At 67.0% G+C, this 57,671-nt stretch carries 49 protein-coding genes and 1 tRNA gene (1 of these 50 only partly in view); 13 read left to right on the top strand and 37 right to left on the bottom strand.

The window, feature by feature from the left end:
* Positions 1 to 135: 135 nt before the first annotated feature.
* From serB to mfd, 3 genes are all read right to left on the bottom strand, one after another.
* Positions 136 to 990 (bottom strand): phosphoserine phosphatase SerB, encoded by an 855-nt coding sequence (gene serB, locus SB751_RS01290; protein WP_144195729.1) that lies wholly within the window; start codon positions 988 to 990, stop codon positions 136 to 138.
* A 90-nt stretch (positions 991 to 1,080) separates the two neighbouring features.
* A complete protein-coding gene (gene argE / locus SB751_RS01285) occupies positions 1,081 to 2,295 on the bottom strand; it encodes an acetylornithine deacetylase (protein WP_144195727.1) in 1,215 nt (404 codons plus the stop codon).
* Positions 2,296 to 2,340: 45 nt separating this feature from the next.
* Positions 2,341 to 5,790, bottom strand: a complete 3,450-nt coding sequence (mfd, locus tag SB751_RS01280) for a transcription-repair coupling factor (RefSeq protein WP_410747817.1) — start codon at positions 5,788 to 5,790, stop codon at positions 2,341 to 2,343.
* A gap of 171 nt (positions 5,791 to 5,961) precedes the next feature.
* Here mfd and ispD point away from each other — a divergent pair, with 171 nt between their 5' ends.
* Positions 5,962 to 6,714 (top strand): 2-C-methyl-D-erythritol 4-phosphate cytidylyltransferase, encoded by a 753-nt coding sequence (gene ispD / locus SB751_RS01275; RefSeq protein ID WP_186296743.1) that lies wholly within the window; start codon positions 5,962 to 5,964, stop codon positions 6,712 to 6,714.
* A gap of 21 nt (positions 6,715 to 6,735) precedes the next feature.
* Positions 6,736 to 7,242, top strand: coding sequence for a 2-C-methyl-D-erythritol 2,4-cyclodiphosphate synthase (ispF, locus tag SB751_RS01270; protein WP_144195723.1), 507 nt, complete (start codon positions 6,736 to 6,738; stop codon positions 7,240 to 7,242).
* Positions 7,243 to 7,255: 13 nt separating this feature from the next.
* Here the strand turns inward: ispF and SB751_RS01265 are convergent, their stop codons facing one another.
* The 6 genes from SB751_RS01265 to ompR all read right to left on the bottom strand — a co-directional run bounded on the left by SB751_RS01265 (position 7,256) and on the right by ompR (position 13,064).
* Positions 7,256 to 7,825, bottom strand: a complete 570-nt coding sequence (locus SB751_RS01265; RefSeq protein ID WP_144195721.1) for a GNAT family N-acetyltransferase — start codon at positions 7,823 to 7,825, stop codon at positions 7,256 to 7,258.
* Positions 7,826 to 8,014: 189 nt separating this feature from the next.
* Positions 8,015 to 8,536 carry a carboxymuconolactone decarboxylase family protein gene (locus SB751_RS01260; RefSeq protein ID WP_144195719.1) on the bottom strand — a complete coding sequence of 174 codons (522 nt, stop codon included), beginning with the start codon at positions 8,534 to 8,536 and terminating at the stop codon, positions 8,015 to 8,017.
* Positions 8,537 to 8,660: 124 nt separating this feature from the next.
* A complete protein-coding gene (locus SB751_RS01255) occupies positions 8,661 to 9,209 on the bottom strand; it encodes a peroxiredoxin (RefSeq protein WP_092292963.1) in 549 nt (182 codons plus the stop codon).
* A 300-nt stretch (positions 9,210 to 9,509) separates the two neighbouring features.
* Positions 9,510 to 10,808, bottom strand: coding sequence for an MFS transporter (locus SB751_RS01250; RefSeq protein WP_211943349.1), 1,299 nt, complete (start codon positions 10,806 to 10,808; stop codon positions 9,510 to 9,512).
* Between the two features lie 158 nt (positions 10,809 to 10,966).
* On the bottom strand, positions 10,967 to 12,316 hold the full coding sequence (locus SB751_RS01245; RefSeq protein WP_149136161.1) for an ATP-binding protein: 1,350 nt from the start codon (positions 12,314 to 12,316) through the stop codon (positions 10,967 to 10,969).
* 25 nt (positions 12,317 to 12,341) lie between these two features.
* Entirely contained in the window at positions 12,342 to 13,064 is a 723-nt protein-coding gene (gene ompR / locus SB751_RS01240) for a two-component system response regulator OmpR (protein ID WP_006576352.1), read from the bottom strand.
* A gap of 331 nt (positions 13,065 to 13,395) precedes the next feature.
* Between ompR and SB751_RS01235 the strand changes: the two genes are divergently transcribed.
* Positions 13,396 to 13,713: a hypothetical protein gene (locus SB751_RS01235; protein WP_244844778.1), complete on the top strand. Its 318-nt coding sequence runs from the start codon at positions 13,396 to 13,398 to the stop codon at positions 13,711 to 13,713.
* A gap of 22 nt (positions 13,714 to 13,735) precedes the next feature.
* Here the strand turns inward: SB751_RS01235 and SB751_RS01230 are convergent, their stop codons facing one another.
* Positions 13,736 to 14,998: a Zn-dependent hydrolase gene (locus tag SB751_RS01230; protein WP_211943350.1), complete on the bottom strand. Its 1,263-nt coding sequence runs from the start codon at positions 14,996 to 14,998 to the stop codon at positions 13,736 to 13,738.
* 46 nt (positions 14,999 to 15,044) lie between these two features.
* Positions 15,045 to 15,881, bottom strand: a complete 837-nt coding sequence (gene hpnD, locus SB751_RS01225; protein ID WP_250025197.1) for a presqualene diphosphate synthase HpnD — start codon at positions 15,879 to 15,881, stop codon at positions 15,045 to 15,047.
* Between the two features lie 361 nt (positions 15,882 to 16,242).
* Here hpnD and SB751_RS01220 point away from each other — a divergent pair, with 361 nt between their 5' ends.
* Both SB751_RS01220 and SB751_RS01215 read left to right on the top strand, forming a co-directional pair.
* Positions 16,243 to 17,445 carry an efflux RND transporter periplasmic adaptor subunit gene (locus SB751_RS01220; RefSeq protein WP_410747734.1) on the top strand — a complete coding sequence of 401 codons (1,203 nt, stop codon included), beginning with the start codon at positions 16,243 to 16,245 and terminating at the stop codon, positions 17,443 to 17,445.
* A 3-nt stretch (positions 17,446 to 17,448) separates the two neighbouring features.
* Entirely contained in the window at positions 17,449 to 20,559 is a 3,111-nt protein-coding gene (locus SB751_RS01215) for an efflux RND transporter permease subunit (RefSeq protein WP_410747733.1), read from the top strand.
* Positions 20,560 to 20,617: 58 nt separating this feature from the next.
* On the opposite strand, the gene SB751_RS01210 is transcribed toward SB751_RS01215, so the two are convergent.
* The 8 genes from SB751_RS01210 to SB751_RS01175 all read right to left on the bottom strand — a co-directional run bounded on the left by SB751_RS01210 (position 20,618) and on the right by SB751_RS01175 (position 29,699).
* Positions 20,618 to 22,261 carry a rhomboid family intramembrane serine protease gene (locus tag SB751_RS01210; protein ID WP_410747732.1) on the bottom strand — a complete coding sequence of 548 codons (1,644 nt, stop codon included), beginning with the start codon at positions 22,259 to 22,261 and terminating at the stop codon, positions 20,618 to 20,620.
* 131 nt (positions 22,262 to 22,392) lie between these two features.
* Positions 22,393 to 22,806: a DUF3830 family protein gene (locus tag SB751_RS01205; RefSeq protein WP_092292980.1), complete on the bottom strand. Its 414-nt coding sequence runs from the start codon at positions 22,804 to 22,806 to the stop codon at positions 22,393 to 22,395.
* A 46-nt stretch (positions 22,807 to 22,852) separates the two neighbouring features.
* Positions 22,853 to 24,043, bottom strand: a complete 1,191-nt coding sequence (locus tag SB751_RS01200) for an amidase (RefSeq protein WP_144195702.1) — start codon at positions 24,041 to 24,043, stop codon at positions 22,853 to 22,855.
* A 39-nt stretch (positions 24,044 to 24,082) separates the two neighbouring features.
* A complete protein-coding gene (locus tag SB751_RS01195; protein WP_144195700.1) occupies positions 24,083 to 25,105 on the bottom strand; it encodes an ABC transporter ATP-binding protein in 1,023 nt (340 codons plus the stop codon).
* A gap of 17 nt (positions 25,106 to 25,122) precedes the next feature.
* Positions 25,123 to 26,199, bottom strand: coding sequence for an ABC transporter ATP-binding protein (locus SB751_RS01190; RefSeq protein ID WP_410747731.1), 1,077 nt, complete (start codon positions 26,197 to 26,199; stop codon positions 25,123 to 25,125).
* Between the two features lie 2 nt (positions 26,200 to 26,201).
* The gene (locus SB751_RS01185) at positions 26,202 to 27,089 is read right to left on the bottom strand and encodes an ABC transporter permease (RefSeq protein ID WP_144195696.1); all 888 of its coding nucleotides are present in this window, start codon (positions 27,087 to 27,089) and stop codon (positions 26,202 to 26,204) included.
* Between the two features lie 10 nt (positions 27,090 to 27,099).
* Positions 27,100 to 28,050, bottom strand: a complete 951-nt coding sequence (locus tag SB751_RS01180; RefSeq protein ID WP_144195694.1) for an ABC transporter permease — start codon at positions 28,048 to 28,050, stop codon at positions 27,100 to 27,102.
* Between the two features lie 71 nt (positions 28,051 to 28,121).
* A complete protein-coding gene (locus SB751_RS01175; protein ID WP_244844784.1) occupies positions 28,122 to 29,699 on the bottom strand; it encodes an ABC transporter substrate-binding protein in 1,578 nt (525 codons plus the stop codon).
* Between the two features lie 223 nt (positions 29,700 to 29,922).
* On the opposite strand from SB751_RS01175, the gene SB751_RS01170 reads away from it, so the two are divergent.
* Positions 29,923 to 31,170, top strand: a complete 1,248-nt coding sequence (locus SB751_RS01170) for a Zn-dependent hydrolase (RefSeq protein WP_144195690.1) — start codon at positions 29,923 to 29,925, stop codon at positions 31,168 to 31,170.
* 15 nt (positions 31,171 to 31,185) lie between these two features.
* On the opposite strand, the gene SB751_RS01165 is transcribed toward SB751_RS01170, so the two are convergent.
* Complete coding sequence (locus SB751_RS01165) at positions 31,186 to 31,953, bottom strand: IclR family transcriptional regulator (RefSeq protein WP_144195688.1); 768 nt, start codon at positions 31,951 to 31,953, stop codon at positions 31,186 to 31,188.
* Between the two features lie 255 nt (positions 31,954 to 32,208).
* Between SB751_RS01165 and SB751_RS01160 the strand changes: the two genes are divergently transcribed.
* The 5 genes from SB751_RS01160 (at position 32,209) to SB751_RS01140 (ending at position 36,745) form a co-directional block, all read left to right on the top strand.
* Positions 32,209 to 32,931 carry a GntR family transcriptional regulator gene (locus SB751_RS01160; protein ID WP_144195686.1) on the top strand — a complete coding sequence of 241 codons (723 nt, stop codon included), beginning with the start codon at positions 32,209 to 32,211 and terminating at the stop codon, positions 32,929 to 32,931.
* A 34-nt stretch (positions 32,932 to 32,965) separates the two neighbouring features.
* On the top strand, positions 32,966 to 33,643 hold the full coding sequence (locus SB751_RS01155) for a DUF2848 domain-containing protein (RefSeq protein ID WP_410747730.1): 678 nt from the start codon (positions 32,966 to 32,968) through the stop codon (positions 33,641 to 33,643).
* Positions 33,640 to 34,965 carry an amidase gene (locus SB751_RS01150; protein ID WP_410747729.1) on the top strand — a complete coding sequence of 442 codons (1,326 nt, stop codon included), beginning with the start codon at positions 33,640 to 33,642 and terminating at the stop codon, positions 34,963 to 34,965. Before SB751_RS01155 ends, SB751_RS01150 begins: the two co-directional genes overlap by 4 nt.
* A gap of 128 nt (positions 34,966 to 35,093) precedes the next feature.
* Entirely contained in the window at positions 35,094 to 36,419 is a 1,326-nt protein-coding gene (locus tag SB751_RS01145) for an MFS transporter (RefSeq protein ID WP_144195680.1), read from the top strand.
* Positions 36,420 to 36,658: 239 nt separating this feature from the next.
* Positions 36,659 to 36,745: transfer RNA gene (locus tag SB751_RS01140), tRNA-Leu, on the top strand.
* Positions 36,746 to 37,360: 615 nt separating this feature from the next.
* Here the strand turns inward: SB751_RS01140 and SB751_RS01135 are convergent.
* From SB751_RS01135 to hisD, 12 genes are all read right to left on the bottom strand, one after another.
* Entirely contained in the window at positions 37,361 to 37,597 is a 237-nt protein-coding gene (locus SB751_RS01135) for a hypothetical protein (protein WP_144195678.1), read from the bottom strand.
* 23 nt (positions 37,598 to 37,620) lie between these two features.
* Complete coding sequence (locus SB751_RS01130; protein ID WP_144195676.1) at positions 37,621 to 37,854, bottom strand: hypothetical protein; 234 nt, start codon at positions 37,852 to 37,854, stop codon at positions 37,621 to 37,623.
* 67 nt (positions 37,855 to 37,921) lie between these two features.
* Positions 37,922 to 38,341 (bottom strand): DUF6869 domain-containing protein, encoded by a 420-nt coding sequence (locus SB751_RS01125; RefSeq protein WP_144195674.1) that lies wholly within the window; start codon positions 38,339 to 38,341, stop codon positions 37,922 to 37,924.
* Positions 38,342 to 39,352: 1,011 nt separating this feature from the next.
* Complete coding sequence (locus SB751_RS01120; protein WP_410747728.1) at positions 39,353 to 40,354, bottom strand: Bug family tripartite tricarboxylate transporter substrate binding protein; 1,002 nt, start codon at positions 40,352 to 40,354, stop codon at positions 39,353 to 39,355.
* A 41-nt stretch (positions 40,355 to 40,395) separates the two neighbouring features.
* Positions 40,396 to 41,259, bottom strand: coding sequence for an oxaloacetate decarboxylase (locus SB751_RS01115; RefSeq protein WP_144195670.1), 864 nt, complete (start codon positions 41,257 to 41,259; stop codon positions 40,396 to 40,398).
* A 39-nt stretch (positions 41,260 to 41,298) separates the two neighbouring features.
* Positions 41,299 to 41,904 (bottom strand): 3-isopropylmalate dehydratase small subunit, encoded by a 606-nt coding sequence (gene leuD / locus SB751_RS01110; RefSeq protein WP_144195668.1) that lies wholly within the window; start codon positions 41,902 to 41,904, stop codon positions 41,299 to 41,301.
* A complete protein-coding gene (gene leuC, locus SB751_RS01105; RefSeq protein ID WP_144195666.1) occupies positions 41,901 to 43,304 on the bottom strand; it encodes a 3-isopropylmalate dehydratase large subunit in 1,404 nt (467 codons plus the stop codon). The genes leuD and leuC overlap by 4 nt, the downstream gene beginning before the upstream one ends.
* A 47-nt stretch (positions 43,305 to 43,351) precedes the next feature.
* Entirely contained in the window at positions 43,352 to 44,353 is a 1,002-nt protein-coding gene (locus SB751_RS01100; RefSeq protein ID WP_244845059.1) for a Bug family tripartite tricarboxylate transporter substrate binding protein, read from the bottom strand.
* Between the two features lie 87 nt (positions 44,354 to 44,440).
* Positions 44,441 to 45,415 (bottom strand): 3-hydroxyacyl-CoA dehydrogenase, encoded by a 975-nt coding sequence (locus SB751_RS01095; protein ID WP_410747727.1) that lies wholly within the window; start codon positions 45,413 to 45,415, stop codon positions 44,441 to 44,443.
* A gap of 18 nt (positions 45,416 to 45,433) precedes the next feature.
* Complete coding sequence (locus SB751_RS01090; protein ID WP_410747726.1) at positions 45,434 to 46,453, bottom strand: LacI family DNA-binding transcriptional regulator; 1,020 nt, start codon at positions 46,451 to 46,453, stop codon at positions 45,434 to 45,436.
* Positions 46,450 to 47,217: an SDR family NAD(P)-dependent oxidoreductase gene (locus SB751_RS01085; protein ID WP_244845061.1), complete on the bottom strand. Its 768-nt coding sequence runs from the start codon at positions 47,215 to 47,217 to the stop codon at positions 46,450 to 46,452. Before SB751_RS01085 ends, SB751_RS01090 begins: the two co-directional genes overlap by 4 nt.
* A gap of 5 nt (positions 47,218 to 47,222) precedes the next feature.
* Positions 47,223 to 48,545, bottom strand: a complete 1,323-nt coding sequence (gene hisD / locus SB751_RS01080) for a histidinol dehydrogenase (protein WP_144195657.1) — start codon at positions 48,543 to 48,545, stop codon at positions 47,223 to 47,225.
* A gap of 164 nt (positions 48,546 to 48,709) precedes the next feature.
* Here hisD and SB751_RS01075 point away from each other — a divergent pair, with 164 nt between their 5' ends.
* Entirely contained in the window at positions 48,710 to 49,387 is a 678-nt protein-coding gene (locus SB751_RS01075) for a DUF2968 domain-containing protein (protein ID WP_144195655.1), read from the top strand.
* Positions 49,388 to 49,493: 106 nt separating this feature from the next.
* Here the strand turns inward: SB751_RS01075 and SB751_RS01070 are convergent, their stop codons facing one another.
* From SB751_RS01070 to SB751_RS01055, 4 genes are all read right to left on the bottom strand, one after another.
* Positions 49,494 to 51,488, bottom strand: coding sequence for a gamma-glutamyltransferase family protein (locus tag SB751_RS01070; RefSeq protein ID WP_377731486.1), 1,995 nt, complete (start codon positions 51,486 to 51,488; stop codon positions 49,494 to 49,496).
* A gap of 346 nt (positions 51,489 to 51,834) precedes the next feature.
* The gene (locus tag SB751_RS01065; RefSeq protein ID WP_144195653.1) at positions 51,835 to 52,974 is read right to left on the bottom strand and encodes an acyl-CoA dehydrogenase family protein; all 1,140 of its coding nucleotides are present in this window, start codon (positions 52,972 to 52,974) and stop codon (positions 51,835 to 51,837) included.
* Between the two features lie 14 nt (positions 52,975 to 52,988).
* Complete coding sequence (locus SB751_RS01060; RefSeq protein WP_211944066.1) at positions 52,989 to 54,185, bottom strand: acyl-CoA dehydrogenase family protein; 1,197 nt, start codon at positions 54,183 to 54,185, stop codon at positions 52,989 to 52,991.
* A 162-nt stretch (positions 54,186 to 54,347) separates the two neighbouring features.
* Positions 54,348 to 55,073 carry a hypothetical protein gene (locus SB751_RS01055; protein ID WP_250025352.1) on the bottom strand — a complete coding sequence of 242 codons (726 nt, stop codon included), beginning with the start codon at positions 55,071 to 55,073 and terminating at the stop codon, positions 54,348 to 54,350.
* 138 nt (positions 55,074 to 55,211) lie between these two features.
* On the opposite strand from SB751_RS01055, the gene SB751_RS01050 reads away from it, so the two are divergent.
* On the top strand, positions 55,212 to 56,444 hold the full coding sequence (locus tag SB751_RS01050) for an MFS transporter (RefSeq protein WP_144195649.1): 1,233 nt from the start codon (positions 55,212 to 55,214) through the stop codon (positions 56,442 to 56,444).
* Positions 56,445 to 56,486: 42 nt separating this feature from the next.
* On the opposite strand, the gene SB751_RS01045 is transcribed toward SB751_RS01050, so the two are convergent.
* Positions 56,487 to 57,671, bottom strand: partial view of an MFS transporter gene (locus SB751_RS01045; RefSeq protein ID WP_144196260.1) — the 3' portion only. It continues 165 nt past the right edge of the window; the window shows 1,185 of its 1,350 coding nt (coding positions 166-1,350); its start codon lies off the right edge, out of view — the gene reads right to left on this strand; it ends in the stop codon at positions 56,487 to 56,489.

Genomic DNA, 57,671 nt, shown 5'->3' with positions numbered 1-57,671 from the left:
ATGATTCGCATTTGTTTTCACAAGGAAATCAATACGTTGCGTTACAGTTCGGCCGCCGAAAAGGGACGAAAAACCAGGGGAAATGCGATGCGGGCGCCGCCCGGAGCCAGATTCCGGGCGGGCAAGAGGAGGGATTTAGTGCGGGAAGAGGTTCAGCAGGCCGTCCAGGCCGACGTGGTTGAACGCGACGCTGGCCTGCGCGCGCACCACCGGTTTGGCGCGGAAGGCGACGGAGAGGCCGGCCACGGCCATCATCTTCAGGTCGTTCGAGCCGTCGCCCATGACGATGGCCTGCGACACATCGGCGCCGATCTGCTCGCAGACCCCACGCACCGTGCGTGCCTTGACGTCCGCATTGACGATTTCGCCGACCACCTGCCCGGTGAGCTTGCCGTCGACAATCTCCAGCGTGTTCGCGCGCGTGAAGTCCAGCTTCAGGCGCGGCTTGAGCTGGTCGGTGAAGTGGACAAAGCCGCCTGACACCAGCAGTGTGCGCATGCCAAGTGCCTGCACCGTCTGCAACATCCGCTCCGCACCCGGAGACAGGCGCAGGCGCTCCGCGTAGACGCGGTCCAGCACGCTCGCATCCAGCCCCTTGAGCAGGGCCACGCGGCGACGCAGGCTTTCGTTGAAATCGGTGATCTCGCCGCGCATGGCGGCTTCCGTGATGGCCGAAACCTCGGCCTTCAGTCCGCAAAAGTCGGCAATTTCGTCGATGCACTCGATCGTGATCAGCGTCGAGTCCATGTCCATGGCCACCAGCCGGAAGTCCGAGAGCTTGCGCCCGGCCGGCACCACAGCCCAGTCGATGCCGCGCGGGCCGCAGGCTTCGTCCAGCGCTTTATGCAACGCGGGCGTCAGCGGGGCGCAGTCGTCGGCGGCCGCGACGTTGGCCGCGCGCAGCGTGAAGGCGGAGGCGTCGGCGATGGGGCGGATGGCGTCGAGATCGGCGGGCGACAGCGGGGACAGGCTCTGGAGAATCAGGGGCATGACGGCAGGGGGGAAGTCGGGGCGGGGCGCGCAAAGCGAGGAAGGCGATATTGTAAGCGCACCGCCTTCCTGCTCAAACGCTCAAGCAGCTCAGGCGGCCACGCGCAGGCTGTCCACCACCTTGTGCAGGAAGGCCTCACACGCTTCCAGCTGGTCGAGCGCGACGAACTCGTCCGGCTTGTGGGCTTGCTGGATGTCGCCGGGGCCGCAGACCACGGCCGGGATGCCGGCGCGCTGGAACAGGCCGGCCTCGGTGCCATAGGCCACCTTGTTGGTGTCCCGGTCAGCGGTCAGCGCGCGGACCAGTTGCGTGATGGCGTCGGCCTCGGCGGCGTCGAGCGACGGCGCGGCGGCAATCTTCGCCAGCGTCAGCCCCGCGTCCGCATGCTCGGCGCGCATCTTCGGCAGCAGCACGCCATTCGCATATTCCTGAATCCGCGCGAAGATCGCCTCGGGATCGACGCCCGGCAGGTTGCGGAACTCGAACACGAACTCGCACAGCGCCGGGATGGTGTTCAGCGCGATGCCACCCTGGATCGTGCCGGTGGAGGCCGTCGTGAACGGCACGTCGAAGGCTTGGTCGTACGGGCCGTTGGCCTTGAATTCATCGGCGATGTCGCGGATGAAGCAGATCAGCCGCGCCGCGTATTCGATGGCGTTCACGCCCTTCGGCGTCAGCGACGAATGCGCGGCCTGGCCCTTCACGCAGCAGCGGTAGGCGTTGATGCCCTTGTGCGCCACGATCACGCGCATGCTGGTCGGCTCGCCGACGATGCAGCCGCCCGGCCGCACGCCACGGTCTCGCAATTCGGCCAGAAGATACGGCGCGCCCATGCAGCCGATCTCCTCGTCGAACGACAGCGCGTAGTGCACCGGCTCGCGCAGCCTGGCTTCCAGGATGGTTGGCAGCAGCGCCAGGCTGGTGCCGATGAAGCCTTTCATGTCGCAGGTGCCCCGCCCATAAAGCTTGCCGTCGCGGATCACGGGCTTGAACGGGTCGGTGGTCCAGTTCTGGCCGTCTACCGGCACCACGTCGGTGTGGCCGGACAGCACGATGCCGCCGTCGGTGGCGCCATTGGCCGCCGGCACGGTCACGAACAGGTTGGCCTTGTCGCCCTGCGGGTTGTAGCTCAGATGCGGCCGCAGCCCCTTGGCCAGGAAGTGGTCGCGCACGGCCTCGATCAGGCCGAGATTCGAATGGCGCGACGTGGTGTCGTAAGACACCAGCCGCTGGGTCCAGTCGAGCGCGCTGCCGCGCGGCTTGGCTGCGGTGGCGGAAGATTGGGCGTTGGCGTGGGCAGGCATGGGGCGGAAAGATGATTGATTCGTCAAGGAAGCGATGCTACACCGTCACGCCAGTTGGCGCAGCGTGTGCTTGATGGTCTGGGCGCGCACGGCCACATCGGGCATCTTGGCCTCGATGCGCAGTTTGTCCTGTCCGGCCAGCTTGATATGGCGGTTCTTCTGCACGAGGTCGATGATGCGGATGGCGTCGATCGGCGGGTTCGGCACGAACTGCATGCTGATGCTGGCCTCGCCCGCATCGATCTTGCGCACGCCCAGCGGCACGGCGGCGATGCGCAGCCGGTGCGTCTCCACCAGCGCCTGCGCCTGCGGGGGCAGGCGGCCGAAGCGGTCGATCAGCTCCTCCTGGATGTTGTCCACGCTCTCGGCCGTCTCGCAATTGGCCAGCCGCTTGTAGAGCGACAGGCGTTCGTGCACATCGGCGCAATAGTCGTTCGGCAGCAGCGCCGGCGTGCCGAGGTTGATCTCGGTGGTCACCTGCAGCGGGGCCATCAGGTCCGGCTCCTTGCCCGCCTTGAGTGCCTTCACGGCGGCGTTGAGCATGTCCGTGTACAGCTGGAAGCCGATTTCATGGATTTCGCCCGATTGCTTGTCGCCCAGCACCTCGCCCGCGCCGCGGATTTCCAGGTCGTGCATGGCGAGGTAGAAGCCGGAGCCGAGTTCCTCCATCTGCTGGATGGCCTCCAGCCGGCGCTGCGCCAGTTTGGTCAGGCCGTCCACGTCATGCACCAGCATGTAGGCATAGGCCTGATGGTGCGAGCGGCCCACGCGGCCCCGCAGCTGGTGCAGCTGGGCCAGGCCGAACTTGTCGGCGCGGTGGATCAGGATGGTGTTGGCGGTCGGCACGTCGATGCCGGTCTCGATGATCGTCGTGCAGAGCAGGATGTTGTCGCGCCGCGCCACGAAATCGCGCATCACGCGCTCCAGCTCGCGCTCGTGCATCTGGCCATGGGCCACGGCGATACGCGCCTCGGGCACCAGTTCCATCAGCCGGGCGCGCTTGTTCTCGATGGTCTCGACCTCGTTATGGAGGAAGTAGACCTGCCCGCCGCGCTTCAGCTCGCGCAGGATGGCCTCGCGGATCACGCCGTCTTCCTCGCGTCGCACGAAGGTCTTGATTGCCAGCCGCTTCTGCGGCGCCGTGGCGATGACCGAGAAGTCGCGCAGGCCCTCCAGCGCCATGCCCAGCGTGCGCGGGATGGGGGTAGCGGTGAGCGTCAGCACATCCACCTCGGCGCGAAGTGTCTTGAGCGCCTCTTTCTGGCGCACGCCGAAGCGGTGTTCCTCGTCGATGATGACCAGGCCCAGGCGCTGGAACTTCACGTCGTCGGAGAGCAGCTTGTGCGTGCCGATGACGATATCGACGGTGCCTTCGTTGATCTGCTTGATGGCCGCGTCGATCTCCTTCCTGGTCTTGAAGCGCGACAGCTCCACGATGCGCACCGGCCATTCGGCAAAGCGGTCGGACAGCGTCTGGAAGTGCTGCTCCGCCAGCAGCGTGGTCGGCGCGAGCATGGCCACCTGCTTGCCGCCGAGCACGGCCACGAAGGCGGCGCGCAGGGCCACTTCGGTCTTGCCGAAACCTACGTCGCCGCAGACCAGCCGGTCCATCGGCTTGCCCGAGGTCATGTCCGCGATCACGGCGGCGATGGCGGCGGCCTGATCCGGGGTCTCCTCGAAACCGAAGCTTTCGGCGAAGGTCTCGTAGTCCTTGGGCTGTAGCGGGAAGGCAAAGCCCTGGCGCAAGGCGCGCCGCGCGTACAGGTTCAGCAGCTCGGCGGCGGTGTCGCGGATCTGCTGCGCGGCGCGGCGCTTGGCCTTGTCCCACTGGCCCGAGCCCAGGTGGTGCAGCGGCGCGGATTCCGGATCGGCGCCCGAGTAGCGCGAGATCACATGCAACTGGTGCACCGGCACATACAGCTTGCTGCCCTTGTCGTAGTCCAGGTGCAGGAATTCCTCCTCGCCCTGGCCCAGGTCCATCGTCACCAGCCCCTGATAGCGGCCGATGCCGTGCTCGCTATGCACCACGGGGTCGCCGATCTTCAGTTCGGCGAGGTCGCGCACCATCGAATCGACGGCGCTGGCCTGCTCCTGCTTGCGGCGGCCCGTGCGGCGCGCGGTGCCGGCGTAGAGTTCGGCCTCGGTCACGAAGGCCAGTTGCGCCCGCGGCAGCGCAAAGCCGCTTTGCAACGGCGCCACGGCGATCGAGAAATGCGCGTCGCCGGCCAGATAGGCGGCGAAGTCATCCACGGGCTGCGGGCGCAGGCCGCTCTCGGCGAAGAGCTGCATCAGCGTCTCGCGCCGGCCGGCAGAGTCGGCGCACATCAGCACGCGCGTGGTCTTGTTCAGCAGCAGGGCTTCGAGGTTGACCAAGGGGTCTTCGGCGCGGCGGTTGACCGAGACATCGGGCAGGGCGGCCGAGAACGGACTCTGCTCGGCCGTGGCCTCGCGCTGCAGCACCACGCGCGCCAGCGGCTTGGCGGCCACGAAGAACTGCTCCTCGGACAGGAACAGGTCCGCCGGCGGCAGCAGCGGGCGTTCGCGGTCGTGCCGCATGAAGGTGTAGCGCTGGGTGGTATCGGCCCAGAAACGGCGGATCGCCTCGTCGATATTGCCCGCGAAGGCCAGCTGCGTGCCGGCGGGCAGGTAGTCGAACAGGGTGGCGCTCTCCTCGAAGAACAGCGGCAGGTAGTACTCGATACCGGCAGACGGCACGCCGTTGCCAATGTCCTTGTAGATCGGCGATTTGGTCGGATCTCCCTCGAACACCTCGCGCCAGCGGCCCCGGAATGCGGTGCGGGCGGCTTCGTCGAGCGGAAACTCGCGTCCCGGCAGCAGGCGCACTTCCTTCACCGGGTACAGGCTGCGCTGGGTGTCCGGGTCGAACGCGCGGATGGTCTCGATCTCGTCCCCGAACAGGTCGATCCGGTACGGCAGGGCCGAGCCCATCGGGAAGAGGTCGATCAGCCCGCCGCGCACGCTGTACTCGCCGGGGCGCATTACCGCGCTGACGTGCTCGTAGCCGGCCAGCGTGAACTGGGCCTTGAGCGCGCTTTCGTCGAGTTTCTCGCCCTGCTTGAAGAAGAAGGTGTACGCGGCCAGGAAGGCCGGCGGCGCCAGCCGGTAGAGCGCGGTGGAGGCGGGTACCAGCATCACGTCGCACTGGCCGGTCTGGATGTCGTGCAGCGTGGCCAGCCGCTCGGATACCAGGTCCTGGTGCGGCGAGAAGCTGTCGTAGGGCAGCGTTTCCCAGTCTGGCAGCAGCCGCACGCGCAATTCGGGCGCGAACCACGGGATTTCCTCGGCCAGGCGCTGGGCGTCGGTGGCGTTGGCGCACATCACCGCCAGCATCGGCAGCGCGCCCTGGTGTTGGCGCGCGTAGGCGGCCACCAGCAGGGCGTCGGCGGAGCCGGTCAGGCCGGCCACCGCGTGACGCATGCCGGGCTTGACCAGCGACAGGTTGGCGAAGGATGTGACAGCGTGGATGTCAGGCATTGGCAGCAAGGGCGATCGAAACGACGGCGCCCCGCCGGCAGCGCGGGCGGGGGTGCGTCATCATGGTCCGGCCCCGGAACGGATCTCCGTGGCGGTGGACAAGGGCCGTATTATAGAATGCGCACCGGCCGGTTCGCCGCCCGTCTTATTCTGACTTCGCCCCACGATCCTGTGTCTGCTCGCCGCTTCGCCCTCATTCCCTGTGCCGGTACCGGCAGCCGCGCCGGCGGCCACGTCGCCAAGCAATACCAGACCGTGGCCGGCCACCCGATGATCTGGCACGCGCTGGCCGCCTTTTCCGCCTGCGAGCGCATCAGCGCCACCGCGCTGGTGCTGGCGCCGGACGACATGCCGCTGGAATCCCGCTTCGGCGCGGAGGCGTTCGCGGGGCTGCGCTTCGATACCGCCTTCGTGGGCGGCGATACGCGCCACGCCTCGGTGCTGGCCGGCCTGCATCACCTGGCCCAGCTCGGCGCCACGGACAGCGACTGGGTGCTCGTGCACGACGCCGCCCGCCCGGGGCTGACCCCGGCCATGATCGACACGCTGATCCGCGCCGTGGAGGCCGACGACGAGGCCGATGCGGCCATCGGCGGCATTCTGGCGGTGCCGGTGCCCGATACGCTCAAGCGGGCGGACGCAGGCACCCAGGTTGGCGTGCGGATCGGCTCCACGGTGCCGCGCGAGGGCCTCTGGCAGGCCCAGACGCCGCAGATGTTCCGCGTGGGTGTACTGCGCCAGGCGCTGCAGGAGGCGCTGGCCGCCGGCGCCGTGGTGACCGACGAGGCCAGCGCGATCGAGCGCCTGGGCCTGCATCCGCGCCTGGTCAACGGCTCGCTGCGCAATTTCAAGGTCACCTACCCCGAGGATTTCGCGCTGGCGGACATCCTGCTCGCGCCGGCAGCCTCGCCGGCCGACCGTTAAGCATTTTTCAGAGGAGTCGCATTGAATCCGTTCGATATCCGCATTGGCCAGGGCTATGACGTACACGCCCTGGTGCCGGGCCGCAAGCTGATCCTGGGTGGCGTGGACATTCCGCATGACCGTGGCCTGCTCGGCCATTCCGATGCCGACGCGCTGCTGCACGCCGTGACCGACGCGCTGTTCGGTGCCGCCGCATTGGGTGACATCGGCCGGCATTTTCCCGATACGGACCCGAATTTCGCCGGTGCCGACAGCCGCGTGCTGTTGCGCGAGGCGGCCCGGCGGGTGCGAGAGGCCGGTTTCGAGATCGGCAACGTGGATGCCACGGTCATCGCACAAAAGCCAAAACTGGCGCCGCATATCGGCGGCATGGTGGCGAATCTCGCGGAAGACCTTGGCCTGCCCGTCACGCGCTGTAACGTGAAGGCGAAGACCAACGAGAAGCTGGGGTTCGAAGGCCGCGAAGAGGGCATCGTCGCGCAGGCCGCGGTGCTGATCTACCGCAAGACTGGCGACGCCCAGGATTGAAGAAACTGCGCGGTCAGACGGGGGGCGGTGCGTCCTCGGGCAGGATCGCGAAGGTGTAGTCGTTCAGGCGCGCCATGGCGCCGCTGCGAGCGCCGGCTTCGGTCCGCTTCTGGAAGCCCATCTGCTGGCACAGTTTGTTGGCGGAGGCCATCTCGGGCATGGTGCGCACCACCAGCGTACTGGCGCCGATATCCCGCGCCCGCTGGATGCAGATCTGCATCAGCCGATGTCCCAGCCCCTGGCCACGCGCCTGCGGGCTGACCGACAGCAGCCGTGCCTCGGGCTGCGTCAGCGTCACGGTGCTGTCGTCCAGCGCGGGCAGCGTGGCGCCCGGATGGCAGAACAGCACGGCGCCGCTGATGCCGTGGTCGCTCTCGGCGACCCACCATTCCATGTCGGGATTGTCCTTGGCGGCCAGCACGGACTGCATGCCGCGCTGGAACGAGGCGCGGCAATCTTCCATGATCGCAAGCTCGTATTGCCCATAGGCTTGCTGCGTGACCGCGGCGATGTCGCCCCAGTCGTACGCTGCCGCCAGGCGGAAGCGAAAACGGGGGGAGGTATGCGAAGGCAAGGTACTCATGGCCTCTGGTATCCGTGTCCTTGCGTGGATTGTAGGCCGGTCGAGGCACAAGTGCATGGTTCCCGATCGCCTGTTTGCGTGTCAGACAACATGCCGCCCAGCGTATTGACATCGAAGAAAAAAACCTGCCGCCCCTTGCGGTGGCGGCAGGTCTTCCCGGCCAGGCGGGCAATGCCTGCCCGGCAAGCCTTATTCGGCGGCGATCACGTTGGCGGCAGCCCCGATCACGGCGGCGATGCGGCCCACGTCGCGCAGCTGCTGCGCGCTCATGCCTTGCTCGGTCTTCAGCAACTGATAGTGCGACTTCACGCAGAAATGGCACTTGCCGATGATCGACGCGGCCAGTGCGTACATCTCGAAGCGGCGCTTGTCCACGCCACCATGGGTAGCGTAGGCGTTCATGCGCAGGCCGGCGGGCTGGCTCGACAGGTCCGGGTCCTCGGCCATCTCGATGTACGGATACCAGACATTGTTCATGCCCATCAGCGCCGCAGCCGTCTGGGCGGCGGTGACTTCCTCGGGCGACAGCACGTTCGCATTGCGGATGGCATCGACGATGATCTTGCTCTTGGCGGCGAAGGCGGCGGCGAGTGCCACGCCCACGGCGTCATTGCCTTCCAGCGACGAGCGCGCGATCGTGCCATCCACATTCAGGCGGATGTCCTTCGCGTAGTCGGGAATCAGGTTCTTAATCGTGCTGATGAATTCCATTTATTTCTCCTATCGTCCAGGGCTCAAAAAACCCGCATTTGCGGGCTTTGACGCGGAAGCGCCGTATCGGCCACTTCCGCGCGCGCCGGTCCGCCCGGGCAGGGCGGTTGGCAGGTCAAACAAATTACAGCGTGGCGCCGCCGACAGCGCGGTTGCACGGGCACAGCTCGTCCGTTTGCAGGCCGTCCAGAATACGCAGGACTTCGTCCGGGCTACGGCCGACGTTCAGGTTGTTCACCGACACGTGCTGGATCACGTTGTCCGGATCGACGATGAACGTGGCGCGCAGGGCCACGCCGGCAGCCTTGTCACGCACGCCAAGCTGGTCCACCAGCGAGCCGGTCACGTCGGCGAACTGCCACTGGTTCAGCTTGTTCAGGTCCTTGTGTTCACGGCGCCATGCCAGCTTCACGAATTCGTTGTCGGTCGAGCCGCCCAGCACGATCGCGTCGCGATCGGCGAAGTCGTCGTTCAGCTTGGCGAAGGCCACGATTTCGGTCGGGCAGACGAAGGTGAAGTCCTTCGGGTAGAAGTAGATGATCTTCCACTTGCCTTCGAACGACTTCTCGGTGATGTCTTCGAAAGCCGACTGGCCATTCTCTTCGTGGTTGTTGAAACCCGGCTTCACGCCAACGATTTGGAACGATTCGATCTTGTCACCAACGGTCTTCATCAACTTCTCCTGATACGGTTGAACAGAGTAACGCACGCGACACGCCGGGCGGGGTGGGGCAGCACGGGACTGCAGAACGCCACGATACGGCATCGCAACAAAGCCAGATTATGACCTGTCCGATACGCGCAGGGCCAATTGATTGTCTCAAAGAGACCGATAGGCATCGGCCTTTCCCTGCACAGCGCGCGCCAAAGACGAATGGCGAGCATGCCATGTGCGGACGCACATGACGAAAGCCGCCACAAAAGTTTCATCTTGTGGCGGCGATCGGGTCGGGGCCGTATCAGGCCGTACGTATCAGGCGGCGCGCAGGGCGCCCTGCAGGCGGCGCGTGCGGAAGATGACCAGCGTGGCCACCAGCCCGCAGGCGGCGGCGAACGTCAGCCACAGGCCCGGCGCGGCCTTGTTGCCGGTTTCGTGGATCAGGTAGGTGGAGATGGCCGGCGTGAAGCCGCCGAACAGCGCCGTGGCCAGGCTGTAGGCCAGCGAGAAGCCCGCCGTGCGCACCGCCGGCGGCATCACCTCGGCCAGCGTGACCACCATCGCCCCGTTGTAGCTGCCGTACAGGAACGAGAGCCACAGTTCCACCATCAGCAGGCGGCCGAAGGAGGGCTCGGCCACCAGCCAGGACACGGCCGGGTAGGCGGTGAGCAGGGTGGCGATGGTGAAGATCACCAGCAGCGGCTTGCGCCCCACGCGGTCGGAGACGGCGCCCATCAGCGGCAGCCAGATGAAGTTGGAGAGCCCCACGCACATCGTCACGACGAGGTTGTCCACGTCGCCAAGCTTGAGCACGGTCTTGCCGAAGGTCGGCGTGTAGGCGGTGATCATGTAGAACGACACCGTGGTCATCACCACCATCATGCAGCCGGCGAGGATGATGCCCCAGTTGTCGAGCATCGAGCGGTAGATCTCGCGCATGGTCGGCTGGTGCTTGCGGGTGCGGAAGGCTTCGGTTTCCTCCAGCGAGCGCCGGATCATGAACAGGAACGGCACGATCAGGCAGCCGACCAGGAACGGCACGCGCCAGCCCCAGCTGTCCATCTGTGCCGGCGCCAGCGTGGCGTGCAGGATCACGCCCAGCAGCCCGGCGAAGATCACCGCCACCTGCTGGCTGGCCGACTGCCACGCCACGTAGAAGCCTTTCTGGCCCGGCTTGGCGATCTCGGCCAGGTAGACCGATACCCCGCCCAGTTCCACGCCGGCCGAGAACCCCTGCAGCAGCCGGCCCGCCAGCACCAGCAGCGGGGCGGCCACGCCGATCGACGCGTAGCCGGGCACCAGCGCAATCAGCAGCGTGCCCATCGCCATCAGGATCAGCGTGAGAATCAGACCCTTGCGGCGGCCGTGGTGGTCGATGTAGGCGCCGAGAATGATGGCGCCGAGCGGACGCATCAGGAAGCCGGCGCCGAAGGTGGCCAGCGAGAGCATCAGCGAGGCGAATTCGTTGCCGCTCGGGAAGAACGTACGGGCGATGGCGGCGGCGTAGAAGCCGTACACCATGAAATCGTACATTTCGAGGAAGTTGCCGCTGACGACGCGGAACACGGTACGGGCGCTGTGCTGGGAAGCCGGCGCGGAGGCGGTGCTGGACATGGCTGTCTCTCAGTCAGCGCCGGTGCGGCCGGCGACATGTTGTGGGATCGCAATGGCCGCCAGTGTGCGCCGCCGGGCTGTCAATGCCCTGTCAACTGCCTTTCAATCTGCTATCAAATGCTGTCGAAAACCTGTCAGCCGGGGCGGGGAGTGCCCCATCATGCGCGCCGGAAGCAGGCGCGCACCACCAGCCCGGTCTTGGGCGGCGGCCGATTGGCCAGCACCAGCCGCCCGCCGTTACGCTGGAGGATGCGGTTGACGATGGACATGCCCAGCCCCGCGCCCTTGGCCTCGCTGCGGGCGCTGTCGAGCCGGTAGAACGGGCGCGTCAGCAGCGAGAGCTGCGCATCGGGCACGCCGGGGCCGTTGTCCGCCACGGTCAGCACGGCATCCTTGTCATCGAGCCGGGTGGAGATCTCCACCTCGGCCATGCCGCTTTCCTCGTCCTTGGCGTAGCGGCGCGCGTTCTCCACCAGGTTGTCCAGGATGCGCTGGATCTCCATGCGGTTGGCCACCGCCATGACCGGGCCGTTGGCGCGCACGTGCACGCGCACATCGTCGTGCGCCGCATAGACGCCCACGGCGTCCTGCACCAGCGCGGAGAGATCCACCGGCTCCACCATTTCCTGGCCGGGGCGGGCGTAGTTGAGGAACTGGCCGATGATGGCGTCCATCTGCTCGATGTCGGCGATCATGGCGTCGCGCGTGATGTTGTCCACCGGCGACATCTCGGTCTCGAGCCGCAGCCGGGTGAGCGGGGTGCGCAGGTCGTGGGAGATGCCGGCCAGCATGACCACGCGGTCGTCGTCGAGCTGGCGCAGGTCCCGCACCATCTGGTTGAAGCTGCGGTTGGCCTGGGCCACCTCGCTGGCGCCGTGCTCGCGCAGCGGCGGCGGATCGCCGCCCGTGCCGATCTGGCGCGCCGCGTTGGCCAGCCGCTTGAGCGGGTAGTTCACGCGCGCCGTGATGAAGGCCGCGCCGATGATCGACAGCAGCAGCGCGGCGATACTCCACCACAGCCACTGGATGCCCGGCACGCGCTCGAAGCGCTCCGGGCTGATGGCGACCCAGTAGTCGTCCCCCTCGATCTCGAAGCTGACCCACACGCCCGGAATGTCGTTGACGGTGGTGGCGAGCACGGTGTCCTCGCCCAGCCGCCCGCGAATCTCCTGCTGCACCAGCTGGGTCAGGAAGGGGTTGGCGGTGGGCGCGGCGAAGTCGTCGTCCTTCTCGCGCGGATAGACCTTGATGCCCTCGTTCTGCACCAGGTCGAGCAGCAGGAAACGCCGCCGCGCCGGGTCGGAATAGAGCAGGGCCGCGCGCGTGAGCTTGACCACGCTGACCACCTGCATGGCGATCTGCTGGGCGCGCGGCGCGCGTTCGAAGAGCCGGTAGCTCTGGAACCAGATCCCCAGCGAGATCGCCAGCAGGAGGGCGATCAGCATGAAGGTGCGCCAGAACAGCGAACCAAAGAACCGCGTTGCGGTACGGCCGAGAGCGGTCGCCACGATGCTGACTGCGGACGAACCGGGACTACTTCACGCCATCGGGAATGAAGACGTAGCCCAGGCCCCAGACCGTCTGGATGAAGCGGGGGTTGCCCGGGTCCGGTTCGATGAGCTTGCGCAGGCGCGAGATCTGCACGTCCAGGCTGCGGTCGAATACTTCGTATTCGCGGCCGCGGGCCATTTCCATGAGCTTCTCGCGCGAGAGCGGCTGGCGCGGATGCCGCGCGAACACCTTGAGCACCGAGAACTCGCCCGTGGTGAGCGTGATTTCCTCGTCGTTCTTGGTCAGCGTGCGGGTGGCCAGGTTCAGCACGAAATCGCCGAAGGCGAAGGTCTCGGGCGTCTCCGACGGGGCGCCCGGCACTTCGGCGGGGCCCTTGCGGCGTAGCACGGCGTGAATGCGCGCGATCAGCTCGCGCGGGTTGAACGGCTTGGGCAGGTAGTCATCGGCGCCCATTTCCAGGCCGACGATGCGGTCCACGTCCTCGCCCTTGGCGGTCAGCATGATGATCGGGGTCTGGTCGTTGGCGCCGCGCAGGCGGCGGCAGATGGACAGGCCATCCTCGCCCGGCATCATCAGGTCCAGCACCAGCAGGTCAAACCGCTCGCGCAGCCAGAGCTTGTTCATGGCGGTGGCGTTTTCCGCCACCAGCACCGTGAACCCCTGCTCGCCAAGGTAGCGGCGCAGCAGGTCACGCAGGCGCGGGTCGTCGTCCACGACGAGAATCTTGTGGCTGGTATTTTCCATGGCGGTATCTTAGCGACTTACGCTTTCGCTCAAAATGGCTTAACAAAACGTTACATACTTTACCCTGTGGTATGGCGGCGTGCATCTTTTGTGCAATTACACTCCGCAGACCGTATCCCGATGCCGATTTGGCGCGACGGGAATTCACGGTGACCAAGGGGCGTCCCATCTCTCTGACGAAGGCGTTGGCATAGTGCCTGCGTCGTCCTCCAGGCGGATGTGCGACCACTGTCAAGATCGCCATTATCCAATGAAAGTGAAGCAAAACCGGCACGGACATACCCTGCACCGCACGGCGTGCGCGCGGGCGGCTTGCCATGCCGGCGCGGCCATGCTCATCGTACTGCTGCCAGCGCTTGCGCAGGCGCAGTCGGCGGGCATGGCGCAACTGCTTCGCCCCGGCCAGCCGGGCCACGCCAGCGGCGGTGCGCCCACCCCCGCCGTGCCGGGCAAGCCGGGCGGCGGGGAGCGCCTGGACCAGCGCGAGGCCCGCACCCGTGCCGAAAAGTACCGTACGGAGCGCGACATGGCCGACCGTGCCGGCCGCCAGGGCCCGCCGGGCGGGCATCCCAAGCTTTCGCCCGACGAGCGCAAGACCCTGCGCAAGAATCTCCACGACCTCGGCCGCGAGATGTACGAGGGCGGCTGACCGCCCGGTTTCCCGCCATCGGTCAGTCCTGCGGCCGGAAATGTCGCAGGAAATCCACGAATACCTCGGCTGCCAGCTGGGCATCTTCCACGGTGATGGTTTCCAGCGGGTTGTGGCTGATACCGCCGTTGCCGCAGCGCACGAACAGCATCGCCACGTCGGTCATGCGTTGCATCATCATCGCGTCATGGCCGGCGCCGGACGGCAGCTCGAAGGCCTCCAGCCCGCGCTTGCGCAGTACCGCGCCGAACTGATCCATCAGCCAGCGCGCGCACGGCGCGTTGTTGACCGGCGTGACCCGTTCGACGGTGGCGGTCAGGCCACGGCGCGCCGCGATCCGCTCGATGCCCATCACGATGTCGGTGATGGCGGCTTCGCGGATGCCGTCCTCGCCGGCGCGGATGTCCATCGAGAACACGCACGCGGCCGGAATCACGTTGCTGGAGCCATTCGGCACCTGGAGCTGGCCCACCGTGCCGACCAGCGTCGGCACCTGCGCGCAGCGCGACTCCACCAGCAGGATCATCTCGGCGGCGCCGGCGGCGGCATCGCGCCGCATGTCCATCGGCGTGGTGCCGGCATGGCTGGCCAGCCCCTCCACGCGCACCTGGAAACGGCTGCTGCCCGCGATCTGGGTGACGATGCCGAGCGCCAGGTCGCGGTTCAGCAGCACCGGGCCCTGCTCGATATGCACTTCGACGAACCCCGCCAGCGTGGCCGGATCGACCGCCGCGGCGCGCAGGGCGTCCAGGCTGCCGGCGCCGGGCAGGCCGGACTGGGCCAGCGCCTCGCGCATGGTTACGCCGTCCGGGTCCGCGCGGTCCAGCAGGGCCGGGTCGAAGCGGCCCGCCAGCACGCTGCTGGCCAGGAAGCTGGTCTTGAAGCGCAGCCCTTCCTCCTCGGCGAAGCCGACGATCTCGAAGTGATACGGCAGCCGGATACCCGCCGCGTTGAGCGCGCCCACCACCGCAATCGGCAGCAGGATGCCGAGCCGCCCGTCATACCGCCCGCCGTTGCGCACGGTGTCGAAGTGGGAGCCGGTCATCAGCACCTTCGGCGCGGCCACGGCCGGATCGGCCGCATACCGGCCAATCACATTGCCGATGGCGTCCACGCGCACTGCCATGCCGGCGGCCTCCATCCACTGCACCAGCTGCGCCTGCGCCCGGCGATGCGCCGGCGTGAGGTACGCGCAGGTCAGCCCGTCCTCCATATCGGAGTGGGCGGCGAGCGCGGCGGCGCGGTCGAGGATGGATTGGCCGAGCGAGGCAAGTGCGGTAGTCATGGTTTGGAGCGGGAGCGGGGTCAGGATCGGTGCGGTTCGATGGGGTTCAGCGGTTGCGCAGCCAGGTCTTCCAGGCGATCCAGAGCATGCGCATCGGTGTCAGCGCGATGCGCTGCGTCAGCACCTGGAACTGGCTGGCCTCGATCTCGTCGAGCTGGGCATGGGAGAGGGCCGCCATGACCAGCGCGGCGCGCTGGGCGCGGCGGTCCTGGCGCGGCAGCAGCGCCAGCGCCTCGCGGTAGAGCGTGCGGGCCACCTCGGCCTGCTCGCCCATCAGGGCCACGAAGCGCTCGGAGTGGCGGGACTGCAGGATGTCGGCGGCTGGCACCTCGTGGCGCTGGAGCGTATCCACCGGCAGGTAGATGCGGCCCTGGCGGGCATCCTCGCCCACGTCGCGGACGATGGTCGCGCGCTGCATCGACAGCCCCAGCTGGCGCGCGAAGTCCAGCGTGCGCGGATCGGAAAACCCCAGCGCCCGGGCCGACAGCACGCCCACGGCACCGCCGGCGCACTGGCAGTAGCGTTTCAAACCGGCTTCGTCCAGGTAGCGGGTCTGGGTCAGATCCATCTCCAGGCCGTCCAGTACGTCAGAAAATTCGGATTGCGGCAGGCCGCACGGGGCAATATGGGGCTGCAGGGCCTGCGTGACCGGATGTGACGGATGACCGTCATAGAGGCGGCGCAGTTCACCGCGCCACCAGTCCAGCCGCTGGTGGGCCACGCCAGCATCGTGGCTCTCGTCGATGATGGCCTCCACCTCGCGGCGGAAGGCGTGCAGCGCCGTGATGGCGTGGCGGCGTTCGGGCGGGAGGAACAGGAAGCTGTAATAGGGGAGGGAGCCGCCTGGGGCGGCCTTGTCCTGGCAATACTGATCGGGCGTCACGCCAATCTCTTATGAATACTGTCTGGTGGGGCCATACGGACCGGGGCAGGTCCGCGAAAGCGCCAAATTGTAACATCGGCCCAACCGGGCTCAGCCCCGGGGCTCGCCATTCGCACCGAGTTTTGGCCCCTTCGTCGCCCGGCGTTTGACGCACTCGGGGCCGCTCGCTATATTACTGACCGGCCAGTTATTTATTCTCCGGCAGGCACCGCAGCGTTGTCCGCCGCGAGACGCTTTCCCCACTGGCTGCTCCCCGCAGTCTCCAGCTTGTTCCGACGTTCCACCGACTCAAGACGCTTAACCCATGCCAGTGCCTTATGCCAGGCCGGATGTTGCGGCCGCCGACGTTGATGTTTCCCCGATGCCCGCCGGGCCCCGCCGGACGCCGAGGGCCGCCATGGCCGCCATGGTGACCGTGGCGACGCTGGCGATCCTGGCCGGGCTGTCCGGCTGTGGGAAGAAGGCGGAGCCGGTGGAGGCCGTGCGGCCCGTGCGGCTGCTGCAACTGCATTCGGGTGCCGGGAAGACTGCTTTCGAGTTCTCGGGCGAGGTGCGGCCGCGCGTGGAGTCGCGCCTGGGCTTCCGGGTGCCCGGCAAGATTTCGGCCCGCCTGGTGGACGTGGGCGCGAGCGTCAGGAAGGGCCAGCCGCTGGCCCGCCTCGACCCGACCGACCTGGCGCTGGCCGAGGCTTCGGCGCGTGCCCAGTTCGATGCCGCCAAGACCGACCGCGATCTGGCCGACTCCGACCTGAAACGCTACCGGGACCTGGCCGCCAAGAACTTCATCAGTGCCGCCGAGCTAAGCCGGCGCCAGGCCACCTACGATTCCGCCGCCTCGCGGCTGGAGCAGGCCCAGGCCAACCTCCGCAACCAGAGCAACCAGACCGGCTACGCCGTGCTCGCCGCCGATGCGGATGGCGTGGTGACGGCTGTCGATGCCGAGGTCGGCCAGGTGGTTACGGCGGGCCAGTCGGTGATCCGCGTGGCACAGATCGCCGAGAAGGAGGTCGCCATCGGCCTGCCCGAGGATCAGGTGGACATGCTGCGCGGCATCGCCGATGTGACCGTGCGCACCTGGGCCGAGCCGGACCGCCCGCTGCCGGGCCGCGTGCGCGAGATTTCCGGCGCCGCCGATCCGGTCACCCGCACCTACCCGACGCGCGTCAGCGTGCCCAACCCGCCCGCCGACCTGCGCTTCGGCATGACCGCGGTGGTCACCTTTACCCGTACCGGCGAGTCCGCCGCCATCCGCATCCCGCTGACCGCGCTGCTGCAGGACCGCGGCACCAATCAGGTGTGGATCTACCAGGGTGCGGCCAGCGGCGGCACGGGCACGGTCAAGCCGGTGCCGGTGACGCTGGGAGACCCGCAGGGCAATGAGATCGAGGTGCGCCAGGGGCTGGCGCCGGGCCAGACCATCGTCACGGCCGGCGTGCACCTGTTGCAGCCGGGCCAGAAGGTCAAGCCGATGCAGAACGCCACGTCCGCCCAGCCGGCCCAGTCGGCCAAGCCGGCGTCCAACCCGGCGTCCAACCCGGGCGCCGCCGCCGGCAGCAAGGGCTGACCGATGGAACATTCGCGCTTCAACCTGTCGCGCTGGGCGCTCGAGCACCAGCCGCTGACCCGCTACCTGCTGGTGGTGCTGCTGATCGGCGGCCTGCTGGCCTTCTTCCAGCTGGGTCAGGACGAAGACCCCCCGTTCACCTTCCGCGTGATGGTGGTGCAGGCCTACTGGCCCGGCGCCACGGCCGAGCAGATCGCGGTGCAGGTGACTGACAAGATCGAACGGCAGCTTCAGGAAGTGCCGTACGCCGACAAGATCCGCAGCTTCTCCAAGCCGGGCGAGACCACGGTGATCTTCCAGCTGGCCGATAACTCGCCGGCCAAGGACACCGCGCAGATCTGGTACACCGTGCGCAAGAAGATCGGGGACATCGCCCAGACCCTGCCGCAGGGCGTGCGCGGCCCGTTCTTCAACGATGAATTCGGCGATGTCTACGGCTCGATCTACGCGCTCTCGGCAGATGGCTTCAACTACAAGGAGCTGCGCGAGTACGCCGACCTCGTGCGCCAGGCGCTGCTGCGCGTGCCCGCCGTGGCCAAGGTCACGCTGCTCGGCCTGCAGGACGAGAAGCTCTATATCGAGTTCAACCAGACGCGCTTCGCGCAGCTTGGGCTCGACATCAACGCCATCGCCAACCAGATCTCGGAGCAGAACAACCCCACCGGAAGTGGCGTTCTGGTCACGCCGACCGACAACCTCCAGGTCCGCGTGACCGGCCAGCTTGGCGATGTGCAGGACCTGGAGAACCTGGTGCTGCGCGGGCCCAACGGCATCGCCAACATCCGGCTGGGCGACATCGCCCACGTCTATCGCGGCTATATCGACCCGCCCGCCAGCCGCATGCGCTTCAACGGCAAGGATGTGATCGGGCTCGGTATCTCGATGGAGAAAGGCGGGGACATCATCGCGCTGGGCCAGGAACTGCGCCGCGTGACCGATGGCCTGCGCGGCCAGTTGCCGATGGGCATCGAGATGGACCAGGTGCAGGATCAGCCACAAGCGGTCAAGCGCTCGGTGGGCGAGTTCGTGCACGTGCTGATCGAGGCCGTGGTGATCGTGCTGGCAGTCAGCTTCATCGCGCTGGGGCTGCATACCAGGCCGCTGCGGATCGACGTGCGCCCCGGGCTGGTGGTGGCGCTGACCATCCCGCTCGTGCTGGCCGTGACGTTCCTGTTCATGAACATCTTCGGCATCGGCCTGCACAAGATCTCGCTCGGGGCGCTGATCGTGGCGCTCGGGCTGCTGGTGGACGACGCGATCATCGCCGTGGAAATGATGGTGCGCAAGCTGGAGGAAGGCTTCTCCAAGATGGAGGCGGCCACCTTCGCCTACACCTCCACGGCCATGCCGATGCTGACCGGCACGCTGATCACGGCGGCCGGCTTCCTGCCGGTGGGGCTGGCCAAGTCCACCGTGGGCGAGTACACCTTTGCGATCTTTGCCGTGACGGCGCTGGCGCTGGTGCTGTCGTGGCTGGCGGCGGTGTACTTCACGCCCTACCTCGGCTACCTGCTGCTCAAGACCCGCGCCAGCGACGGCGGCCATCACGAGGTGTTCGACACGCCGTTCTACGCGCGCTTCCGGTATCTGGTGAACTGGTGCGTGACGTGGCGCAAGACCGTGATCGCCGTCACGCTGGTCAGCTTCGCGCTGGGCCTGTGGGCGTTCAAGTTCGTCGAGAAGCAGTTCTTCCCGGATTCGAGCCGGCCCGAGCTGATGGTGGAGCTGTGGATGCCCGAGGGCACCAGCTTCGCGCAGATGGAGGCCGAGGCCAAGCGCTTCGAGACCGCCATGCGGCGCGACAAGGCCGTGGACAGCCTGACCACCTTCGTCGGCACCGGCGCGCCGCGCTTCTACCTGCCGCTGGACCAGATCTTCCCGCAGAGCAACGTGGCGCAGGTGATTGTGATGCCGGTCAGCGTGGAGGCGCGCGACGCGCTGCGCAAGCGCGTGATCGAGGTGCTCGCCACCCAGTTCCCGCAGCTGCGGGGCCGCGTGAAGCTGCTGCCGAACGGGCCGCCGGTGGCGTACCCGGTGCAGTTCCGGGTGATCGGGCCAGACGCCGCCGGCGTGCGCAAGATCGCCGACCAGGTCCGCGCGATCATGGCCGCCAATCCGAACACGGTGGGCGTGAACGACAACTGGAACGAGAACGTCAAGATGCTGCGCCTGGAGATCGACCAGGACAAGGCGCGCGCGCTGGGCGTGACCACCAACGCCATCGCCCGTGCCACGCAGGCCGTGCTGACCGGCGTGCCGGTGGGCCAGTACCGCGACGCCGACAAGCTGATCGACATCGTCATGCGCACGCCGAAGAACGAGCGGGACGCGATGTCCGACATGGCCAACGTGCTGGTGCCGACCAACACCGGCCGCGCGGTGCCGCTGACGCAGGTGGCGCGCGTGACGCTGAAGTCCGAGCCGGGTGTGATCTGGCGCGAGAACCGCGACTTCGGCATCACCGTGCAGGCCGATGTGGTGGATGGCATCCAGGGTCCGACCGTGACCGCGCAGGTCCGCGCGCAGCTGGACAAGCTGCGCGCGGACCTGCCGCCGGGCTACCTGATCACCGTGGCCGGGGCCGAGGAGGAGAGCGGCAAGGCGGGCGCGTCCATCGCCGCGCAGCTGCCGCTGTGCATCTTCCTGATCTTCACGCTGCTGATGCTGCAATTGCACAGCTTCTCGCGTTCGGTGATGGTGTTCCTGACCGGCCCGCTCGGGCTGATCGGCGCCGCCGCCACGCTGCTGCTGCTGCGCGCGCCGATGGGGTTTGTCGCGCAGCTTGGCATCACGGCGCTGCTGGGCATGATCATCCGCAACTCGGTGATCCTGGTGGACCAGATCGAGCAGGACATCAGCGCCGGGGTGCCGCCGTGGCAGGCCATCGTCGAGTCGGCGGTGCGCCGTTTCCGGCCGATCATCCTGACCGCCGCGGCGGCCGTGCTGGCGATGATCCCGCTCTCGCGCTCCACCTTCTGGGGGCCGATGGCGGCCGCCATCATGGGCGGGCTGATCATCGCCACGGTGCTGACGCTGCTGTTCCTGCCGGCGCTGTACGCGGCGTGGTTCCGCGTGAAGCCGCCCGAGGGCGGCGGAGGGGTGATGGCGGGTTGATGGCAGGTTGATGGCAGGGGAGGCGGGGTGATCCCCGGGGGAGAAGAAAAAGCGCCGGTTACGACTGGCGCTTTTTCATTTGGGCGGTCAGCCGCACGATGTCCACCGCGATCTGGGCCGCGCGGCGGGGATCGGCGGCCACGGGTTTGCCGGTGCGGGGGTCCTTCACCGACGGCATGCGGGCCATTTCGCGCAGCAGGTCGGCCAGCAGCGTCATGTCCTGCACCAGCGGCGCGCGCGGGTTGCCCGGCGGCAGGGTGATGCGGACCAGTTCCGACACGGCCTGATCGAGCGCCGGGGCGTGCACGGTCCGGCTGCGGTCGTCCGCTTCCTCGGGCGTCATCCGGCCGGCCTTGGTCGCCGCATTGTCGGCCTGCATACCCTGGAAGGCGGTCATGAAGGTCTTTTGGGCGCGCTCGATCTGGCGGCTGGCGGCCAGGCCGTCGCGCATGGCCTGGGGCACGCGCGGTGCCAGCGCGGCGGTGCCCACCACCAGCACGGCGGCGACGGCTGCGGCCAGCGCCAGGCCGCGCCGCAGCTTGCGGGCGTAGCGGGCGGGGTCCAGCCGCACCGGCAGGCACAGCGCGATCAGCGCGCCGCCGATCAGGCCGCCCACGTGCCCGGCGTTGTCCACCCGGGTCGACAGGAAGCCCTGCACCAGCGAGTAGCCGATCATGACCGCCGCGTCGGTCGTCAGTTGCCGATGGATGCCCTCGGGCAGCAGCCGGCGATGGCGCAGCACCCCGGCCAGCAGCGCGCCGCCCACGCCGAACACGGCGCCCGACGCCCCGACCGACACCGCCGTCTGCGCCCCGAAATGCAGGCTCAGGGCGCTGCCCACCAGCCCCGCGCCGAGATAGATCAGCAGGAAGCCGCGCGTGCCGTAGAACCGCTCCACATGCTTGCCGAGCACGAACAGCACCAGCATGTTGGCGCCGATGTGCTTGAGGCTGCTGTGCAGGAAGGTGGCCGTCAGCAGTCGCCACCACTGACCCTCCTGGACCAGCACGGCGAGATTGCCGCCCCATTCGACCAACCGGGCGGGCGCCGTGGCATCGAGCGTGGCGCCGTGCGTGAGCGTGAACAGCCAGATCGCCACGTTGAGGGCGATCAGCGCGTAGAGGCCCCAGGTGTGTGGCAGCGCCTGCATCTCGGCCCGGAAGGCTTGCTCGGCAGCCAGCGTGTTGTTGACCGTGACGCCGGCCGTACGCATGTGATGGGTGACCAGTGCCTGGGCAAGCTGCTGGTCTGCCTCGCGCATCAGCGCCAGCCGGATCTTGAACGATGCCGGGGTCCGTCGCCGGGCGCCCGGCACGGGCTTGGGAAAGACCTCGATCACGGGACCGCCGCGCAGGTTGCGCACCGCCACGGCGGCAATCTCGGCCCAGCGCAGGTGCGGGCGACGGCGCGGGAAGGCCGTGGAGCCGATGCCGCCGGCATCCACCGTCAGCAGCGGCTTGCGCAGCGGCGCGTGCCGGCCCCAGGACCATTCGAACAGGATCAGCAGGCCGAAGAAGCCGGCGCCGAGGACGATCGGGCTGGGCTTGCCGCGCGAGAAGAGCAGGAGCAGCGCCCCCAGCCCGCCGAAGCAGAGCCAGAGCAAGGCGCGCACGAGCAGCGCGGACCCGAATCGGCGCACATGGAACGCGCCGCTGCGGCGCGAGCCGGTGGCCGGCGCGCGCATGAATTGCGATGTCTGCATGATTCTTCCCGACAAGACGATGTCATCGCGTCATCTCGCTGGCCCCGGTGCGGCAGGGCCACGGCGCGCGTCACGCGACGATATGCGGTCGTCCATCGGGAAGCATCTCCCCCGTCGGGAGGGTTGCGGCCCTAGTCGGCCAGTTCGAAGACCACGTCCTGCGCGCCCTCCCAGAGCACCTTGGTGCCGAGCGCGCGGAGGTTCTCCCGGCCCTCGACGATGGTCAGGAAGTGGTTGCCGGCCAGCTGGCCCATCTTGCTGGCGAAGCAGCAGCTGCCGTAGGCCAGGATGATCTCGGTTTCGCTGTAGCCGCCCGGGTAGAACAGGATGTCGCCCACGGACGGGTGGCTGGTGTGGTTCTCGAAGCCGACGCCCAGCTTGAATTCGCCGAGCGGAATCCAGCAGCCTTCGCCGCTCCAGCGCACGTGGATCAGCTTCTGGCGGTAGGGCAGCAGCTTCAGGAAGGCGGCGACGGTCTCGGGGGCGTCCGGGTGGGTGTCGGCCAGGAAGGTCTGGCCGGCGGCGGTGATGCGGAGTCGGGGCATAGCTATATCTATATAGAGGGGCGATTGGGGGCGGCGGCGCGCCGGATCATACCAGCGCCGTCATCAGCGTCTCCGCCAGGGCGATCAGGCTGCGGTCGCTGCCCTTCGGGCCGAGCAGGGAAATGCCGAGCGGCGCGCCGGCGCGGCTGGAGAGCGGCAGGCTCAGTTGCGGGAAGCCAGACAGCGGCGTCAGGCACAGCGTATGGGCGGCGGCGGTGCGGTAGTCCTCCAGCGTCTCGCCGGCGGCGTTGCGCAGCGGGGCGATGTCCGGCATGGTCGGCAGTACCAGCACGCCGTCATGGCCGAGCAGGCGGCCCAGGTGGGCGGTGAACTCGCGGCGCACCGCGCTGGACTGCTCGAACTGGGCCTCGGTGACCCCCTTGCTGAACACGAAGCGCGCGGCCACGTCCGGGCCCATCTGCAGGCCGTAGTTCTCGATCAGCGCGCCATCGGCCTGCCAGGCTTCCCAGCCCTGCACGTAGCGGAAGGCCCAGTACAGGTCGGACAGCGGGCGGTCGGCCACGTCCACCGGGGTCGCACGGCCCAGCACGGCCTCGATGCGCGCCACCGTGGGCGCCAGCGCGGCGCGGGCTTCGGGCGTCGGCAATTCGAACAAGTCCGATGCCAGCAGCAGGCGGGGCCGGGCCGGCAGCGGATCGGCATCCTTGCCGAACAGCACGTCCGCCACGCGGGCGAAGGTGCCGATGTCACGGGCGAAGAAGCCGCAGGTATCGAGCGTCTCGCACAGCGGCATGCAGTGCTGGAGCGAGATACGGCCATGCGAAGGGCGGATGCCGAACAGGCCGCAGTGGCTGGCCGGGGCGCGCACGGAGCCGCCGGTGTCCGTGCCGAGCGCGAAGTCGCACAGCTTGTTGGACACCGCCGAGGCCGACCCGGACGACGAACCGCCCGTCACGCGATCGGGCGCGCCGCCGTTGACCGGGCCGCCGTAGTGCGCGTTCTGGCCGTTCATCGAGAAGGCCAGCTCGTCGGTATGCGACTTGCCGACGAACATCGCGCCGGCATCGAGCAGCTTCTGCACCGTGGGCGCGGTCACCGTCTTGATGCCGGAGCGCGCCAGCACGTGCGGATTGCCGCCGCCGGTGGGGTAGCCGGCCACGTCGAACAGGTCCTTGACGGCGAAGGTCAGCCCCCGCAGCGGGCCGGCGGCCGCGTTGGGCACGGGCGCGTCGGGGTAGGGCATGAAGGCGCGGGCGGGATGGGTGGCCAGGGTCATGGCGTTCGGCTTCCTTCTTTTTCGGAGAATGGATGGAGTTTAGGCGGCGGCCGGCGAGGCAGCGGCGGTATTCGAAGGTTCGGAGGTGTCGGCCACCAGCACGCAACTGACGCGATGGCCGTTGCCCAGCGCCACGCTGCGCGGCACCTCGGCCAGGCAGGCGGGGCGGGCGTGCGCGCAGCGCGGGGCGAAGGTGCAGCCCGGCGGCAGCGCGGCGAGGTCAGGCGGGGCCCCGCCGATGGCCTGCAGCCGCTGGCCGCGATCCATGCCGTGCTGGCGGCTTTGCAGCAGCGCCATCGTGTACGGGTGGCGGGCCTCGCGCAGCAGCGTGCGGATCGGGCCTTCCTCGACGATGCGGCCGCCGTACATCACGGCCACGCGGTCGGCAATCTCCACCGCCGCACCCATGTCGTGCGTGACGAAGACGATGGAGAGGCCCAGCTCGCGTTGCAGCTCGCGCAGCAGGATCAACACCTGGATCTGCACGGTGGCGTCCAGCGCCGTGGTCGGCTCGTCGGCCAGCAGGATTTTTGGCTGGGCCGACAGCGCCAGCGCGATCATCGCCCGCTGCCGCATGCCGCCGGACATCTCGTGCGGATAGGCGGCCAGCCGTCGCTCGGGGCTGGGAATGCGCACCGCTTCCAGCGCCTTGAGCGCCAGCGCGCGCGCCTCGGCGGCGGACACCTTCTTGTGCGTCCGGATGCACTCCACAATCTGCTGGCCCACCGTGTACACCGGGTCCAGCGCCAGCAGCGGCTCCTGGAACACCATGGCGACGGTGCCGCCGCGCAGCCGGGCCAGCGCGCGCTTGTCCAGCGCGAGCACGTCCTGGCCGTCCACGCGGATCTCGCCGCCGATGCGGGTGCGGCGGGGCGGATGGAGACGCATCAGCGCGCGCAGCGTCACGCTCTTGCCGGAGCCGGATTCGCCGATCAGCGCCACGGCCTCGCCGGGGGCCACGTCGAGCGACACGCCGTTCACGGCACGGATGGTCTTGCCGCCGCCGGCGAAGGTGACGTGGAGGTCCTTGACCGAGACGGCAGGGGTATTGGGGGCTGTCATAGGGGTCTCCGGCGGGGTCAAGGCGTGGCCGCGTGCAGGCCCGGGGTCATGCGCCGCAGCGGCAGCGAATGGCCGCCGTCGGGCATCGCCATCAGGCACGACACGGGATGGCCGGCCAGTTCGTCGGCCAGCACGGGGGTGCGGCGCTCGCAGACCGGCTCGGCGCGGGCGCAGCGCGGATGGAAGCTGCACCCGGACGGCGGATTGATCGGGTTGGGCGGGTCGCCCGCCAGCGGCGCGGCCAGCGTGCGGTGGTCCGGGTCCATCGACGGCATCGACGCCAGCAGCGCGCGCGTGTACGGGTGCGAGGGATTGGCGTAGATCGACTCGGTATCGCCAATCTCCACCACCTTGCCCAGGTACATCACCATCACGCGGTCGCAGAGGTAGCGGATGACGTTGAGGTCATGGCTGATGAAGACGTAGGTCAGGTCGAACTCGGCCTTGAGGTCAAGCAGCAGGTTCAGCACCTGGGCTTCCACGGATTTGTCGAGCGCGGACACCGCTTCGTCCAGGATCACCAGCCGGGGCCGCAGCGACAGCGCGCGGGCGATGTTCACGCGCTGGCGCTGGCCGCCGGACAGTTCGTGCGGATAGCGCCCGGCAAAGCGCGCCGGCTCCAGTCCCACGCGCTCCAGCAGGTAGCGCGCCCGCTCGGTGGCCTCCCCCGCCGGCAAGCCGTGCACGCGCGGCGTGAAAGCGATCGATTCCTCGATGGTCAGGCGCGGGTTCAGCGACGAGTAGCTGTCCTGGAACACCATCTGCACCTGGCTGCGGAACGCCTTCATCGGCAACTGGGGCGAGCCCACGCCCTGGGCGTCGAAGATCAGTTCGCCGCTGTCGTGGGCGGTGAGCTGCATCAGCAGCCGCGCGGTGGTGGACTTGCCGCAGCCGGACTCGCCGACCACGCCGAGGGTTTCGCCCTTGAGCACGTCGAAGCTGACGCCGTCCACGGCGCGGACCTCGCCAGCCTTGCGGAACGGGATGGCCGACTTGAGCGGGAAATGCTTGACGAGATCGCGCGCGATCACGAGCGGCTGGGCCGGGCCGCCAATGTCACGGGCGTGGGCAGGCGCTGTGAGAAGTTCGCTCATGTTCATTCCTTGATTTCCATGGCCGAGCGGATGCCGTCGGCCAGCAGGTTGAACGAGATCGAGGTCAGGAAAATCATCGCGCCGGGCAGGGCGGCGACCCAGGGCTGGGTGTAGATGGCGGTGCGCAGGGTGTTGAGCATCAGGCCCCACTCGGGCTCGGGCGGCTTCACGCCGAGGCCCAGGAAGGAGAGCCCGGAGGCCAGGATCATCGACACCGAAATCAGACTCGTCGCATAGACGAAGATCGGCCCAAGTACGTTATTCAGCACATGGGCGCGCACGATGGTCAGCGAGCTGGCCCCCGAGGCGCGCGCCGCATCGACGAACTCGCGGTTGCGTACCTGCGTGGTCACGCTCTCCGCCACCCGCACGATCTGCGGCACGAAGACGATGGTCAGCGACAGCAGCGCGTTGCCCACGCCGGCGCCCAGCGTGCCGGACAGCGCGATGGCCAGCAGCACCGACGGGAAGGCGTAGAGGATGTCGGTGAGCCGCATGATGATGGTGTTGGTCCAGCCACCTGCGTAGCCGGCCACGATGCCGAGTGCGCTGCCGATCACAAACGCCAGCAGCACGGGCGTGATGCCCATGAACAGCGACAGCCGGCCGCCCAGCATCAGGCGCGAGAGCAGGTCGCGGCCCAGTTCGTCGGTGCCGAGCGGATAGCCTGCGGTGCCGATCGGCTTGAGCCGCTTGAGGATGGAGGACGCGTACGGGTCTGCCGGCATCAGCGCCGGGGCGAAGATCGCCATCACCACCAGGGCGATCAGGATCAGCGCGGCGGCCATCGCCAGCTTGTTGCGCAGCAGGCGGCGGCCCACGGTGGCCCAGTAGCCGGGCGAGCGCGCCACGGGCAGCGGCGCCACGGCCTTGTTCAGTGCGATCTGCATGGGGGCCTCCTTAGTTGCGCTGGATGCGGGGGTCGAACAGCGTCTGCAGCGCGTCCACCAGCAGGTTGAGCAGGACGAAGAACACGGCCAGCACGAGGATCGTGCCCTGCAGCAGCGGGAAGTCGCGCTGGAAGATGGCCGAGTTCAGCAGGAAGCCGGTGCCGGGCCACGAGAACACGGTCTCGATCAGGATCGACCCGCCGAGCAGGTAGCCGAGCTGGAGGCCCATCACGGACAGCGCGGTCGGCGCCACGTTCTTGACCACGTGGCGGAACACGGCCACGTCCGACAGGCCGCGGGCGCGCAGGCCGACGATGAACTCGTTGGACAGGATTTCGGCCACCAGCGCCCGGATCGTGCGGGCGACGATGCCCATCGGGATCACCGACATGGTGATGGCCGGCAGCAGCATGTACTGGAAGTGCTCCCAGTCCCACGCCCAGTCGCCCGAGCCGCCCGGGCCGGCGCCAGTGGCAGGCAGCCAGCCGAGCAGCACCGAGAAGGCGATGACCAGCACCATGCCGAGCCAGTAGTGCGGAATGCTGACGCCGAGCACGGACAGGAACGAGGCGATGCGGTCGGCGATGGAATCGCGCATATAGCCGGCCACGAAGCCGAACAGGCAGCCGAAGGTGAAGCCGATCAGCGTGGCCACGGTGGCCAGCCGGATCGAGTTGATCACGGCGGTGGACACCTCGCTCATCACCGGCCGGTTGGTGGCGATGGAGGTCCCCAGGTCGCCATGGAGCGCGCGGGTCAGCCAGTGCAGAAATTGTTCGAGGAACGGTTTGTCGAAACCGTACAGCGCGGTCAACTGGCGCCGGAGGTCTTCGGAGGCATCGGGCGGCAGCACCGAGACGAGGGGGTCCCCGGGGGCGATGTGGACCAGCGAGAAGCAGAGCAGGGCAACCCCAAGCAGGATAGGCAGCGCATAGAGAATGCGGCGAAGCAGGTAAGTCATGGTCTGTGGCCGGCTGGTGTGGGGGGTATTTCTCCCCTCTCCCGGTGGCGGGAGAGGGGGCACGGCAAGCGTCAGTCCATCGACATCGTCGCAATATCGATAAACCAGCTCTGGGGCTGCACCACGCCCTTGACCTTCTTCGAGATGGCGCGCGGGCCCACGTCATGGGCGATCAGCACGAACGGCGACTCTTCCACGATGCGCGCGTGCAGCTTGGCCAGCGCGGCGTCACGGGACTTTTCGTCGAACGAGGTGCGGGCGTTCTCGATCAGCTTGTCGAACTCCGCATTGCCGAAGAAGCCCCAGTTGTTCGAGACCGGCGGCTGCGTCTTGGTGCTGACGAAGCGGACCATCGCGAAGAACGGGTCCATCGCCGCGAAGCTGACGTTGATGGCGTTGGCGCCGTGCGCGCTGGCGTCCTTGGCGCCGATGCGCCAGTTGGTGAACAGGGTGTTCCACTCCACGACGTCGAAGTCCACGTCGAAGAAGCACTCCTTCAGGTTCTGCTGCACGTACTCGTTCATCGGCAGCGGCTGCATCTGGCCCGAGCCGGACGCCGACACCTGCACCTTCACCTTGAGCGGCTTGGCGGCCGAGTAGCCGGCTTCGCCCATCAGCTTGCGGGCGGCGTTGGCGTCGTACTTGATGTCGAACGTGGGGTTGCCCCACCACGGGTTGCCGGCTTCCACGATGCCCTTGGCCTCGGCCATGTAGCCGCCCAGCAGCGTCTTCAGGCCCGCGCGGTTCACGCAGAGGTTGGCGGCCTGGCGCACGCGCTTGTCCAGCCACGGCGAATTCGGGGCGAAGGAGAGCTGCCACGGCCACATGTGCGGCTGGGCGTTGGCGTAGACCTCGAAGCCGCGGCTCTTGATCTGGGCGATGGCGTCAGGCGCGGGGGCCTCGATCCAGTCGACCTGGCCCGACAGCAGCGCGGCCGTGCGGGCGTTGGCCTCGGGCATCGGCACCATCACCACCTTGTCGATCTTGGGCACGCGCTTGCTGTCCCAGTAGCTGGCGTTCTTGGCCAGCTCCAGGCGCTCGCGCGGCACGAAGCGGGTCATCTTGAACGGGCCGGTGCCGGAGGCGTCGGCGGCAAAGGCTACCCAGGCCTGCTTGCTGCGTTCGGCCGCATCGGTCACCGAGGCCGGCACGGCGGCGAACTTCTTCTCCCACTGCGTGGGCGAGGCCATGAACAGGTTCGAGATGTTGTACGGCAGGAACGAGTCCGGCTCGGACGTGACCAGTTCCACGGTCAGGTCGTCGATTTTCTTCGCGCTGCGCAGTGTGGGCATGCGCGAGGCGGTCACGCCCACCTGGCTCGCATCGAACTGCTTGGCGGTCTTGTCGAGCACCTTGTTGACGTTCCAGACCACGGCGTCGGCGTTGAAGGCGGAGCCGTCGTGGAATTTCACCCCGGGGCGCAGCTTGAAGGTCCACTTGGTCTTGTCGGCGGCGTCCACCTTCCACTCGGTGGCGAGGTCGGGAATCAGCAGGCTGGGGCCGTTGCTCTTGGAGAGGTCCCATTGCGTCAGGGCGTCGTACATCGGGATGCCGGTGAAGCGGTTGCCCTCGAAGCCCTGGTCGGGCTGGCCGAGCGTGCGCGGGATGTCGGCAGCGGTCATGCCGATGCGCAGCGTCTTCTCGGCCATGGCGGCGCCGGGCAGGGCGAGCAGCGAGAGGGCCAGGACTGCGGCGGAGAAACCTTTCGCGTGGGCGGACGTTTGGTGGTTCACAGGCAATGCTCCTGAGTGGGGGAAGGGCTGCCTTCGGTCTAGCAAGTCATGTGCCAGTCGCGTCGCCCCGGCGCGTGGTCTGGTTCTTGCACCGGGCCGTGGTCATTCATCATTCACTCACGAAGCAGACAAGGCAGACATGGATTCGAAAGTTCTTCCCCGCATCAATGGCGCGCGCCTGTGGCAATCGCTCATGGATCTGGGCGCGATCGGCGCCACGGCCAAGGGCGGCGTGTGCCGCATCGCGCTGACCGAAGAAGACCGCAAGGGGCGCGACCTGGTGGTGCAGTGGTGCCGCGAGGCGGGGCTGGACGTGCGCGTGGACGAGATCGGCAATGTCTTTGCGCGCCGCGCGGGCACGGACCCGTCCGCGCGCGCCGTGGCCACGGGCAGCCATATCGACACCCAGCCCTCGGGCGGCAAGTTCGACGGCAACTTCGGCGTGCTGGCGGGGCTGGAGGTCATGCGCACGCTCAACGACCTCGGCATCCAGACGCGCGCGCCGCTGGAAGTGGCGTTCTGGACCAACGAGGAAGGCACCCGCTTCACGCCGGTGATGATGGGCTCGGGCGTGTTTGCCGGCGTGTTCGATGCCGACGAGGCGCGCCGCCAGCAGGACCGCGAAGGCGTGAGCGTGGGCGATGCGCTGGCCGCCATCGGTTACCACGGGGCCCAGCCTGCCGGCGATGTGCCGGGCGGCATGTTCGCGGCCTACTTCGAGGCCCATATCGAGCAGGGACCGGTGCTGGAGGCGGCCGGGCTGCCGATTGGCGTGGTGTCCGGCGCGCTGGGCCAGCAGTGGTACGACGTGACCGTGACCGGGCAGGACGCCCACGCCGGCCCGACCCCGCTGGCGCTGCGCCACGACGCGTTGCTGGCCACGGCGCGGATGATCGAGGCGGTGAACCGCATCGCCCGGGACGCCGCGCCGCATGGCCGGGGCACCGTCGGCTATGTCGAGGTCAAGCCGAACTCACGCAACGTGATTCCGGGGCGGGTGGACTTCACGGTGGACTTCCGCAACCTGTCGCAGGACGGGCTGGACCGCATGGACGCGGCGATGCGCGCGGCCTTCGCCGGCATTGCCGACGCGGCGGCGGTGAGCGTGGCGATTCGCCAGGTGGTCAAGTTCGAGCCCTGCCTGTTCGCCCCGGCCTGTGTGGACAGCGTGCGGCGCGCGGCGGCGGCGCTGGGGCTGCCGAGCATGGACGTAGTGAGCGGGGCGGGGCATGACGCCGTCTACGTGGCGCAGCGCGCCCCCACGGGCATGATCTTCGTGCCTTGCAAGGACGGCATCAGCCATAACGAGCTGGAGGATGCGCTGCCCGAGCACATCGAGGCCGGCGCCAACGTGCTGCTGTTGGCGATGCTGGAGCACGCGCGCTGATCGCCGGCGGCAGCTTCAGTGCCCGATCGACCTTGAAATCGCCCACGCGCACTCGATGACGAGGGGTCCCAGCTTGCGCTGGGCCTCCGCCATCGTCCACCGGCTGGCCGGCGGCGACACATGCACCGCCCCCACCGCCACCCCCTGGCTGTTCACGATGGGCGCCCCCACGCCCATATCGCCCAGAAACAGCTCCTCCTCGTTGCAGGCATAGCCCAGGCCCCGGCACGCCACCACCTGCGCCAAGATCGCGTCCACATCGGTCAGCGTAGCGGGGGTGCGCGGCGCGCGCGTGGAGGCCTCCAGCATCGCGCGCACCTGCGCATCGGGCAGCGTGCTCAAGTAGGCGCGGCCGGAACTCGTGCAGTACATCGGAATCCGCATGCCCACTGGTGTCAGCACGGGCATGTGCTTGGCGGTCATCAGTTGCGCCACGTAGACCATGTCCAGCCCCACGGGCTCGGTCAGGTTGGCCGTCTCGCCGCTGGCGTTGGCCAGCTGGGACAGGTAGGGGCTGGCAATGGGAATCAGCGCATCGGCGGCCAGGTAGTTGTAGCCGATCTCCATCACCTTCGGCGTCAGGCGGAAGCGGCGGGTCTGCGGGTGCTTGTCGATGTAGCCGAGGGTTTCAAGCGTATGGACCGTGCGCTGGGCCGAACTCTTGGTCATGCCGGTGAGCCCGGCTACTTCGGAGAGCGTCAGCGTGCGGTGGACGGCGCTGAAGGCGCGCAGGACTTCGAGCCCTTTTTCGAGCGATTGATTGAACAGCGGATCGGCGGACATGGGAGACGGACGGCGGGGTGGATCACCAGGGTTCGGCACCATCGTCGTGACATCCTGCACCACGATGGCTGCATATTGCACCAAGATACGCACGAATCGATTATCGATTTCATAACGTCCCGCCATGATACCCGGCGCCCCTGTGACTGGCGCGTCTCTAGTGTTTACCCCTAGGATTTTCCGGGTTGTGTCCAGTGAAATATCACACTAGTATCACTGCAACTTCAACGAACGTTGAGACGAAGCGAGCAATCCGTGGCGAACCCTATTCGACTGGTCGGCGGTGCCGACCCCCAGCCGGCAACTCCTCCTGCAACGCCCCCCGCGCCCCCCACGCCAGCCCAGAGCGGCGCGGCCCTGCGCGAGCAGGCGTACACGGAGATCAAGCGCCGCATCATCGCGTGCGAGTTCCGTCCCGGCGAGCCGCTGATCGAGGCCCAGGTGGCCGCGCTGCTCGGCCTGGGCCGCACGCCCGTGCACCAGGCGCTGCATCGGCTCGAAGTGGAAGGGCTGGTGTCCATCCTGCCGCGCAAGGGCGTGCTGGTGACGCCGCTGTCGCTGAACGAAGTGCTCGACATGATCGAGGTGCGCGCCACCAACGAGATGCTGTGCGCCACGCTGGCCTGCGAGCGCGGGCACGACAGCGACTTCAAGGCCATGCGCGACATCGTGGACCGCTCGCCCGACCTGATCGCCCGCCGCGACATCCCCGCGCTGGCCTCGCTCGACCTCAAGTTCCATACCGCCATGTCCGCCGCCTCGCGCAACCGCGTGCTGGCCGAACTGCTGCGCGGCCTGCATGAGAAGCAGGCGCGCTTCTGGTTCCTCTCGCTGTCCGATCCCCAGCACCTGGAGAACGTCTACCAGGAGCATCTGGAGATCGTTGACGCGCTCGAGCGCCGGGACATCCCGGCCGTGCGCCAGGCGATTCGCGAACATATCGACGAATTCCGGAAGAACATCATCCGGACCCTCTGACCGACCCTTTTCCCTCGTAACCAGGTAGTACGCCATGCCGACACTGCACCTCCAGGTAGCCGGCGGGGGCCCGCTCGCCCTCGACGTCCAACGACTCATCATTGCCGGCTGGACTGGCCGCGACGCCGCCGCCGTCCAGCATCACATCGAAGAACTGCAGGCGCTGGGCGTGAAGCCGCCCGCCACCGTGCCGACGTTCTACCCGCTGGCCGCCTCGCTGCTGACCACCGATGATGTCCTTGAGGTGCCGCGCGACGACTCGTCGGGCGAGACCGAATTCGTGCTGCTGCAGGGCGCGGACGCGCTGTACATCGGCATCGGCTCGGACCATACCGACCGTAAGGTCGAAGCCTATGACGTGACCGTCTCCAAGCAGATGTGCGGCAAGCCGATGGGCCGCGAGGTCTGGCGCTTCGACGATGTGGCCGACCACTGGGACCAGCTGGAAATGCGCTGCTGGCGCGTGCGCGACGGCCAGCGCGCGCTGTATCAGGAAGGCAAGGTCACGCGCCTGCTGGACCCGCGTGACCTGGTGCAACGCCTGACCGGCGAGTCGCAACTGCCGCCGGGCACCGCCATGTTCTGCGGCACCCAGGCCGTGATTGGCGACCTGGGCCACGGCGACGCCTTCGAGGTGGAGCTGCACGATCCGGTGCGCAATCGCACGTTGCGCCATGCGTACCGCGTGGCGTCGCTGGAGGTGGCGGAATGAGCGCCGCCCCGACCATCGCCGCGCTGGCGGCCTCGCTGGCGGCCGGGCGCACGACCAGCGTGACACTGACCGAAGACGCGCTGGCGCGGATCGCCCATCACCAGCGTGCCGGCGGCGTCGCCTTCCTGCACGTGGATGCCGAAGGCGCGCTGGCGCAGGCCCGCGCGGCGGACCAGGCGCGCGCCGCCGGGCTCGTGGCATCGCCGCTGGCCGGCCTGCCGGTGTCCATCAAGGATCTGTTCGATGTGCGCGGCCAGATGACGCGCGCCGGATCGGTGGCGCTCGACGGCACCGCCCCGGCCCAGGCCGATGCGCCCGCCGTGGCCCGCCTGCGCGCGGCTGGCGCGGTGCTGATCGGCCGGACCAATATGAGCGAGTTCGCGTTCTCGGGCCTGGGGCTGAACCCCCACTACGGCACGCCGCGCACCCCGTTCGACGCCGAGCGTATCGCCGGCGGCTCTACCTCGGGCGGCGCGGTCAGCGTGGCCGAGGATATGGCCGTGGCGGCGCTGGGCACCGATACGGGCGGCTCGATCCGCATTCCGTCGGCATTCTGCGGACTGACCGGCTTCAAGCCGACCGCGCGCCGCGTGCCGCTGTCCGGCGCGGTGCCGCTGTCCACCTCACTCGATTCGGCCGGCCCGCTGGCGCGCTCGGTGGCCTGCTGCGTGGCGGTGGACGCCGTGCTGAGCGGCGAGACGCTCGACACCCGGCCCGCCGACCTGTCCGGCTTGCGCCTCTACGTCACGCGTGACTTTGTGATGGATGGCGTGGAGGCCGAGGTGGCGCAGGCGTTCGAGGCCACGCTGTCGCGGCTGTCGGCCAAGGGTGCGCAAATCGTCACATTCGATTTCCCCGAACTGCGTCGCCTGCCCGAGATCAACGCCGGTGGCGGCCTGACCGCCGCCGAGTCGTGGACCTGGCACCGCGAGCTGCTGGCCAGGCAGGGCGACCGCTACGACCCGCGCGTGGCCCAGCGTATCCGTCGCGGCCAGCAACAAAGCGCCGCCGACTACATCACGCTGCTGGCCGAGCGCGCCGCCATGCAGGCACGCGCCGCCGAGCGCCTGCGCGATGCCGATGCCTGGCTGATGCCGACCGTGGCGGTGCGCCCGCCGCGCCTGGATGCGCTGACGCGTGACGAGGACTTCTTCGCCACGAACGGCCTGGTGCTGCGCAATCCGAGCGTGCTCAATTGGCTCGACGGCTGCGCGGCGTCCCTGCCGATGGGGCAGGGCATCGGCCTCGGCATCTGCGGCCTGCACGGGCATGACGCCCGCGTGCTGCAGGTGGCCGGCGCCATCGAGCAGGGCCTGGCGTAAGCCGGGCAGCAGCAAATCGGCCGGATTCCCACGGCCGCGGCCATGCGCTCCAGCACAACACAGCGCAAGCCAGAGGGCGCCGCCAATGTAGCGGCGCCCCGCCCACCACACCCAAGGAGTAGTCACCGATGTCTTCCGTGATGACCGGCGCCCCTGGCGCCCTGGAGAGCCTGCCGCCCGCGGAATTGGCTCAGCAACGCAACGAGGCGTACCGCAAGATCACCGTGCGCCTGATCCCATTCCTCGTATTCCTGTTCATCCTGGCCTGGATCGACCGCGTCAACGTGGGCTTCGCCAAGCTCCAGATGCTCCAGGACCTGCAGTTCAGCGAGGCCGTGTACGGCCTGGGCGCGGGGATTTTCTTCATCGGCTACTTCCTGTTCGAGGTGCCGAGCAACCTGCTGCTGGAGAAGATCGGCGCGCGCAAGACGCTGGCGCGCATCACCATTCTTTGGGGCCTGGCCTCGATGGCGATGATCTTCGTCAAGACGCCGGGGCAGTTCTACGCGCTGCGCTTCCTGCTGGGGATTTTCGAGGCGGGCTTCTTCCCGGGCGTGGTGCTGTACCTGACCTACTGGTTCCCGGCTGACCGCCGCGCCCGCATCAACGGCCTGTTCATGACCTCGTTTGCGATTGCCGGCGTGATCGGCGGCCCGCTGGCCGGCTTCATCATGAGCGCGATGGACGGCGTGGACGGCCTGGCCAACTGGCAGTGGCTGTTCGTGATCGAGGGGATTCCGTCGGTGCTGGCCGGTGTGGCGGTGCTGATGTTCCTGCCCGAGAAGCCGGTCAACGCCAAGTGGCTGACGGCCACCGAGCAGACGCTGGTGACACGCGAGGTGGAGGCCGAGGCGCGTGACCCGGCCAAGCATTCAGCGCTCAAGGACGCCTTCTCCAATTCGCGGGTCTGGATTTGCGCGGCGATCTACTTCTGCGTGGTGAGCGGCAACGCCACCATCGCGTTCTGGTCCCCGTCGATCATCAAGGAACTGGGCGTCAAGGGCAACCTGCAGATCGGGCTGATCTCGGCGATTCCGTTCGTGGCCGGCACCATCGCCATGGTGCTCAACGGCATCCACTCGGACCGCTCGGGCGAACGCCGGATGCACTGCGCGATGGCCACGCTGCTGGCGGCGGTGGGCCTGACGCTGACCGGCATGTGGCTGCACAGCGCTACGCTGGCGCTGGTGGCGCTAACCATCGCCTCCGTCGGCATCCTGGCCGCCTTCCCGGTGTTCTGGTCGCTGCCGTCGGCCTTCCTGGCCGGCACGGCGGCGGCGGGCGGTATCGCGCTGATCAACTCCATCGGCAACCTGGCCGGCTTCGTGGCGCCGTACATGATCGGCTGGTTCAAGACCAACACGGGCCAGCTGTCGTCGGGCCTGTATTTCGTGGCGGCGCTGGAAGCCTGCGCCACGGTGCTGGTGCTGGCTTTCATCCGCACCCGCCGCTAGGCCCCAACCGGGGCCGGATGGGGCGCAGGCCGGGGCAGGGGGCTGGATTCCCGCTTCGGCTTGCGCTACAATCCGCAGCCTTGTCGACCGTTGGAAGAAGTTACGCCAGCGGCACGGCCGGCATCCGACGGCAGATCATGAAAGGCGGGCAGTTCCAGCCGCCTTTTTTGCTTTGTCGAGGATGCGCAGCGCCAACCGACAACACGCGGCCGCCCGCCAGGGCAACCGCCGCAAGGACCGCGAGGGTGGCGAAATTGGTAGACGCACCAGGTTTAGGTCCTGACGCCAGCAATGGTGTAGGGGTTCGAGTCCCCTCCCTCGCACCAAATCGCCGATATTAGTGAATTTTGGCATTGTTTTGCCGATATTTGAGCGAGGTTAGCCAACTACTGGCTCGAAACCCCCACCAGATTCGCACGAATTCCACGCGAATCGCCTGTCAGGCCGCGCATTCTGTAGCTAAAGGTACAAAGAAGCTAGCTACTTTGTGCTTGTATTGAGTGCGTGATGTAGGGGAATGGATCCCCTCCCTCGCGTTGAGCGCGTCGCCGATCGAATCGCCAGGTCCGTTCCCATCCGTGAAAGCTGGGTACTAGAATGCGCATGGTTGACCCGCCAGTTCTGTCACGTCGAGGCGCTCGTTGCTCTTTCGGGCAATCCGAGGCGAAGTGACGAATTAGAAATAGCACGCTCGATGTCACTGCGAAATCTGCGCAGACGTTGCCATATGGCCGAGGTCGGGTGCAGATTCAACCATCGCCTATTGATTCGCGAGCGTCTGCTGTGCAGTCAGGAACTGACCCTGGCCTTGGCCACAGTCATTGGTCGGGATGCGCGTTCCCAAAGGTGCCAATGAGCGTCAGCCGCCTGGGGCACCGTCCCGTCCTCCGACCATTCATGCGTGATGCTGTCCAACGAACAGGCGAGAACTTGAAAGCCTCTCAATCCCGCTTGCGAGCGATCAGGAAGGCATCCTCTTCCATCTCGTTCTCGTAGTAAATATGCCCATATGATGGAAACACGACCATCACTCCCCTTTTAAGGTATCCCCAAGCAGATTCAGGATCGCTGGGCATGTAGACACCCGCGTCGATATCGCACACGACGACTCCTCCTCTGTCGTCGCCAAGCCCAACGACATCCCCGACCCTGACTTCTTGATCGTCTGCATATTTCATAGGGTGTACCGCTTCCAGAGAACCTAGTCAGCGTTGCGCGATATCAGCCACAGATCGGGATGTTCTTCGGGAAAATGCACTAGCCCCATGCTGGGAAAATCGATCATCACCCCAGTCTTCAAAAATTTCCAATCGTCCGCCGATTGCTCTGCGGAAGACTCATCCGTATCTATTGAGCACATCACGATGCCTTCATCGGTGGAACCCAGACCTACCATATCGCCGACTTTTACCGCTTGACCATCAACGTATTTCATTGTCATTCGATGCCAGTGGGTTGCAGTAGGGTGACTTTACTGTGCGGATTTCGGGGGAGCGCAATAGCTATGCCTCGCCTCCAGAGTTCCGCAGTTCGTTGATCCTTTCCCATACGTCTGGCAGGATCGCGTTCTGCCACACGCCCTGCAGCAGCGTTCTAAATACCGGCTCACTAAGGCACAGTTGTTCTACCCATGGCGAGACTTCCCTGCCGTGGTATGCAAGTAGGTCCTCGAGAGGGCCAGCAGCCAAACTTGCAAGCCTTGCCATGTCGTTCTTGTCAGTCCGAGACCAAATCAAGGAAATCGCATCCCAGCACGTTTGAGGCTCATGTCGAGCCGTATCTCCAAGATACTCAATCACCCAGAAGAACTCTTCGCCAGCGTCGGCTCGGTGTGTATAGTCTCCAATCTCATCATGGGCGCGATGAAACGCAAACCATGCGTCGGAGATGTCATTGAGGCTTGGCTTCATCATTGCGTTCATTCATTGCACGGGGCAAGCGGGCGGAGGCAAAGAAACAAAGTAACCCGGGCGCGGATAAAAGCGAGATACCTGCGGCGCCTTTCAGTAAACGTTGTTGTGCGCCATGCCCTGGATTGGTGGAACCCGAGAACGACTCGATAGTCATCGATCACAGCGCAAATGGCGGCGGCCGCACCAGGCAGCATCAGCACACGTAATCGCAGCTCCAGCATTGCCCCGAGCCATCTGGATAGAACGTCGACCCGCAATTTGGGCATGCCGCAGCTTTGCCCATCGGCCGATAGGGTTCCCAGCCCAGCCTAAGATGCTGAATCGCTGCAGCCTCTTCAGCGCTTCCGGCCTCAATGTCGAACATTAATCGCTCACAGTAGGAATCGAGTGAGCCGTCGACAAACTTCGGCTGCTCAATTCCTTCGCTCATGGTGATCTGACACCCGTCCAGGGAACTCCATACGGAGAAGACACGTTTATTCATGTGGTCGAATTGCCCAAACAGTCTTCGGCGGTCGTACACTGCCTTGCTGGTTATGAATCTATCAAAAATGTGAGATTTGAGCTTGCCGGCGACGTGGGGTGTGGTTGTGAAGCGACTCGATGGGAACTCGTCGTCTAAGGCAAGCCGCAGTCGAGGCTGATGGGGAGTCCCCCGAGCACGCGAAAGGGCGGTATGGCTCTCGCGTTCGGCAGGGGCTCGGTGGCATGGTGGTAAAGGCAGGCACTGCTGCTTGGGACATCAGCACTAACACCGCCGCGGGTGTGTTCGGCGCCGCTATCGCTAAGTACTACGGTCTCTCCTAAGCATTCGCACGCAAATCGCACGAAGGGCTCGAATCACCCGGAAACCCGCATGCTGTAGCGGTTTGTGACGGGGTTCGAGTCCCCTCCCTCGCACCAATCATCATTTGTGGGTTATTCGCCACAATTTCCTGCCTCACGCCGGCTACCCAGCCAACGCGGGTCGTCCCCTGCGTCGCGGCACAACCGGCCCCCTAACGAGACCGGTCACCCCCCTCAATTCAACGGAAAGCGCTTCGCCAACGCCGTGAACCGCTCATCTTCCTTGCGCACCTGTGCCGCGAATTCCTCTGGCGTATTCACCAGCGGCTCGGCGCCAACGGCCGTGATCGCTTTTTGCAGTTCGGCATGACCCATGGCTTCGCGCACGGCGGCGTAGATGCTCTGGGTGACGGCTGGCGGCGTGTCTTTGGGTGCGAACAGGCCGAACCAGGTGGTGTACTCGTACTGCGGCATGCCGGTCTCCACCACGGTGCGCACATCCGGCGCCTCGCTGAACCGATGGGTGCCCTGGTTGGCGACGATCTTCAGCGTGCCGGCCTTCTGGTGCGGCAGCGCCGAGGCCACGCCGGTCACGGCGAAGTTCACGTTGTTGGCGATCATGTCGGTGATGATGGCCGCGGTTCCCTTGTAGTTGACCACGATCAGGTTGGGCAGCGCTTCCGCCTTCAATTGCTGGCCGAAGAGCTTGGCGACGTTTTCGCCCGTGCCCATGGAGCAGGGCGTGGCGGCTGTCTTGCAGTACTTGATCAGTTCGGGCAGGGAGGTTGCGGGGAATTTTCCGTTGGCAACGATTACGCCCGGCGATTGCGCGATGTTGGTGACGGGTACCAGGCTGGTCAGCGGATCGGAGCCCGTGAACGAGGGCGCGTGCTTGGTGAGGACGATGGCCGGCGTTTGGAGCAGCAGCGTGTAGCCGTCGGGCTTGGCCTCGGCGACCTTGCGCGTACCGATCAGGCCGTCGGCCCCAGGCAGGTTGACCACCAGCACGGGCTGGCCCCATTGTTCGCCGAGTAGCTTGGCCGTCGCGCGCGCCGAGGCGTCGGTGCCGCCGCCCGGCACATAGGGCACGACGATGGTGACGGGGCGATTGGGCTTCCACGCCGTCTGCGCCAGCGCGGGAGTGACCGCGCCCCAGGTGACGGCTGCCAGGGCGATGGCGCGCAGCAGCGGGCCCTGACAGGCGTGGCGGCGGGGGTTGTTGTGGGTGATCGGCATGTTGGGTCTCCTCCTATGATTTTCTAATGTTGATCGACGGGTCAGCGCGCCCAGCGCTTCTCGAAGTCCCAGACTTCTTCGAAGCCGATCAGCTTGCAGAACTCGTTGAAGTCCGCCATGGGAATCTCGGGCGATAGGCTGGTGCCCGCATCCTTGAGGTGGCGCAGGGACTTCTCCATTGCGGCGGCGGCGACCAGGCTGGTCATGGCGGGGAAGATGGCGAGCGAGTAGCCGATCTCCTTGAGCACGCTGGCTGGCAGGATCGGCGTCTTCCCGCCGTCAGCCATGTTGGCCATCATGGGCAGGTCGAAGGCTTCGCAGGCGCGGCGCATTTCTTCCTCGGACTGGGGCGCCTCGAAGAACAGGATGTCTGCGCCAGCCTTCGCGTAGGCCTCCATGCGGCGCATGGCATCGTCCACGCCGAGGCTGGCGCGGGCATCGGTACGGGCGATGATGAGGAAATTCTCCTTGTCCTGGCGGGCTTCCGACGCGACCTTGATCTTCTCGACCATGTCCTCGATCGGCACGCAGCGCTTGTAGGGCGTGTGGCCGCACTTCTTGGGAAATTCCTGATCCTCGATCTGGATGGCGGTGACCCCGGCTTCCTCATAGCCGCGCACGGTGTGGTGCACGTTGAGCAGGCCGCCGTAGCCGGTGTCCGCGTCGGCGATCAGGGCCGCCTTTGAGGTACGGGTGATGGTGCGCATGCGGTCCACCATCTGCGTATAGGTCGCGATGCCCGCATCGGGCAGGCCCAGGCTGGAGGCGGTGAGCCAGTAGCCGGAGCCGTAGATGATGTCGAAGCCGACCTTGTTGGTCATGACGGTGGCGATCATGTCCTGCACGCCGGGGATGACGATGAACTCGCCGGCAGCAAGCTTTTGTCGGAGGATGGGATTGGCCATGGCGGCTCCAGAAGGCAAGAAAATGAAGGGAAGTGCGGCTTAGTCCATCGAGGCCAGCCACGGCTGGTCGCGCTGCACGCGTGCCTCATAGGCGCGCAGCGCCGCGTCATGACGCAGGGTTCGGTCTACCTCGTCCTCGGCGGACAGCAACTGCTCCGCATGCCCGTCGGCGAGCGTGACGGGGATGACGCTGCCATCGGGAAGCTGCAGGCTGCGTTCGGCCACCCGCAGGTGCAGCGGCGCATCTGCTGCCCCGGCGAGTGCTTGCAAGAGGCGCGCATGATCCGCCGGCGTCACGGTGGCGGCCACCACGCCGTTCTTCACGCAGTTGTTGCGGAAGATGTCGCCAAACGACAGCGCCACCACGGCCTGCACGCCGTAGTCCGACAAGGCCCAGACGGCATGCTCGCGCGACGAGCCGCAACCGAAGTTCTGCAATGCGACCAGCACCTGCGGCGGCGCCGGTTGGGCCATGAAGGCGACTTCCGGGCGGCCTTCGGCCAGCCAGTCGGCAAACAGGTGCGCCCCCATGCCGGTGCGCTGTACCAGGCGCAGGAAGCGTCCCGGGAAGATGGCATCGGTGTCGATGTCGTCGCGCTGCATGACCGCGGCGCGGCCTTGGATTTCTGCGATAACGGCTTTCATGCGAGGTACTCCCGGGGGTCGGTCAAGCGTCCTTGCAGGGCGGATGCCGCGACGGCGGCGGGGCTCATCAGGTGGGTACGGCCGCCTTGTCCCTGCCGGTTCTCGAAGTTCCGGTTGGAGGTGGAAGCGCAGCGCTCGCCCGGCGCGAGGCTGTCGCCATTCATGCCGATGCACATGGAGCAGCCCGATTCCCGCCACTCGAAGCCCGCGTCGACAAAGACTTTCGCCAGGCCCTCGGCCTCGGCCGCGCGCTTGACGCTGCCCGAACCCGGAACCACGAGCGCGCGTACGCCCTTGGCCACGTGGCGGCCACGCACCACGTCGGCGGCGGCGCGCAGATCTTCCAGTCGGCCATTGGTGCAGGAGCCGATAAAGGCCACATCGATCGGCACCGACGACAGCGCCTGGCCGATCTTGAGGCCCATGTAGGCAAGGTTCTCTTCCAGGCGGTTGCGCTCGGCGTCCTCGCCGAGCATGGCGCCGTCGCCGACGTTGCCGGAGAACGCAGCGCTGTCGGCTGGCGTGGTGCCCCAGGTGACGAGCGGGGAGACGGTGGCGGCATCGAACGCCACGCTGCGGTCGTAGTCGCCCGCCGCATCGGTGCGCAGCGCGCTCCATGCCTGCGCGGCCTGCTCGAAATGCTCGCGCGCGGCGCCCTGTACGCGGTCGCGCAGGTAGGCGAGGGTGGTCGCATCCGGTGCGATCAGGCCGAAGCGTGAGCCGGCCTCGATGGTCATGTTGCAAAGCGTGAGCCGCGCCTCCATCGACAGCGCATCGACCATCGGGCCGAAGTATTCGACGCCGTAGCCATTGCCGCCGCTGGTGCCGATGTGATGGATGATGGCCAGCGCCAGGTCCTTGGCGTAGACGCCCCTGGCCAGCGCGCCCGAGATGGCGATGCCCATCGTGCGCGGCTTGCGCATCCACAGGCTCTGGGTGCTCATGACATGGGCGACTTCCGAGGTGCCGATGCCCCACGCCAGCGCGCCCAAGGCGCCCAGCGTGGCGCTGTGCGAGTCGCCACAGACCACGGTGCTGCCCGGCAGCACGTAGCCCAGTTCCGGTGCGATGACATGGACGATGCCCTGCAAGGGGTGGTCCAGGTCGAACAGGCGCATGCCGGTGGCCTGCGCATTGCGCCGCAGGGTGGCGATCTGCTCGCGGCTTTCCGCGTTGGGGATGTGCGTCAGGCGGTCTGCCGTGGTCGGTACGTTGTGATCCTGCACGGCGATGTGGCGCGGCGAGGAGCGCAGCGCATGACCGGCCTCGGCCATGCTGGCGAAGGCCTGCGGGCTCGATACCTCCTGCACCAGGTGCCGGTCGATATAGATCAGGTCCTCGCCGGCATCGTTACGGGCAACCGCATGGGCCGCCCAGATCTTGTCGAATAAGGTTGTCATGGTGTGGGGTCACTCCGCATGGGCGGTGGTGGTGCCACCGCCCAAAGTCAATCGAGCTTGATGTGGGCAGCCTTGACGATTGCCTTGTTCTTGTCCAGGTCACGCACGATCTCGCGGCCATAGGCATCAGGCGTGCCCGGCGTGGCGACGATGCCGAGCGATGCCAGGCGCTCACGCATGGCGGGGTCGTTCAACACCTTCTGCAGCGCAGCGCTGAGCTTGTCGATCACAGGCTTCGGCGTGCGGGCAGGGGCCATCAGGCCAACCCAGGAACTGATCTCGAAGTCCTTCATGCCGGCCTCGATCAGCGTCGGTACGTTCGGCAACGAGGGCGCGCGCTCGCGCGACGTCACGGCCACCGCGTCGACCTGGCCGCTCTTGACGAAGGGCATGGCGCCGGTGACCGCTGCGAACGTCACGGGCAGGTTGCCCCCGACCACATCCAGCAAGGCCTGGCCGCCACCCTTGTACGGCACATGAGTCATCGGGATGCCGGTGCGCTGGTGGAACATCTCGCCGGCCAGGTGGGTGGTGCTGCCGTTGCCCGCGCTACCGTAGGACATGCCTCCAGCCACGGTCTTGGCGTAGTGCTGCAAGTCCGCAACGTTCTTGATGCCCAGCTTCGGATTGGCGGCGATCATCAGCACGGCGTCACCGATCTTGCCGATGGGCGTGAAGTCCTTGACCGGGTCGAAGGGCACCTTGGCATAGACATTGGGGTTGATCACCAGCGTGCCGTCATAGCCGAGCAGCAGCGTGTAGCCATCGGGGTCCGCCTTCGCCACCATCTGCGTGCCGATATTGCCGCCAGCGCCGGGCTTGTTATCCACCACGATCTGCTGGCCAAGCTGCTGGCCGAGCTTCTCCGCCACGATGCGGGCGCTGGTGTCGGTCACGCCGGCATTGGCGAAGGGCACGATCAGGCGGATTGGCTTGTTGGGATAGTCGGCTTGCGCATGCGCGGCGGATATGCCGCAAGCGGTCAATGCCAGGGTGGCGCCGAGCAGGCGGCGGCGGGCTTGGGCGGACAGGCTGAGAGGCTGTTTCACGATGGTTGTCTCCGGTCTTTGTTGTGGGGAAGGCATCGACGTGCCTTTTCTATGACGATTGCAGTGGAACTTCGAATGCGGTGTGGCTCAGGCTTGTGGGTCGCGGGCGCGACGGTTGGCGGCAAACGCCATCAGGTGTTCGTCGCGCCAGGCCCGTCGCGCTTCCAGATCGGACTGCGGCAGGTGCTCGCGGCGTTGCGCCTCCACGTCCCGGATCAGCGCCGGGTCCCAAGGTGTCTCGTGGCCGCGTGAATCCGCGATGCGCTGGTACAGCGGGCCCAGCCGCACCGCATAGTCGGCCACGCCGCCCGGCGCGTTCAGGTCGATGGTTTCGAACGGCCCCATGAATGACCAGCGCCAGCCCAGGCCGTCGCGTATGGTCTTGTCGATGTCCTCGCAACTGGCCACGCCTTCCTGCGCCAGCGCCCACGCTTCGCGCAACAGCACGGCCTGCAGCCGGTTCAGCACGAAGCCTTCCACTTCCTTGCGCACGTGGACCACGGTCTGGCCCACGGCCCGCATCAGGGCGTCGGCAAAGCTGACCGTGCCCGGCGCCGTTTCGGGCGAAGGCACCAGTTCAACCACCGGGACCAGATAAGGCGGATTGACCGGGTGTGCGATCAGCACGCGCGGCGAGAGGGGCAGGCCCAGGGCAAACGCCGATCCGGGGATGCCGGACGTGGAGCTGCCTACGACCATATCGGGCGAGGCCAGCGCGTCGAGATCCACCATCAGTTGGCGTTTCACCTCCACGCGTTCGAGCACCGACTCCTGCACATAGGCCACGCCTTCCACGGCCTCGGCCAGCGTGGCAACCGGCTTGATGCGGGCCAGCACCGTGGCGGCGTCTTCGTCGATCAACCCGTGCCGCTGCAAACCGGACAGTTGTGCTGCGATAAGCGGCACGGCCTTGCGCGTGATCTCGGGATTGGCGTCGAACATCTTGACGTGCAGGCCGGCACGGGCAAAGACGATGGCCCAGCCGGCGCCTACCAGACCGGCGCCGACGATTGCTACAGGGCGGCCGGCGCAGAGCGCCTGGATGTCGGGGGAATCGGTCATGTTGTCTTGCGTCTCCTGTTATGTGGCGTCGCGCACGCGTACGGTGCCGCGCTCAACCAACACGCAGGGCACATCCACGCTGCTCGCCATGACTTGTCCGCCGATCTGCTCGAACAGCAGGGTCCGCGTGGCGTGCACCATCTGCTCCACGTTCTGCTGCACGGTCGTCAGGTCGAAGGACGGCCACGCGGCTTGCGGCACGTTGTCGAAGCCCACCACGGAAACATCGCGCGGCACTTGCATGCCCAGTTCGGCACGCAGGGTCTCCAGCGCGGCGATGGCCATGTGGTCATTGGCGGCGAACAGCGCGTCCGGGCGGTTGTCGGGGTCACGGAACAGCGCGAGCACCGCGCGCCGCGCTTCGGCGAAGTCGTAGTCGCCGACGCCCCGGGCATGCAGCGGCAGGCCGGCTGCAGCGAGGGCATCGCATAGCCCGGCCTCGCGGTCGCGGCTGGTCGATGCGTTCTCCGATCCGGCCAGCCAGGCAATGCGGCGGTGGCCGGTGCGCACCAGCAGTTCTCCAACGAGCCGGCCGCCCGCGCGGTTCTGCGAGGTGACCGAGCTGGTCGAGTAGCCGCCCATGGGTCCGACCTGCGCCACCCGGTTGAACAGCACCACGGGAATGCCGGCGTTGATGCAGTCATTGGCGAGCGCCGACGACAGCGTCGTAGAGGCCATCACGATGCCATCGACCTGGTACTGCAGGATGTCCGCCAGGACGTTGTCAGCTTCTTCCGTCTCGCTGATAAACAGCAGTACGTGATAGCCATCCTGCTGTAGTGCCTGGCACAGGCGTTCGATGACCACCGGGTAGAACTGGTTCTCCAGGTAGCTCATGACCAGCCCGATGATCCGGCTGCGGCGGGTGATCAAGCTGCGGGCGATGGCATTCGGCCGGTAGCCCAGCTTGCGGGCGGCGGTCTCGATCCGTTCACGGGTCTCGGGCGCTACGCTGGCGCCGGGCGTGAACGTGCGGCTGACGGCGGACTGCGAGACCTCCGCCAGGCGGGCCACATCATGGGCGGTGACTTTTTTCATGCCGCGGTCCATCCCCCGTCAAGCATCAGCGCGCTGCCCGTCATCAGGCTGGAGGCGTCGCTGGCGAGGAACACCACCGGGCCCATGATCTCGTCGATCCTGCCCAGCCGGCCCAGCGCGATCTTGTCGAGCACAAAGCGGCGGAACGATGCGTCCTCGAACATCGGCGCGGTGAGCGTGGTCTCGATAAAGGTGGGGCATAGCGTATTGACGCGGATGCCCGCCGGCCCCAGTTCCCAGGCCAGGGCCTTGCTCATGCCCTCCACCGCATGCTTGCTGGCGCAGTAGAGCGTGCGGCGGGGGCTGCCCACGTGCCCCATCTGCGACGAGACATTGATGAAGGAGCCGGGCAGGCCGGCTGCCTGCAGGCTGCGTGCCACTTCACGGGAGACATAGAAGGTAGCTTTCACATTCAACGCAAAGACCGCGTCGATGTCTTCGTCGGGCGTCTCGGTCAGCAACTTGGGGCGGTTCATGCCCGCGTTGTTGACGAGGATCTGGAAGGGTGGGCGGCTGCTGATCGCGCGCTTGACCGCTGCGGGGTCCGTGACGTCCAGCACCATGAAGTCGGCGCGGGCCCCTTGCGCGCGAATGGCGGCGCAAGCGGCTTCCAGCTCGGCACCCGACCGGGCCGCCAGGGTGACCTCGGCACCAGCCTGCGCCAGTGCCCCGGCCGCCGCTAAGCCCAGCCCCCGGCCTCCGCCGGTGACGAGGGCGCGCTTGCCGTCGAGACGAAAGCCGGTGAATGCCGGCAGTGGCGTCACGGCTGTCACCCCTGCAAGGCCGGCACCGGCGCGTACCACGGCACGTCCGGACGGTCGCCGTAGCGGCGCACGCGGATGTTGGCCTGCTCGCCATGGCCGGCAAAGTTCTCCATATGGCACAGGCGCGAGCAGTATTCGCCGATCTCGGCGCTGGCGGCGTCCGTCGTCACGCGCTGGAACGTGCAGGTCTTCAGGAACTTGCCGACCCACAGGCCGCCGGTATAGCGCGCCGCCTTGTTGGTGGGCAGCGTGTGATTGGTACCGATGACCTTGTCGCCAAAGGCGACATTGGTGCGCGGCCCCAGGAACAGCGCGCCGTAGTTGGTCATCTGGTTCAGGAACCAGTCGGGATCGCGGGTCATCACCTGCACGTGCTCCGAAGCGATTTCATCCGCCTTCTGCAGCATCTCTTCCCGCGTATCGCAGACGATCACCTCGCCAAAGTCGGCCCAGGCCTTGCCGGCGATCTCCGCGGTCGGCAGGATCTTGAGCTGCCGCTCGATTTCGGCCATGGTGGCGTGCGCCAGCGCTTCGCTGTCAGTCAGCAGCACGGCCGGCGAGGTCAGGCCGTGCTCGGCCTGGCCCAGCAGGTCGACGGCGCAGATTTCGCCGTCTACCGAGTCGTCGGCAATGACCAGGGTTTCGGTGGGGCCGGCGAACAGGTCGATGCCGACACGGCCGAACAGTTGACGCTTGGCTTCCGCCACGAACATATTGCCCGGGCCGACCAGCATGTCCACGGGCGCGATGCTGGAGGTGCCGACGGCCATTGCCACCACCGCCTGCACGCCGCCCAGCACCAGGATCTCGTCCGCGCCCGCCATGTGCATGGCGGCGACGATCGCCGGATGGGGCTCACCGTGGAAGGGGGGCGCCGTCGCCACCACGCGCTTGACGCCGGCGACCTTGGCGGTCAGCACGCTCATGTGGGCGGAGGCCAGCAGCGGATACTTGCCACCCGGGATGTAGCAGCCGACCGCATTGACCGGCACATGGCGGTGCCCCAGGAACACACCGGGGCGGGTTTCCACCTCAACGTCCAGCATGGAGTCGCGCTGGATCTGTGCGAAGTTGCGAACCTGAGCTTGCGCAAACCGGATGTCCTCCAACTCGCGTGCTGACAGGCTGTTCATCGCCTTCTCGATGGCGGCCTGCGGCAGGCGGAAATCCTGGGGATCCCAGTTATCGAACTTCTTGCTGTACTCGCGCACGGCCGTATCGCCGCGCGCCTCGATGTCGCGGATGATGCCTTCAACGGTATTGCGGACGGCGGTGTCGTCATTGGCACGTGCCTGGACGTCACGTCCACGCTTGAGGTAACGAATCATGGGGAGTTCCGGGGTGGGTTGTGCATACGTATGCAGACTAACTTTCTTGCATTCGTATGCAAACTCAGTGTTTTCCCTAGCGATGCCCGCGTGACGGGTAAGGCTCAAGTATTCTCCGAACCTGCCGTTAGCCGTAGATCGCCCGAGGTCCTAACACTAATAACATGCTCGAAAAATCCTATTTCCCCCGACTGTTCGCCAGCGTTCTCGCAGCGAGCCTGGCGTTGTGCGGCGCCGGTGCCTGGGCCAGTACCGATCCAATGGCAGCCGAAGTGTCGGCTGCGGAGGCGGACCGGTTGTCGGACGCCTCGCCGGCGCGTCTTGTGGCGGAGCTTCAGCAGCGCATCCGTGACAAGTCTGTGCGTGAGTTGCGGGCAAGCGCCAATGGCGAATACGCCACGACCCTGATGCTGGCGGAAGACGAAGTGGTGTGCTACGTGGGGCTGCTCTACCAGAACAAGCTGTGGCGCGTGTCGCGTTTCAGCTCGCTGGCGAGCGCCGAGTCGGCGTACCGCAAGGCCACCGCGCAAAGCGCGGCCCTGGCCGATCAGGCGATCCGGCGGCAGGTCTTGGCCACGGAGCAGCGCCAGGTCGAGCGTGCGATCCAGAGTGCGGAAGCTCAGGCCGATGCCCTGGCCACGGAATTGCGTGCCGAACAGACGCAGCGTGAGCAGTTCAACGAAGACCAGAAGATGGTCCGCGCCGAGAACGAATCCCGGGAGGCGGACAACCGCAGTGCGCGCAGCCAGCTGGCGAAGCTGCGGCAGGAAATTCGTCGCCTGGAGGCATCCCTGGCGGATTCCGGCCAGAAGCTGCCGGTGCCCGAGAAAACGCGGCGCTAGCGTCATCGCCCGGCCCGGGACGACAGCTCCCAGGCCGGGCCGGATGCATCCATGGAGGGGGGAGGGGCGCAAGCCGCTCCCCCCTCATGCCATACCGCCATGTCGGTCAGGGGTTGAACGTATCCCCGAGGACCACCCCCTCGCGGCGCGGATCCGTGCCGCCCATCCACACCGCCGCGCCGCCGGACTGGCTGCGCAGGACCGTGTTGACCCCGCTCGATTGCGCGCTTATCGATACCGTATGACCCAGGGCGCGCAGGCCCGTGACCAGCGGATCGTTGCCGCCGTTGTTCGTGGCGTCGATATTCGGATGCTCGCCGCCGACGGTGGTGCTTGGGTTGTTGCTGGCGCCGAAGTCAACGAGACCCGAAGACTGCTGGGCGTTGAGCCCCCAGTCGAGCACGCCCACGAGCGTCTTCACGACGTATTGCGGGATCGTGCCGCCGCCCGGCGAGCCGGTGGCCATCAGGAAGTCGCCAATCGACCCATCGGCGGCCTGACGGAACACCATCGTCGGCGCCATCGAGCTGCGCGGCCGCTTGCCGGGCTGCACCCGGTTGGCCACCGGTACACCGCCGCTGTCAGTCGGCTGGGCCGAGAAGTCGGTCAGCTGGTTGTTGAGCAGGAAGCCATTGGTCATGTGGAACGACCCCATGCTCGATTCGACCGAGGTGGTCGCGCTGACCACGCTGCCGTCGGCATCGACGATGGTGAACTGGTTCGTACCATGCTCGATCAGCGACGCCACGCCGAGTGGCACCGAGCCGAGGTTCCCGGCCGTGGCCGTGCCCATGCTGACGGTTGGCGAGATCAACGCCGCGCGGGAAGCCAGATAGGGCTTGTTCAGCATGGTGTTGGCCGAGCCGCCGGGCAGGGGAACGAAATCGGTATCGGCCACGTATTTGTCACGGTCGGCGTAGGCCAGCCGTTCGGCTTCGCTGACGAAGTGCACGCCGAGCACGGTGGGCTTGCCGCCTTCGCCGTCGATGGCGGTCGGCTTCAGTGCGGCGAGGTCGAAGTTCTCGAGAATACCCATCGCCGACAGCACCGTGATCCCGCCCGACGTCGGCGGCGGCGCCCCGCAGATCCAGTAGGCGCGGTACGTGATGCAGACCGGGTCGCGCTGCTTGGCCTGATAGTTGGCCAGATCGGCCAGCGTGGTCTTGCCCGCGGTGATCGGCGAACCGTCCGTGGCGGCTGTCGTGCCGATCTTGGCGATGATGTCGCTGGCGATCTGGCCCGTGTAGATCGCATTGGCCCCGTTGGCGGCCATCTGCGTCAGGGTGTTGGCGTAGGCCGGATTCTTGAGCACCGTGCCGAGCGCCTTGGGCGTGCTGTCGGCGTTGAAGAAGTAGGCGAGCGCCTCCGGGTCGCGCCTGAGTGAGGTGGCATTGCTCTGGATGGCGGCGGCCAGGCGTCCGCCGATCGGGAAGCCGTTGGTGGCCAGCGTGATGGCGTCGCCGAACAGGTCCTTCCACGCGAGCTTGCCGTGCTCCTTCTGCACGCGTTCGATCAGGCGTGGGATGCCGACCGTGCCGATGGAGCGGCCGCTGGCGCGGGCGCTCGGCACGGGCGGATTCGTGTTGGTGGCGTCGTCGATATAGCGCAGATAGTTCTCGGTGGCGGCGGCGGGCGCCGATTCCCGGCCATCGTAGGCCTGCACGGCGCGCGTGCGGGCGTCGTAGTAGAGCATGAAGCCGCCCGAGCCCATGCCGGTGGCTTCCGGCACGGTCAGCCCCAGCACGGACTGTACGGCCACCGCGGCATCCGCCGCGCTGCCGCCTTTCTTGAGCACCGCGCAGCCGGCCGCGCTGGCATAGGCGTTCGACGACGACACCATGTAGGTCTTCGCATAGACCGGCTTGAGCCCCGTACGGTAGCCGGACGCTGGCTCGGGCAGGGACGGGTCGCCGGGCTGGCTCGATCCCACCACGACCGTGCTGCCGTCGTTGGCCAGTACCTGGCAACTGGTGTCGGCCTGTGGGGTGGTCGGCGTGGTGGGGGGTGTGGCTGGCTTGTCATCGCTGCCGCCGCACGAAGCGATCAGCAGGGTACTGGCAATGGCAATGGCGGTGGCCAGCGCCAGCGGGGTTTTCTGAATGTGCAACACGATCTTTCCTCCAAAACTACGACGTGAAAGAACAAGCCCGAGGGCTCGGACTGCAGTGCTGCAAGCTGGTTGGGCGTTGGCATGTCGTCGCGCACGGGCGTGCCCTGGCCCTGCTGGCGCGTGATGGACTGCGGTGTGAAACAGCGTGAAAAGCGACCCCGTCCCCCGACGGGGCGAGCTGTCGGGGGATGCGGTATCTGGAGCCGGAATCGGGAGGTGGAGCGCTACGAAGAGTCGGTGTCAGTCATGACGCGCTAGACACTTTTTATGGGGGAAGTGTCTAGCGTAGTACACAACTATCGATATGCAAGTGCGTCAAGCCACGTTTCGTGGGCGGTCAGTCGGGCGCGCCTGCCATGACCTCGCCGTAGCGCTCCATGTGGAAGTCCGTATCGCCGAACAATACGTCCACCATGGCGAGCTGCTTGAAGTAGTCGCCGACCTCCAGTTCGTCGGTCATGCCCATGCCGCCGTGGAGTTGCACGGCTTGCTGGCCGACGAAACGCGCCGCCCGGGCCACCACCACCTTGGCGCCGGCGAGCATGCGCCTGCGTGCAGCGGCATCGGTCTCGTCGAGCGCCCGCGCGGCCACGTACGCCATCGACAGCGCGAGTTCCTTGTGTACCAGCATCTCGGCCATGCGGTGCTGCAAGGCCTGGAACGTGGCGAGTGGCGTGCCGAACTGCCGGCGCGTGCGAAGGTATTCGCCCGTCAGTTCGATCAGGCGCTCCATCGCCCCCACTGCGGCGGCGCATTGTGCCGCAATGCCGTGGTCGAGACCATGTTCGAGCGCGGCCAGGCCGGCATCGGCGCACCCTACCCGCGCACTGGCTGGCACCGTCACGCCCTGCAGCCGCAGGTCGGCGCCGCGCAGGCCGTCCATGGTCGGATAGCTGGTGACGTGCAGCCCTTCGGCATCGCGCGGCACCAGGAACAACGCGAGATCGCCCTCGGGCGCCGGGAGCCGTGCGCTGACCAGATAGGTGTCCGCCGCATCGCCATGCCAGACCAGCGACTTGACGCCATCGAGCCGATAGCCGTCGCCGTTATGCACGGCCGTGGCCTGGGCGGCTTCCGGGCGATAACGCGTGCCCGGTTCGAGATAGGCGAGGGCGAGCACGCGTTCGCCGCTGGCAAGCGCCGGCAGCCATGCCGCCTGTTGCGCCGCGCTGCCATGCTTGCCGAGCAGGGCCGTGCCGACCACCGCGCTCGGGATCACGGGTTCGGACACCAGCCCGCGCCCCAGTTCCCGGTGCACCACCAACTGGCTGGCCGGCCCTTCGCCAAAGCCGCCGAAGTCGGCTGGCACGGTGAGGCCCAGCACGCCCATCTCGGCCAGCGCCGCCCAGATGCCACGATCGAACGCGCCGCCGTGGCGGGCGATCTCCCGGCGCCGTGCGAAGGGATATTCGGCCTCGACGAAACGCCGCAGGCTGTCCGCTAGCATCTGCTGTTCTTCGCTGTAGTGGAAGTCCATGACTGTGTCTCCCTTCAGAATCCGATGATCATCTTGGCGATGATGTTCTTCTGCACCTCGTTGGCGCCGCCGTAGATCGACGTCTTGCGCATATCGAAGTAGCTGGCCGCAGCCGGCGATGCCCAGTCAGGCCCGCTGACCGGCTGCACGACGCCCGCCTCGCGCCACGCCGGCGCGTACGGCCACGCGTTCGGGCCCGCCACCTCCAGTTGCAGCATGGCGATGTCCTGTTGCAGCTCGGAGCCGCGGATCTTCAGGATCGAGGCTTCCGGACCGGGGCCACGGCCACCTTCCTGCGTGGCCACGCGCAGCAGGAGCATTTCCATGGCCATCAGGTCCATCTCGAGCCGGGCGATCTTGTCGCGCATGCGCACATCGTCGATCATCCGCCGGCCCTTGCCGTCAGTAGCCTGGGTGGCGTAGTGCTTGAGCAGGCGCATCTCGCGATGGCAATGGCCGATCCCCGCGATGGACGTGCGCTCATGGCCCAGCAGGTACTTGGCGTAGGTCCAGCCACGGTTCTCCTCGCCCACCAGGTTCTCGACCGGCACCTCCACGTCTTCGAACCACGTTTCGTTGACGTCGTGGCCGCCGTCGAGGGTGGTAATCGGGCGGATCGTCACGCCGGGGCTCTTCATGTCGATCAACAGCATCGAGATGCCGTCCTGGGGCTTCGCCTCGCCATCGGTGCGGACGAGGCAGAAGATCCAGTCGGCGTACTGCGCATAAGACGTCCACGTCTTCTGGCCGGTCACGATATAGCGATCGCCCTGGCGCACGGCGCGCATCGTCAGCGAGGCGAGGTCGGACCCCGCGCCGGGCTCCGAATAGCCCTGGCACCAGAAGTCCTCCATGGTCGGAATGCGCGGCAGGAAGTGGGCCTTCTGTGCGGCGTTTCCGTACTTCTGCAGCACCGGGCCGATCATGGCCAGGCCGGTCGGCAGCAGACGCGGGGCGTCGGCGTTAAAGGTCTCGATCTCGAAGATCAGCCGTTGCAGGGCGTTCCAGCCCGTGCCGCCGTACTCGACCGGCCAGTTCGGCGCGCCCCAGCCATGCGCCTGGAGGATCCGATGCCACCGCACGAAGTCGTCCTTGCCCAGACGTTGGTGGTTGCGGACCTTGTCGGCGATGTCGGCGGGCAGGTGGCTCCGCACGAAGGCGCGGACTTCCTCGCGGAAATCCTGTTCGGCTCGGGTGAATCGCAAGTCCATGTACGGCTCCCTGCTGGCTGTTGGTCAGATCAGGGGGACGAGCATATCGGCGGGGGGCCTCGGCTACCCTCCCCGACATGGGTAGGGGCGAGGTCGAGGTGACCGATATGAAGCAGGTATCGGGATACGGCAGGCATTTTACGCAGCCGGCGACTGATGCGGTCAGTCAGCTGGCCGCCACTGGCCGGAGTCGTGGCGGACGTTGACTCTTTCGCCATGGCGCCGGACTTGCTCGGCATGCAGGGTCGCGGCGGTGGCCGGGTCAATATCGAATTTCACGTGGAGCGCCTGTTCGACAGGGGCACTTTCGACGGGAAGCTCCCAGGACAGGAATAGCTGTGTCCAATCGTGGTCCGCGGGAAAGTCGGTCAGATCGAAGCCGTGGCTGCCGCGCCGAATCACGCCATGCGGCTGGCAGGTATCGAAGATCATTACCGTCCCCCGGCGCAGGGGGATGCGAAGATCCAGCGCTGGAAAATGGACGTCCAGCCCCTTGTCCTCACTCAGGAAGAGATTGCAGAAGGCGAGGCCGCCATACTGCTCTCCATCATGGTGATACCGCGCGCCGTGGCAAGCCATGAGCGCGATGTCGTTCGACAAAGGCATGCCGAACCTGCTCGCCCAATCTGAAACCGCCTGTACACAGTCCGGGTAATCGGGCCAGCGCATGCGGGCCCGTGGCAGGGACATCGGCTCGACGTCACCGGGCTCCAGCGTCATATTGGACGCGATTTCCCGCTCCCAATCCGCGCGCAGGCGGGCGGGCGGCTCGGGAATCTCGACCGTGCCGGATAACACGACGTCACTCACACTCCGGCTGCGGATGGCATCGTCACTCCAGAAGTAGGAAATGAGGGGGACTGGAGAGGGTTGGGGGATGGGGTGCATGGCCAAGAGTGTAATGCGGCGCCCCTATTCTGCAGGGCAGCGCTTCATCGGTATTCCCGAGGATGTATTTTCATTGACGATTCAACGAAAATGGTGCTTCCGGCCTGCACGCAGGCCGCTAATAACAAGAGCCTCCGCATGTCTCGTCTCGCCTCGCTGCGTCCCGCCTTGCCCATCCTGATTGGTGCCTCGGTCATGCTGTCGCTCGCCATGGGGCTGCGGCAGAGCCTGGGCATTTTCGTGCCGCCGCTGACGCGCGACATCGGGATTTCCGTGGGCGATTTCACGATCGCCGTGGCGGTACAAAACCTTACCTGGGGCGTGTTGCAGCCGTTTGCCGGCGCGCTGGCGGTAAGAACCGGGTTCCGTCCGCTGATGGTGGGGGGCGCGTTGCTGTACCTGATCGGGCTGGTGCTGCTTGCCACGTCCCAAGGACTCTGGGCGGTGGTGCTGGGCGCCGGCGTGCTGATCGGCATGGCGATGGCTTCCACTGGCACGGCGATGGCGATGGCCGCGGCATCAAGCGCCGTGAGCCTTCAGGTGCGCAGCCTTGTGCTCGGCTGCGTGTCGGCCTGCGGCTCGCTCGGGGCGATGATCGCCGCGCCGCTGGGGCAAAGCATCGCCAGCGAATGGGGCTGGCGCATGGGCGTGGCCGCCTTTGTGCTGCTGGCGCTGGTGATGTTGCCCGCCGCCTGGTTTGCTGGCCGCACTGACACATCGCGCCAGGCGCCCGCACGGGCGCAGCCGGAGCTGAGCGGCCGTCAGGCTCTGATGGGCGCGCTGCGGCATCCGCCGTTCGTGGTCATGGCGCTGGCCTACACCGTCTGCGGGATGCAACTCGTGTTCCTGACGACGCATCTTCCCGCCTACCTCGACATCTGCGGCATGGACCCGATGCTGTCCGCCAAGGCACTCGGCATGATCGGCGGTTTCAACGTGCTGGGCAGCCTGTTCTTCGGATGGGCAGGCGGGCGCGTCAACAAGCTGCTGTTGCTCGGCGGCATCTATATCTGCCGGTCCCTCGGCTTCATCTGGTTCTTCCACACCCTGCCGACCCCGGAAAGCACGCTGGTGTTCTCCGGGGTCATGGGGTTTCTCTGGCTGGGCGTGTCGCCGCTGGTGCAAGGATGGATTGCGCAGACGTTTGGCCTGCGCTGGCAGGCGATGATCGCCGGCGTGGCGTTCTTCAGTCACCAGATCGGCAGCTTTATCGGCGCCTTTGGGGGCGGCTGGCTCTACGACCTGATGCAGAACTATGCGCTTGCGTGGAAGGTTGGCGCCACCCTGGGATTGACCGTGGGTCTGATGCAGATCGCCTTCGCGCTGCTCCCGAGAACGCCGTCCCCACATCTGGTACCCCAGGCGGAATAGACTGGAATAGGCGGCCAGAGGCGGGCCGCCTGTTCCGTCGCCTTAGTCCAGCGCGCGGTTCTTCGACTCCACGTTGACGGCGCCGATGGCGAATGCACCGGCGAGCAGCATGCTGGAGATCAGGGCCAGCGCCAGTGTGAAATGCGTGGCCATCACGGGGGCGATGATCGCGGGCGCGAACAGTCCGCCGAAGCGCGCCACGGCGCCGCAGGTGCCCATGCCCGTCGCCCGCAGGTCGGTGGGATAGACCTCGGGGGTGAAGGCATAGAGCGCGCCCCACGTGCCCAGCAGCGAGAAGCTCATGAGCAGGGTCGAGCCGACCACCACGATGGGATCGGTGCCGAAGCTGTACAGCATGCAGCCGGCCGCACTGAGCAGCAGGAAGCCGATCAGGGTGGGCTTGCGGCCCCAGCGCTCAACGCCGTAAGCGGACAGCGCGAAGCCGGGAAGCTGGACGATGGCGAGAACCACCAGGAACACCTGCCCGCGCATGAAGGCGAACCCTTCGGCGCCGAGCTTGATCGGCAGGTAGACGAACACGCCATAGTACGCAATGGAGATGAGCGCCCATGCCGCGAGCAAGGCGAGGCTGCGACGGCGCAGACTGCCCGAGAACAGCGCAAAGACCGACTTTGGCTCGACGCGCTCCGCCTGCAGCGGCGGGATGTCTACCTGCCTGCCGTTCACCTTCGCCACACGCTCCAAAACCTTGCGCGCTTCGTCGGATCTTCCGCTCCGGTTGAGGAACATCGGCGATTCCGGAATATAGAAGCGCAGGATTACGCCAATCAGCGCAGGAACGCCGGTGACGAGGAAGATCACGCGCCAGGCCTGGTCGCCATAGGCCAGGGCCGCGAGCGCCAGCAAGGCCAGGCAGATGGTGCCGAGCGCCCAGAAGGATTCCAGCAAGACCAGCCAGCGGCCACGGCGATCACGCGGCAGGAATTCCGCCATCATGGTGTAGTCGACAGGCAGCGTGCCGCCGACGCCAATCCCCGTGAGCAGGCGCAGCACCAGCAGCCAGGTCATGTCCGGTGCGAAGGCGGAGGCGACGCCGCACAGCGCGTCGATGACCACCGCCATCATCAGCACGGGCCGCCGGCCGATACGGTCTGCCAGGCGCCCGAAGAAGAACGCCCCCACCAGCATGCCGACGAAGAAGAACGTGCCGGTTTGCAGCGCCTGGGGCACGGTGATGCCGAACGTCTTGGCAATCGACGGGGCGCT

The sequence above is a fragment of the Cupriavidus sp. SIMBA_020 genome (genome assembly GCF_046535395.1).
GTDB classification, from domain to species: Bacteria; Pseudomonadota; Gammaproteobacteria; order Burkholderiales; family Burkholderiaceae; genus Cupriavidus; species Cupriavidus campinensis.
This window is presented reverse-complemented; position numbering and strand designations above follow the sequence as displayed.

Coding starts and splice junctions, on each gene's coding strand:
- serB (WP_144195729.1), bottom strand. CDS start 990: ATGCCCCTGATTCTCCAGAGCCTGTCCCCGCTGTCGCCCGCCGATCTC.
- argE (WP_144195727.1), bottom strand. CDS start 2,295: ATGCCTGCCCACGCCAACGCCCAATCTTCCGCCACCGCAGCCAAGCCG.
- mfd (WP_410747817.1), bottom strand. CDS start 5,790: ATGCCTGACATCCACGCTGTCACATCCTTCGCCAACCTGTCGCTGGTC.
- SB751_RS01265 (WP_144195721.1), bottom strand. CDS start 7,825: ATGAGTACCTTGCCTTCGCATACCTCCCCCCGTTTTCGCTTCCGCCTG.
- SB751_RS01260 (WP_144195719.1), bottom strand. CDS start 8,536: ATGGAATTCATCAGCACGATTAAGAACCTGATTCCCGACTACGCGAAG.
- SB751_RS01255 (WP_092292963.1), bottom strand. CDS start 9,209: ATGAAGACCGTTGGTGACAAGATCGAATCGTTCCAAATCGTTGGCGTG.
- SB751_RS01250 (WP_211943349.1), bottom strand. CDS start 10,808: ATGTCCAGCACCGCCTCCGCGCCGGCTTCCCAGCACAGCGCCCGTACC.
- ompR (WP_006576352.1), bottom strand. CDS start 13,064: ATGGAAAATACCAGCCACAAGATTCTCGTCGTGGACGACGACCCGCGC.
- SB751_RS01235 (WP_244844778.1), top strand. CDS start 13,396: ATGCTCATCGTACTGCTGCCAGCGCTTGCGCAGGCGCAGTCGGCGGGC.
- SB751_RS01230 (WP_211943350.1), bottom strand. CDS start 14,998: ATGACTACCGCACTTGCCTCGCTCGGCCAATCCATCCTCGACCGCGCC.
- SB751_RS01220 (WP_410747734.1), top strand. CDS start 16,243: ATGCCCGCCGGGCCCCGCCGGACGCCGAGGGCCGCCATGGCCGCCATG.
- SB751_RS01215 (WP_410747733.1), top strand. CDS start 17,449: ATGGAACATTCGCGCTTCAACCTGTCGCGCTGGGCGCTCGAGCACCAG.
- SB751_RS01210 (WP_410747732.1), bottom strand. CDS start 22,261: ATGCAGACATCGCAATTCATGCGCGCGCCGGCCACCGGCTCGCGCCGC.
- SB751_RS01205 (WP_092292980.1), bottom strand. CDS start 22,806: ATGCCCCGACTCCGCATCACCGCCGCCGGCCAGACCTTCCTGGCCGAC.
- SB751_RS01200 (WP_144195702.1), bottom strand. CDS start 24,043: ATGACCCTGGCCACCCATCCCGCCCGCGCCTTCATGCCCTACCCCGAC.
- SB751_RS01195 (WP_144195700.1), bottom strand. CDS start 25,105: ATGACAGCCCCCAATACCCCTGCCGTCTCGGTCAAGGACCTCCACGTC.
- SB751_RS01190 (WP_410747731.1), bottom strand. CDS start 26,199: ATGAGCGAACTTCTCACAGCGCCTGCCCACGCCCGTGACATTGGCGGC.
- SB751_RS01185 (WP_144195696.1), bottom strand. CDS start 27,089: ATGCAGATCGCACTGAACAAGGCCGTGGCGCCGCTGCCCGTGGCGCGC.
- SB751_RS01180 (WP_144195694.1), bottom strand. CDS start 28,050: ATGACTTACCTGCTTCGCCGCATTCTCTATGCGCTGCCTATCCTGCTT.
- SB751_RS01175 (WP_244844784.1), bottom strand. CDS start 29,699: ATGGCCGAGAAGACGCTGCGCATCGGCATGACCGCTGCCGACATCCCG.
- SB751_RS01170 (WP_144195690.1), top strand. CDS start 29,923: ATGGATTCGAAAGTTCTTCCCCGCATCAATGGCGCGCGCCTGTGGCAA.
- SB751_RS01165 (WP_144195688.1), bottom strand. CDS start 31,953: ATGTCCGCCGATCCGCTGTTCAATCAATCGCTCGAAAAAGGGCTCGAA.
- SB751_RS01155 (WP_410747730.1), top strand. CDS start 32,966: ATGCCGACACTGCACCTCCAGGTAGCCGGCGGGGGCCCGCTCGCCCTC.
- SB751_RS01150 (WP_410747729.1), top strand. CDS start 33,640: ATGAGCGCCGCCCCGACCATCGCCGCGCTGGCGGCCTCGCTGGCGGCC.
- SB751_RS01145 (WP_144195680.1), top strand. CDS start 35,094: ATGTCTTCCGTGATGACCGGCGCCCCTGGCGCCCTGGAGAGCCTGCCG.
- SB751_RS01135 (WP_144195678.1), bottom strand. CDS start 37,597: ATGAAATATGCAGACGATCAAGAAGTCAGGGTCGGGGATGTCGTTGGG.
- SB751_RS01130 (WP_144195676.1), bottom strand. CDS start 37,854: ATGAAATACGTTGATGGTCAAGCGGTAAAAGTCGGCGATATGGTAGGT.
- SB751_RS01125 (WP_144195674.1), bottom strand. CDS start 38,341: ATGAACGCAATGATGAAGCCAAGCCTCAATGACATCTCCGACGCATGG.
- SB751_RS01120 (WP_410747728.1), bottom strand. CDS start 40,354: ATGCCGATCACCCACAACAACCCCCGCCGCCACGCCTGTCAGGGCCCG.
- SB751_RS01115 (WP_144195670.1), bottom strand. CDS start 41,259: ATGGCCAATCCCATCCTCCGACAAAAGCTTGCTGCCGGCGAGTTCATC.
- leuD (WP_144195668.1), bottom strand. CDS start 41,904: ATGAAAGCCGTTATCGCAGAAATCCAAGGCCGCGCCGCGGTCATGCAG.
- leuC (WP_144195666.1), bottom strand. CDS start 43,304: ATGACAACCTTATTCGACAAGATCTGGGCGGCCCATGCGGTTGCCCGT.
- SB751_RS01095 (WP_410747727.1), bottom strand. CDS start 45,415: ATGACCGATTCCCCCGACATCCAGGCGCTCTGCGCCGGCCGCCCTGTA.
- SB751_RS01090 (WP_410747726.1), bottom strand. CDS start 46,453: ATGAAAAAAGTCACCGCCCATGATGTGGCCCGCCTGGCGGAGGTCTCG.
- hisD (WP_144195657.1), bottom strand. CDS start 48,545: ATGATTCGTTACCTCAAGCGTGGACGTGACGTCCAGGCACGTGCCAAT.
- SB751_RS01075 (WP_144195655.1), top strand. CDS start 48,710: ATGCTCGAAAAATCCTATTTCCCCCGACTGTTCGCCAGCGTTCTCGCA.
- SB751_RS01065 (WP_144195653.1), bottom strand. CDS start 52,974: ATGGACTTCCACTACAGCGAAGAACAGCAGATGCTAGCGGACAGCCTG.
- SB751_RS01060 (WP_211944066.1), bottom strand. CDS start 54,185: ATGGACTTGCGATTCACCCGAGCCGAACAGGATTTCCGCGAGGAAGTC.
- SB751_RS01055 (WP_250025352.1), bottom strand. CDS start 55,073: ATGCACCCCATCCCCCAACCCTCTCCAGTCCCCCTCATTTCCTACTTC.
- SB751_RS01050 (WP_144195649.1), top strand. CDS start 55,212: ATGTCTCGTCTCGCCTCGCTGCGTCCCGCCTTGCCCATCCTGATTGGT.